Raw genomic sequence first — 57,671 nt, 5'->3', positions numbered from 1 at the left:
AGCGCTCGGGCGGGCCGGTGATCTCCACCCGTCGGTCGGTGAGGCCGGGTGCGGGGCGGGCGACGCGCCAGTCGGGGTCGGTGCGGATCGACTTGGTGGCGCGGGAGAAGTCGAGCGGGGTGCCGCCACGCAGCAGCGCGGAGCGGCGGCGGCGCTCGGTCAGCAGGTCGAAGCGGCGGGCGGCGAAGGCCGCGTCGAGGCGGCCGATGAAGTCGAGGGCCTCGGGGGTGAGGACCTCCTCGTGCCGGTCCCCCGGTACGCCGAGGACCTGGACGCGGCCGGTCGTGGCAAGGGTGGTCATGCGGTTCTCCTCAGCGGGGGCGTGGCGGGACGGGGGCCCGGTCGCGGGGGCGCGGGGGCGTGGGCGGCCCCCGCGACCGGTGGGGGGGCTAGTGGAACTGCTCTTCCTCGGTGGAGCCGGTGAGGGCCGTGGTGGAGGAGGCGGGGTTGATGGCCGTGGAGACCTGGTCGAAGTAGCCGGTGCCGACCTCGCGCTGGTGCTTGACGGCGGTGAAGCCCTGCTCCTGGGCGGCGAACTCGCGCTCCTGGAGGTCGACGTAGGCGGTCATGCCCTGCTCGGCGTAGCCGCGCGCCAGGTCGAACATGGCGTGGTTGAGGGAGTGGAAGCCGGCCAGGGTAATGAACTGGAAGCGGTAGCCCATCGCGCCCAGCTCGCGCTGGAACTTGGCGATCTGGTCGTCGTCCAGCGCGGCCCGCCAGTTGAAGGACGGGGAGCAGTTGTACGCGAGCATCTGGTCCGGGTGCTCGGCGTGGATCGCCTCGGCGAACTCACGGGCCTGGGCGAGGTCAGGGGTGCCGGTCTCGACCCAGATGAGGTCGGCGTACGGGGCGTAGGCGAGGCCGCGGGCGATGACCGGGGCCATGCCGTTCTGCACGCGGTAGAAGCCCTCGGCGGTCCGCTCGCCGGTGACGAACCGCGCGTCGCGCTCGTCGACGTCGCTGGTGATCAGGTTGGCGGCGAGCGCGTCGGTGCGGGCCACGATCAGGGTGGGCACATCGGCGATGTCGGCGGCGAGGCGGGCCGCGTTGAGGGTGCGCACGTGCTGGGCGGTGGGGACGAGGACCTTGCCGCCGAGGTGGCCGCACTTCTTCTCGGAGGCGAGCTGGTCCTCGTAGTGGATGCCGGCCGCGCCCGCCTCGATCATCGCCTTGGTGAGCTCGAAGGCATTGAGCGGTCCGCCGAAGCCGGCCTCCGCGTCGGCGACGATCGGCGCGAGGTAGTCGGTGGTGTCGCCGGCGTCCTCGGCGGTGGCGATCTGGTCGGCGCGCAGCAGGGCATTGTTGATCCTGCGGACCACGCTCGGCACCGAGTTGGCCGGGTAGAGGCTCTGGTCGGGGTAGGTGTGACCGGCCAGGTTGGCGTCGGCGGCGACCTGCCAGCCGGAGAGGTAGATGGCCTTGAGGCCCGCCTTGACCTGCTGGACGGCCTGGCCGCCGGTCAGCGCGCCGAGCGCGTGGATGTAGTCCTGCTCGTGGAGCTGACGCCAGAGCCGCTCGGCGCCGCGCCGGGCGAGGGTGTGCTCCTCGCGGACGCTGCCGGAGAGCCGGACCACGTCCGCGGCGCTGTAGGTGCGCTCGATGCCCTTCCAGCGGGGGTCGCTCGCCCACCGCCGCGCCAGCTCTTCCGCCGTCGTCCTTGCCTGCGCCATGGCGTGTCTCCCGAAGTCGTGTGGGTCGATCGTGTGAAGGGTGCGAAGCCGGAGTCACTGGGTGACGCGACTTCTGGATGCGGCCCACCGGACCTCCGAGGTGGAACGGTAAGCAATGCGCCCGGCGGACCGGTCCGAGATCCCGAGGAGAACGACGTCAGGGCATGAAATCGTGCTCGGTTCCCCGGCCCGGAGCCGGTGTCCGGTGGGCCGCAGGAACAACTCTGGCAGTGGCACTGAGTGCCATCAACGGGGTACGCATGCCAAGTTCTGCGAATCTTTCGGCGCAGTTTGCCAAGATTGCAAAGGGTCTTGATGAGGTCCTGGCGGCTAGGGTTGTCGATATGTTGACGACGGTGGGAAGGGCCCCGAGGTGAGCAAGACCTACGCGGGCGCGCGGCTGCGCAGGCTGCGCGAGGAGCGCGGAATGAGCCAGGCGGAGCTGGCCAGGGTGCTGGCGATCTCGCCGAGCTATCTGAACCAGATGGAGCACGACTCGCGCCCGCTGACGGTGCCGGTCCTGCTCCGGCTGACCGAGGCCTTCGGCGTGGACCCGGGCTTCTTCTCGGAGCGGGACACCACCCGGGTGCTGGCGGATCTGCGGGAGGCGCTCGCGGACGAGGTCGGCGCGGCGCGGGTCTCGGCCGCCGAGCTGTCCGAGCTGGCCTCCCGGCTGCCGGGGGTGGCGAACGTGCTGCTCGACCTCGGGCGGCGTAACCAGGCGCTGGCCGGACGGTTGGCGGAGGCCGCCGAGCTGCGCGGCGGCGGCGGGCCGGACCTGCCGCGCTCCCCGCACGAGGAGATCCGCGAGTTCTTCTACCGCCGGCAGAACTACCTCCACGAGGCGGACCTGGCGGCCGAGGAGCTGGCGGCGGAGATCGGCGTACGCCCCGGCGAGGTGGTGCGTACGCTCGCCGCCCGGCTGACCGAGCGGCACGGCATCCGGCTGGCCACCGCCGCCGACCGGCAGGAGCGGACCGGGCCCGCCGGGGCGGAGCGGCGGCCGGCCCGGCGCCCCGGCGACGAACCTTCCCGGAGCGCGCCCCGGCAGGCGGACACCGGCCGGCTGCACCACTACGACCCGGACGCCCGGGTGCTGTACCTCTCGGGCCGGCTCCGGCCGGGCCAGCAGGCGTTCCGGATGGCGACGCAGCTCGCCCTGCTCGAATACGGCCCGGAGATCGCCCGGTTGGCCTCGGAGGACTACGACGAGTCCTCCGCGACCTGGCCCCTGGCGCGGATCGGGGTCGCCAACTACTTCGCGGGCGCGCTGATCCTCCCGTACCGGGCCTTCCACACGGCGGCCGAGGAGGTGCGGTACGACATCGAGCGGCTCACCGACCGGTTCGGGCTCGGCTACGAAACGGTCTGCCACCGGCTCTCCACGCTCCAGCGGCCCCGGCTGCGCGGGGTGCCGTTCTCCTTCGTCCGGGTCGACCGGGCGGGGAACATGTCGAAGCGGCAGTCCGCTACCGGGTTCCACTTCTCCCGCGCGGGCGGCACCTGCCCGCTGTGGAACGTGTACGAGGCGTTCGCCGCGCCCGGCAGGATCCACGTCCAGATCGCGGCGATGCCGGACGGGCAGCGCTATCTGTGGACCGCGCGGGCGGTGACCCGGCACCGGGGCGGCTGGGGCGAGCCGGGCAAGACGTTCGCCATCGGGCTGGGCTGCGAGATCCGGCATGCCGGGCGGCTGGTCTACTCCGACGGTCTCGACCTGGACAACGCCTCGGCCGCGACGCCGATCGGGATGGGCTGCCGGATCTGCGAGCGGCTGGACTGCCCGCAGCGCGCGGTCCCGCCGCTGGGGCAGCCGCTGGCGATCGACGAGAACAGCAGCACGTTCGTGCCGTACCCGGTGAAGGGGACGCCGTCCGCGTAGGCGGTGCGCGTCCCCCCCCACCCGGCCGGGTCAGGAGTAGCGCAGCGCGATGGTGTCGCCGACGCCGATCACCTTGTCGCGGGCGGCCCCGGCGAAGGCGGAGCCGTCGACGGACACCTTCCAGGTGGCCGATCCGGCGTTGGCCTTGCCGTTGACGGAGGTGATGGTTCCGGTGCCGGTCGCCGGGACGACTCCGGTGACGCAGCCCGCCGGGGTGGAGGCGCTCGTCGCGGCGGTCAGGACGTCGCCGAGGGTGGTGGTCGTGCCGGTCGGGGTGAAGGCGACCGAGCAGACCTTCAGGGCGCCGGCGCCGTCGTCCACGGTCAGCGCCAGTTTCGTCGCCGTACCGGCCGTGAAACCGCTCGCCGCGACCCACTTGGGCGCGCCGACGGTGACCGGGGTGGGCGGCGCGGCGGTGAAGCCGCCGCCCGCGACGGCGCGCAGGGCGTCGAGTGAGGAGTAGGCGGACGGGGTGGTGTCGGAGGGCTGGTACTTGAAGCCGCCGCCGGGGTTGAACTGCTGGGCGATCAGGAAGTCGATCGGGGTTCTGCCCATGGGGGTGAGGAAGTCGCCGGTCTGCGGGTTGATGCCGCAGGCGTTGAGCCCGGAGACGGCCCAGCCGTTGGAGCTGGTGTTGATGCCGTACAGGGCGTTGAACGCGCCGGAGTTGTTGACCAGCTTGCTCTTGAGGAACGCCTTGGCCTGGAGGATGTCGGGGTCGGTGTTCGGGACGCCGGAGACGCAGAGCGCGGCCATGGAGGCGCCGGTCATGTCGACGTCGCCCGGCTTGGCCAGCTCGGTGGCGTTGCCCTCGGCCTTGGCGTAGGTCCAGCCGCCGTCGTTGTGCTGGTTGGCCCGGAGCCGGGTGACGATGCGGTCGACGAGCGCCTGCGGGACCCGCTGGGCGCCCGCCTGGGTTCTGGCGCCACCCAGGGCGAGGGCGGCGAAGACGGTGCCGTTGTAGTTGGCGGACGGGCCGAAGTAGCCGGCCTCCGCGTTCTGCCAGTAGCCGTAGATGTCGGCGATCAGGTTGCGCGAGGCGGAGACCCGGGCGGGGTCGATCCCGGCGGCGTACGCGTTGAGCGTGCCGCGCTGGTAGTCGGTGACGACGGGGGTGGCGGAGGGCCAGCCGGGGGTGGCCAGGAGGTTGCGGTAGACGGTGCGGGCGTTCTTGGTGGCGTCGCCGCCCGGTGTCACGTCCACGGCGGCCGTGCCGGCGGCGGCGAACGCGCTGAACGCCCATTCGTTGGAGAGCCCGGAGCCGGCGTACGAACCGTCCGCGGCCTGGAGGGACTTGACGTACGCCACACCGTTGGTCTTCGAGGTGGCGATCTGGGCGGGCGTGGACGTCGCGGCGGCGGGCAGCGCCGTGAGGGCGAAGGCGCCGAGGACGGCGGGCGCCACGAGGCCGAGGCGACGGTACGTACGCGAGGTGCGGGTGGTGCCGTGGGCTCGGGTGCCGCCGGAGGCTCGGGTGGCTCCGGATGCACGGGAGACGACAGAACGGGGCATGGGCCTGCTCCTGGGGTGAGGGGCGCACGGCACCGCGCCGCCTCCCGGGCCGCACACGGCGGGTCGGGGCAGGCTGGGGGTGGCCGACGCCCGGACGCGTGGGTACGGCTTCTCCTGGGACAACCGCCGTCTGGGCATTCGGGCTCGGGAACGGCCCCCTGCCGTCCCACACCGCTGCGCGTCAGCCCCGGATTCGCACCGGGTTCCCCCCTACGGCAGGCCAGGACGCTACCCGAGGCTGCACAGGCGCGCCAGGGACGGCCGGGGCGTGCGCCGGAGCGCTCGGGAAGGAGACACAGGCCACCTTGACTGCCCGTTCGAGAGCGTGTTCCAATCCGCCTGATACGCACTCAGCCCCAGGGGAAGCCGGTCGAAATCCGGCGCTGACCCGCAGCCGTGGGCCCGCATCGCGCGGGCGAGCCGGAATGCCTGGGACCAGGAATTTCAGCGAGAAGCGCCGTCGCGGACTACGGCGTGGTTCGAACAGCTCCCCGGGGGCGGCCCCTTCGCGGCCGTGTCCTGCCGGGTAGTCGTCCTGCCACGCACGGCCCGCCCGGACGACACGAGGGGCCGTGGTGGGGACCGCACAGCAACAGGACCGACGCGTGGGCAAGAAGAGACTTCTGTCGCTGCTTTCGGCTGCCGCGGTGACCTTCGCCGCGAGCGTGGCGTTCGTCACCGGTGCGGGCCCGGCGGCCGCCGACCCCGTCGAGGAGTGCACGCCCACCAGGGGTGCGATCGTCGCGGTGGACTTCGGACCGTTCGGCGGCGGTGTGGTGCGCGGCTGCGACACCACACCGACCACCGGCTACGAGCTCCTCCACGAGGGCGGGTTCAGCACCGAGGGCACCCAGCACGACGGCGACGGCTTCATCTGCCGCATCGGCACCGGTTCGTTCGACTCCGGTACGCCGTACCCGACTCCGGCCACCGAGGACTGTGTGCTGACCCCGCAGGCCACCGCCTACTGGTCGTACTGGATCGCCTCGCCCGGCCAGGACACCTGGTCCTACAGCCCGCTCGGCGCGATGAGCCGCCAGCCGAAGGCGGGTGACGTGGACGCCTGGGTGTTCGGCGGTACCGACGTCGGCGGCTCCACCGGGAAGCCCACCTTCACCCCCGACGAGGTCCGCGCGGGCGGCGGAGCGACGCCAGGCCCCACCGACGGCCCGACCGGCGGCCCGAGCGTGCCCGCCGGGGAGATCGACGTACCGGCGGCCGGCCGCTGGGTGAGCGGTCAACTGCGCGACGGCACCCATGTGGTGGACGAAGGGTCCGAGACACCCAACGACTTCCTCACCACGGAGGCCGCGTACGCGCTCGCGGCGGCGAACGGCAAGGGCGCGGCCCTGGACAAGGTGACGGCCCATCTGGCAGGCCGGACCGACGCGTACGCCTACCCGGCCGGTCCGGACGAGGCGCCCGACGCCACGGCCGCGGCCCGGCTGGCGCTGCTCGCGGAGAGCACCGAGGGCGACCCGCGCGCCTTCGGCGGCCGCGATCTGCTCGGCGACCTCGTGAAGCACGTCTGCCCGGCCGGTCCGGACTCCGGCAGCCCCACCCCCGGCTGCACGGCCAAGGGCGACTTCCACGGCGCGATGTACGCGGACGGCCAGGCGCTGGCCGTGCTGGCGCTGCTGCGCGGCGGGGTCGAGCCGCCCGCCGGGACCGTGGACCGGCTGACCCAACTGGTGTGCCAGAACGGCTCGGTGACCAGCATCCTGATCCGTCCGGGCGAGAACTGCGACGGCGACCCGGCGACGACCGGTCTGGTCGCGCTGGTGCTGGACGAGGCGGGCGGCCAGGACGCCGCCGTCGCCAAGGCGCGTACGTATCTGAAGAAGGCCCAGCTGGAGTCGGGCGCGTTCCCGCTGTCCACCGGTGAGACGACCGGTTCCGTCACGGCCACCGCGTACGCGGCGCAGGCGCTGCGCGCGCTCGGTGACGGCGGCGCGGCGGACGCGGCGGTCTCCTGGCTGTCGCGGCAGCAGCACGACGACGGCGGCTTCGGGTTCGACGAGGGCGCCACCGACAGCGCGCTCTACCCGACCGGACCCGCCGTGCTGGCGGGCACGGGCACCAGCCTGGCCACCCTCACCACCAAGACGCCCGAGCCCACCGTCCCGCCGACCACTCCCCCGACGACCGGGCCCACCACCCCGCCGACGACGCGCCCGCCGGGTGTGGGCCCCGATCTCAAGAAGGGCGTCGCCTACCTCACCAGCCCGGCCAATCTCCACCAGGGCCGCTACTACAGGGCGGTCGACAACGCGGGACGCGCCGACTTCGGCATGACCATCGACGGGGCGTTCGCGCTGGCGGCGGCCGGTCATGACGACAACGCGCTGCGCACGATCGTGGACTTCCTCGCCCAGGGCGGCAAGGACAGCGAGGGCCGGACCCTGCACGACTGGACCGGGGTCGGCGGAAAGTACGCGCTGGGCGGCTCGATGGGCAAGGCGGCCCTCCTCGCCCAGGTCGTCGAGCGGGACCCGCGCGACTTCGGCGGCCAGGACCTGATCGCGGGCCTGGCGGACGCGGTCTGCGAGAAGCCGAGCACCGCGCCCGACCGCAGCTGCGCCGCCGAAGGCGCGTACACCTACGCACCGTCCGTCTTCGCGCACTCGCTCGGGATCATCGCGCAGCTGCGGGCCGGTGAGGAGAAGGCGGCCGAGGCCCCGATCGCGTATCTGGCGAGCCTCCAGCACACCGCCTCCGGCGCGTGGCCGAGCCTGATCCCCGCGACGGGCGACTCGGACGTGGACTCGACCGCGATGGCCGCGATGACGATGGACCTGGTCCCGGGCGACGCGCACGCGGCCGCCGTGGACAAGGCGCTGGCCTGGATCGCGTCCCGGCAGCTGCCGGACGGCGGGTTCCCCGGCGCCTCCGGCAACTCGGTCAACTCCGCGGCGCTCGCCGTGCAGGGCCTGTCGCTGGACGCGGAGAAGTACGACAAGCAGATCACGAAGGCGCTGAAGTTCCTCGCCTCGCAGCAGAACAAGGACGGCGGCTTCAATGTGGCCAAGGAGGGGCAGCGGGGCTCCGACATCCGCGCCTCGGCGCAGGCGGTCGGCGGTTCCACCGGCATCTCCTTCGGCGTCCTGACCCGCAGCCTGGAGGGCACCACGCCCAACCCGGTCCCCTCCCCCTCCTCCTCCGCCCCGGCGATCGTCACGCCCGGGGACAGCGGGGGCGGCTCGGTCGTCGACGCCACCGGTCCGGGCGACGGGGGCAGCCTCGCGTCGACCGGTGTGCAGGCGCTGGGCCTCGCGGCGGCCGCCGCGGTGCTGGTCCTGGCGGGCTGGCGCACGGTCGCCATCGCCCGCGACCGGCGTACGGCGACGGGTGGTGAACGGTGAGGTTCCGCCTCCGCCGCACGGCCGGCCGGACCCTGACCGCCTTGGGCCTGACCGGCGCGGCGCTCCTCGCGCCCGTGGGTCAGGCGTCGGCGGCCCCGCAGCCGATCGGCCGGTGCACCACCTCCTCGGGCGTGGTGCTGGCCGTCGACTTCAGCCACTGGGGCGGTCCCGTCTACCGCTCGTGCGGTACGACGCCGACGACCGGCTACGAGCTGCTCAACCAGGGCGGCTGGCGGACCACCGGGACCGGGCACGACGGTCCGGCGTTCATCTGCCGGATCGGCTACAGCGGACACCAGGGCGGCAAGCAGTACCCGACGTCCCAGCAGGAGGACTGTGTCCTCACCCCGCCGGCCTCGGCCTACTGGTCGTACTGGCACGCGAACCCCGGCGAGAACACCTGGGAGTACAGCCAGCTCGGCGCGATGAGCTACCGGCCCCGGCCGGGCAGCGTGGACCTGTGGATCTTCGGCGGGACGAACATCGAGGGCACGAAGGGCCGCCCCACCGTCACCCCGGACCAGCTGCGCGCCCACAACTCCCGTCCCACGGGCGGCGATCCGGCACCGCAGCCCAAGCCGAAGCCCGACCCCGTACGGACGGCGCAGCGGCCGGCGGACGGCGGCCAGGCCCCGCCTCCGCCCTCGGAGCGCCCCTCGGAACCGGCCTCGCCCTCCGCCTCCGCGAGCGCGTCCCCGTCCGCATCCGCCACGCCCTCGCCCACTCCGTCCGCGTCGGTGACGACGGACGCGGCGGTGGCCGCGCCGCAGGGGTCGGCGAAGGTGGTGGACGCGGCTCCGGCGGCCGACGCGGAGCACGACTCCGGGTCGATGGTGCCGGTGGCGGCGACGGCCGGTCTCGTGGTGGTCATCGGCGGCGCGGCCGTGTTCGCCGCGAAGCGCCGCCGCCGTGAGCAGTAGCGCCCGCGTGGCCGGCACGGCCGGGGAACGCTCCGCCGACAGCCCGGACACCGGCGGCCGGCGGTTGCCGCGCACCCTGCACCCGGTCGCCTGGTGGATCTGGGCGCTCGCCCTGGCCACGGCGGTCAGCCGTACCAACAACCCGCTGCTGCTCTTCCTGGTCCTCGCGGTGCTCGGCTACGTCATCACCGTGCGGCGCACCGAGGCCCCGTGGGCGCGCGGCTTCAAGTACTACCTCTATCTGGCCCTGACGGTGGTGGCGATCCGGGTGGTGTTCCGGGCGGTGTTCGCCACCGGCATCACCCCGAACGACCACTACCTCTTCTCGCTCCCGCACATTCCGACGCCGGACTGGTACGCGGGCATCCAACTGGGCGGCCCGGTCTCGCTGGAGGCGCTGCTGTCCGCCGCGACCGACGGCCTGCGGCTGGCGTGCATGCTGTGCTGCATCGGCGCGGCCAACACCCTCGCCAACCCGAAGCGGGCGCTGCGGGTGCTGCCGGGCGCGCTGTACGAACTGGGCGTCGCCGTCACCGTGTCGATCAGCGTCGCCCCCCAACTGGTGCAGAGCGTGCAGCGGGTGGCCCGTGCCCGACGGCTGCGGGCCGGTCGCAACAAGGGGCTGAAGGCGCTGCGCGGAATCGTCGTCCCGGTGCTGGAGGACGCCCTGGAGCGGTCGTTGCGACTGGCGGCGGCGATGGACTCGCGTGGCTACGGGCGGGCCGGATCGGCGGCGCGCGGCTCGCGCCGGCTGACCGGGGTGCTGATGCTGCTGGGCATGTGCGGACTGTGCGCCGGGGCGTACGGCCTCCTCGACGCGTCCGCGCCCAAACTGCTGGGGCTGCCCGCGCTGGCCGCCGGTTCGGTCCTCTGCCTGGCCGGGCTGCGCCTCGGCGGGCGGCGGGTGACGCGGACGACGTACCGGCCGGATCCGTGGCGGTTCGCGGAGTGGGCGGTGGCATCCTGCGGAGTGCTCTCCGCGGTACTGCTGTTCGTCAACGTCGGCTACGACCCGGCCGAGCTGAACCCGTCGATCTACCCGCTGAGTTGGCCGACACTGCCCCTCGTCCCGACCGCCGCGATCCTGCTCGCGGGTGCGGCCGGGTTCCTGGCGCCGCCGCCCGGTCCGCCCGCTCCGCACATCCCCGCGCAACGCACCGAGGAAGCCGCATGATCACCTTCGACCAGGTGTCCGTCGTGTACGACGGCGCCGACGAGCCGGTCCTGCGGGACGTGAACCTTAATGTCGACGAGGGCGAACTCTGCCTCGTGGTGGGCCATACGGGGGTCGGCAAGTCGACGCTGCTGGGCGCGGTCAACGGGCTGGTCCCGCACTTCACCGGCGGCACGCTGTACGGCACGGTCACGGTCGACGGCCGCGACACCGCCGACCATCCGCCGCGCGAACTCGCCGATGTGGTGGGCGTGGTGGGACAGGATCCGCTGGACGGTTTCGTCACGGACACGGTCGAGGAGGAACTGGCCTACGCGATGGAGCAGTTGGCCATCGCACCGGCGGTGATGCGCAAGCGGGTCGAGGAGACGCTCGACCTGCTCGGGCTCGCGGATCTGCGCCACCGGGCACTGTACGAGCTGTCCGGCGGGCAGCAGCAGCGCGTCGCGATCGGTTCCGTGCTCACCGCCCACCCGCGCGTCCTGGTGCTCGACGAGCCGACCTCGGCGCTCGACCCGACGGCGGCCGAGGAGGTACTGGCCGCGGTGACCCGGCTGGTCCACGATCTGGGGGTGACGGTGCTGCTGGCCGAGCACCGGCTGGAGCGGGTGGTGCAGTACGCCGACCGGGTCATCCATCTGCCCGGGGACGGCCGGGTGGTCACGGGTCCGCCGGCGGAGATCTTCACGACCTCGTCCATCGCCCCGCCCATCGTCGAGCTGGGCCGGGCGGCGGGCTGGTCGCCGCTGCCCCTGTCGGTACGCGACGCCCGCCGGGCGGCCCGTCCGCTGCGTACGGCGCTGGAGGGCACACCGCCCCCGCCGGTGCGCGCGGTCCCGGACGCACCGGGCGCGGACCTGCTCGGGGCCCGGGGGATCACGGTCGCCTACCGGGGCGTCCCGGCGGTGCGGGAGGTGGACCTCGATCTGCGGGCCGGGGAGGTCACGGCGTTGATGGGCCGCAACGGCTCGGGCAAGTCGTCGCTGCTGTGGGCGCTCCAGGGCTCGGGTCCTCGGAGGTCCGGCACGGTACGGGTGGCCGGGGGCGGGTCCGGCGCACCGGATCCGGGTGGCGCGGTGCGGGGCGGCTCGGCGCGGAGCCGTTCGACGCGGGGCAGTGACCCGAAGGGCCTGTCCGCCGCCGAGGCCAGACGGCTGGTCGGACTCGTACCGCAGACCCCGACCGACCTGCTCTACCTGGAGAGCGTCAAGCAGGAACTCGACCAGGCCGACACCGAGTCCGCGACAGGCGGTGGTGGGACCGGCACCGCGAACCCGTCCGCCCGGACGCTCCTGGACCGGCTGGCCCCCGGCATCGACGGCGCTACGCACCCGCGCGACCTCTCCGAGGGCCAGAAGCTGGCCCTGGTCCTCGCGATCCAGCTGACGGCCGCGCCCCGGGTCCTGCTGCTGGACGAGCCGACGCGCGGTCTGGACTACCGGGCCAAGACCCAGCTGATCGCCATGGTCGACGAACTCGCCGCCGAGGGGCGGTCGGTGGTGATCTCCACCCATGACGTCGAGTTCGCGGCACGGGCCGCGGACCGGGTGGTGGTGCTGGCCGAGGGCGACATCGTCGCGGACGGGCCGACCACCGAGGTCATCGTCGCCTCCCCGGTCTTCGCCCCGCAGGTGGCGAAGATCCTGTCGCCGCTGCCGTACCTGACGGTCGACCAGGTGGCCGCGGTGCTCCCGCACGAGGAGGCGGGCGCGTGAAGCACCTCGCGGATCTCAAGGACCTGAAGGACCTCACCGAGCGCTCCGCCGGGGCCATCCGCATCGCACCGCGCGCCGGAGTCGTGATCGCCATGGCGGCGTTCCTCGGCCTGGTCGCCTTCTTCTGGCCCTTCGTCGTCGCGCCGGGCCGACTGGGCGCGGCGTACGCGCCGCCGCTGATCTTCGGCGTACTGCTGGTGCTCGTCCTGTGCGTGGTGATCTCCGAGATCGCCGAGGGCGGCATCAACTCCAAGGCGTTGGCGATGCTCGGGGTGCTCTCCGCGGTGAACGCGGCGCTGCGCCCGCTCGGTGCGGGAACGGCGGGCATCGAGACGGTCTTCTTCGTTCTCGTCCTGGCGGGCCGCGTCTACGGCCCCGGCTTCGGCTTCACCCTCGGCTGCACGTCCCTGTTCGCATCCGCGCTGATCACCGGCGGGGTCGGCCCGTGGATGCCGTACCAGATGTTCGGCTGCGCGTTCGTCGGCATGCTCGCGGGCCTGCTGCCCCGGGCCACGGGCCGCCGCGAGGTCATGATGCTCGCCGTCTACGGATCGCTCTCCGGCTACCTCTTCGGCTTTCTGCTGAACCTGTCCTTCTGGCCGTTCTCGGTGGACCCGAACAGCTCCATCGCCTACCTCCCCGGTCTGCCCTTCACCGAACAGTGGCAGCGCTACCTGGCGTTCGACGTCGCCACGTCCCTCGGCTGGGACACCGGACGCGCCGTCACGAACTTCCTCTGCATCACCCTGGCGGGCCCCGCCGTCCTCACCACCTTCCGCCGGGCAGCCCGCAAGGCACGGTTCCGGGCGCCGGTGCGCTTCGCCGGCCGGGAGCGGGGCGGCGGGGCTCCGGCGGGAGACTGACGACCGGGCGCGAAGACGGCCCGGCCGCGAGCGGCTCCCTTACGATATGACCGTCAGGGACTTCAGTTCGCCACTCGAAAGGTTGCAGCACGGCTTGAGATGCGAGCCGCGACCGGGCGGTGCGCCCATAGCCTTTCGGGGTGGCCATGCACGCTAGCCGTCCCCTTCGCGTCCCCGTCGGGCCCGACGCCGGGCGGTGGAGCACCTTCCACGGTGAGAAGACCCTGGTCGTAGCGGCCCGTACGGTGACCTCGACCGTAAGAGTCCTCGAATGCCTGCCCGCTCTCCTGCGCGGGGACGGACGGGTGACGGTCGTCTTCGCCCACGACCCCACCTCCGCCTTCAACGCCGGGGTGCTGGATCTGCTGCACGACGCGGGCTGCCGCGTCATCCCCTGGGAGCAGGTGAGCCACGCCGATCCCGATCTGATCCTCACCGCAAGCGAGAACATCGATGTGCCCGAGGGGCATTGCCCGGTCCTCGTACTGCCGCACGGCATCGGGTTCCAAAAGCACGTGCCGGACTCACGGGGGCCGCGAAACCGGCTGTCCGGGGTGGTGCCGGACAGCCTGCTGGAGTCGGGGCGCGCGTGGCTGGCCATTTCGCATCCGAGCCAGGAAGAGCAACTGCTCGCCTCGCATCCGAAGGCCGCCGGGCGCACTCTGCTCGTGGGCGACCCGTGTTACGACGAGCTGCTCGTCAGCGCCGACCGGGCGGACACGTACCGTCGGGCGCTCGGCGTGCCCGACCGGCACCGGCTGGTGGTGCTCAGCTCCACCTGGGGCGGAGGTTCGCTGATCGGGCGGCACCCCGAGCTGGCTGCCCGGGTGCTGGGCGCGCTGCCGTACGACGAGTTCCGGGTGGCGGCGATCCTTCATCCCAACGTCTGGGCGGGGCACGGCTCCTGGCAGATCCGCAATATCCTTGCACCTGCCCTGGACGCGGGGCTGATGCTGATTCCCCACATCCACGCGTGGCGGTCGGCGCTGGTCGCGGCGGACGTGGTCGTGGGCGACCACGGGTCGGTGACGTTGTACGGTGCCGCGCTCGGTAAGCCGGTTCTGCTGGGGGCTTTCGGGAGCGAGTCCGTCGAAGGCACCTCGGTGGCAGCGCTCGGGCGGGCCGCACCACGTCTCGACGACCGGGGTGACGTACACCGACAGATCACCTCTGCGTTGACCGGGCAGGCCCCGGAACGGTTCGCCGCGATCGCGGAAGGAGCTTTCGACCAGCCGGGCAGGGCCTTGGCGCGGCTGCGCACCGCGCTCTACCACCTGCTGGAGCTAACGGAACCGACGCAGGCCGCCCCACCCGATCGGTATCTGGGCGAACCCGAGCAATCGGGGACGGCAGTCACCTCTTGGAAAGTCACCACCACCGTCTCACCTGGCAGCGTCACCGTAGACAGGCGGCCGGCGGCGGTGTCGCCGGACGAGGGCGAGACGGCCGGCTGCTTCGTCCACCTGGCCTGCGACGAACGGGAGCAGGACCGGCGCACGTTGGAGAACGCTTCGGTGCTGCTCCAGCGAGGCCCCGCCCGTTCCCTGACAGCTGCGCTCCAGTGGATCGAGGACACCCTTGGCCGCTTTCCGGGCTGCCATCTAGCGGCGACCGCCCTGAGCCAGGGCGGGCACGTGGCAGGACTGCGCGACGGCCGGATCGTGGAGGCGGCCATGACCGGGCCGCGGTCCGACCCGGGTCTGTCCGCCGCGGCCGTCTACGCCCTGTCTCTGACCACCGCTCACCTGGCGGACACCCGGGTGACCCTGAAGGTCGGGGCACGGGAGCACGACATGATCATCAGGCTGCGACCGCAAGGCCGACTCCGCAGCTGACCCTGTGCACCGGCCTCAGTCACGCGGATCCATGTTCGCCAGCCGTCTCCGGAGCACCGCCGCCCGCGGACTGTCATACACATCGAATATGGCGATGCTCTGGACGATCAGTGATCGCACGTCCGAAAAAGGGCCTTCCCACCGCTCCTGAAGGTCTGCCAGAGCCACCAGCGCCTCTGCCCGGTAGTACATCGCCTTCACCGCCAGTAGCGTTTCGGCCGACCGTCGAAGCAATTGGTCTGCTTCAACAGCCTCTCCCAGACGCCCCAGTACCATTCCTATGGCCAAGTCGACCCGGGCCGCCATACGACGGTCACACACATCGCTCAGCGCCGCGCGAGAGCCTCGCAAGGTAAACAGAGCTTCATAGAGCTCATTGTCAGCCGCCTGGACACAACCGAGCAGATACGTGGCTATTGCCTCACCACGAGGCTGATTCGCCCTTTTGTTCAAGAAAATGGAACGCCTATAGGACTGTTTGGCATCTTCTCGGCTGAACGGTTCCAAGCAGCGCCCCCGGAACTCGAGCACAGACGCCAGCAGCACGTCGTCGGACGCCTTCTGCGCCCACACCAGAGCCCGGTCCATCGCCAGCCGGGCACCAATGTGGTCACCAAGGTCCATGAGTACGCGCGACAAGAAGCTGAGCAGCCTCGCCTCAGCCGCGCGAGTCCCTTTCACACTGGCGGCCCCTACCCCGATCAGTAGCGAATCCCTCCAGGCACCGAGATGCCGGTGGTAGAAGAACAGCGCAGTCAAGGCCTCCACAAGCTGCCACACCTCGGTGTACAGCGCCCTGTCGCGCGCGGCGGCCCGCAAGACACCGAGGATGTTGCGGTGTTCCGCCTCCAGCCAGTCCACGGGCTGGGGGGCGTCCGGCGCGGCGAAGGGGTCGTGAACGTCGGAGAGCCACTGGTCGAGGTCGGCGATCCGCAGCCGGTCCAGCCTGACGGTCCGGTCGGCGAGTGCGGTGAGAGCCAGGTAGTGCAGCGTCACCCGCATTACCAGCGCCGGGAATTCGTCCGGGTGTTCCTCCTCCGTCCCTCGTTCCAGGGCGTGCAGACGTACGAGGCGATGGAAGCGCAGACGGCCGTCCGCCATCCGGTCGAGCAGGCCTGCCCGGTCCAGGGATTCCAGCGCGTCCGCAGCCCGGTTTGGATCCAGTTCTGCCGCCACCGCGGCGACCCCGGCGTCGAAGGATTCCCCCGGGAACCAGCTCATCAGTCGGTAGAGCCGGGCCGTATCCGGGTCCAGTCCACGGTAGGAGAGATCGAATGCGGCCGATACCGAACCTTCCCTTCCGAGGGCGGGCACTCCTGTCGGTCGACGCAATTCCATGGCCAGCTCTGTCGCAAGTGCGGCGAAGCTGAGCCGAGCGTCGGTCGCCAGCCGGGCTGCGACCACGCGCAGCACCATCGGCAGCCCGCCGCAGAGATCCACGAGGCGTTCCGCCGAGGCCGGGTCGACGGCGACTCTCTCCGCGCCGCACCGGTCGGCGAGCACCGCCAGGGAGCTGTCCCGGTCGAGTGGATCCACCGGCATCGATCGCGCCCCGTCCAGTGCGAGTTCCCCGAGGTGGTTCTCACTCGCGACCAGCAGCACGCTGCCCTGTCCCTCCACCAACGGAATGAGGGGGGTCACCTCAGCGGCACAGGAGACGTTGTCCAGGAAGACCACCAGACGTCCGCCCTCGAATCTGCTCCGCAGGAGCTCGATCCGTTCCGTGAACGTGGCCGAGATGCAGGCGACATCGACGCCCTGGGATCGCAGGCGGCGCCGGGCCGTTTCGAAGACCTCCTCGTCCGCCGCCTCCGCCCGCAGAGCGGCGAAGTCCACATAGATCCGCCCGCCGGGGAACCGCTCACGTCTGCGCTCCACCCAATGGGACACGAGCGCGGTCTTGCCCACGCCGGGCGGTCCGTACAGCGCGACGAAGCCGACGCCCACGCCATCGGAGTCACCCTGGGCCAGCCAGGTGTCGAGTGCGGCGAGGCTCGCGGCCCGGCCGACGAACCGAGCGGGCGGTGGCGGAATTTCGTCGGGCGGGAGATTCAACTCGGGCCGAGGCGGCTGCTGGATGTCGAACGTGATGCCGCCGTGGACCGCCCGGTCCCCCATACTCGGCCCGTAGTCGGCACCGGATACACCACTACCCGATAAGTCCGGTTCGGAACCGTCGGACCGCCCTGCCATCATCGTGCGCCCGGTTCCTGCCGGGGTGTCAGCGGGGCACTTCCGCCGTGGATCGACTGGGCCATGATCACAGGTGAGTTGTAGGTGCCACCGTTGATCGTGTTGTGGTTGATCGACACGGTCGCACCGGTCGCCTGGTGAGGAGCCAGTTCCTCCAGCAGGTCCCTCAACTGGGCGGCCGCCTCCGGGTTGGCGCGCAGCGCCCGGCGGAGCCTCGTCCGCCACTCCGCCTCGATGTCCGCTGCCGTCTCCTCGTCGGAGTCCGCACGGGCCGCCGTCAGTTCGGCGCGGGACTCCTCCAGCTCGGCGTCGACCGCCTCGGTGTCCTCACCCCGGGCCAGGAACCGGGCCACGCGCCCGCGCACCTGCGTCCAGGCCTCCGTCGCCATCAGCCCCACGAACGTCGTCGCACCCGATGCCGCCAGTGCCGTCAACTCGGCTTCCACCGAACCCCCTCCGCCTCACTTGTCGCAGCGTACGGGCACGTGAACCGTCGCTGATGCAACCGTAGAGAGCGAACAGCGCCTTCGGAAGCGGAATCGGGTGCGCGGCGCAGAGCAGTTCCAGCCATGTCGGTCGGTCCGGAATGCCTCCCGACGCTACGACGCCGGGCGCTCCGGTGCGTCGGGCCGGGTCGGCAGTCCGGCCACCAGTGCCGCTCCGAGGGGGCGGTGATGCGCAGTCGGTGGCCGAGGAGCGGGTCGGCGATGAGCCGGACGAGGGCGGGCGCGAGCGTGGCGGCCAGGATCGTGGTGGTCCGGCGGCGTCGGGGCGAGGGGGCGGTCATCGGTCCGCTCCCGGTGTCGGGGCGAGCGCACCGTGGAGGAAGACCTCCGCCAGCCGGCCCCCGGTGAGGCGTGCCGGGTCGTCGGGGTGCGGGCGGGTGAACAGCAGGCCCAAGAAGAGCGCGGCGGCCTGTTCGACCGGCAGGCGGAAGGACTCGGCGTCGGGTGCCAGGAGCTCGGCGACCGCGTTCCGGATCGCGGCCATCGACTCCTCGCGCCCCATGCCGCGGGCCTGTTCGCCCGCCGGGGTGTCGCGGCGGCGGTGGCCGGAGGCGTGCAGTGATCCCGCGATGGCGCCCATCCGGTCCAGGTGCGCCTCCAGGGCGTCGGCCGCCTCGGCTAGGCAGTCGGCGGTCGGGAGGTCGGTGGGGATGGACATCAGCTCGCGTACGGCGTGGTCGTGGCGCATCGCTTCGGCCATACAGGCGTCCAGAAGCTCCTCCTTGTCGGCGAAGACGCGGAAGATCGTCGCCTCGCCGATACCGGCGGCGCGGGCGACCTTGGCGGTGGTGACGGCGGCGCCGTACTCGGCGATCAGCGGAATGGCCGCCTTGACGATCATTTCGCGGCGCTGTTCGGGGCTCATGCCCGGCGCACGACGACGGGTCGCTGGTTTCTCGGTCATGAGGAGAACGGTACGGAGTGAGTACTCACTCCGCCAATGTTCCGGGGGCGTCGGCGGGCGGACGGCCCTCCGGCGCAACCACCGGCGCCCCGGACGCGTGATGATGGATGAGGGGCCGCGACACGGCGACGCTCCGCCGCCACCGCCGGCCGGCGCCCCGGAAGGGCGGTCGCCATGTCCGCAGCCGGAGTGAAGACATCGGTCGCAGCGCTGCTCACCGCGCTCCTGCTGGCCGTGACCGCCGCGTGCACGGGCGGGGACGGTTCGTCGCCCTCGCCCAGCAGCCGCTCCCCGTCCGGTGCGGGCAGGACCGCCGACGTACTGGCCGTGAAGATCGACAACGTGGCGCCTGCACGCCCCCACACCGGCCTGGAGCGGGCCGACATCGTCTACGTCGAGCAGGTGGAGGCCGGTCTGAGCCGGATCCTCGCCGTCTACTCCTCCGATCTGCCGCCTGTCATCGGCCCGGTGCGCAGTGCGCGGGAGACCGATCTGGAGCTGCTGCGGCAGTTCGACCGGCCGACGCTGGCGTTCTCCGGGGCGCAGAGCAGGCTGCTGCCGGTCATCGACCGCGCGCCGCTGGAGGCCGTGCCGCCCTCGAAGGCGCCGGGGGCGTACTTCCGGGGCCAGGTCCGGCCCGCACCGCACAATCTCTATCTGCGGCCGGAGAGGATTCCGTTCACCGCCTCCGGCGTGGACGCCGTCGAGGAGCTGGGACTGAAGAAGGGCCCGCCGCCGCCCGGCGGCGAGCCAGAGGACAGCCGTACGGTCCGCTATCCGTCCGCGTCCGTGACCTTCACCTGGTCCGCCGAGCGCGACCGCTGGCTCGTCTCCCTGGATGGCTCCCCCGCCCGTACCGCCGGCGGCGAGCGGATCGGGGCCGGCACGGTCGTCGTCCAGGACGTGACCGTCCGCCCGTCGGACTTCAGCGACCGGTCCGGGAACGTCACTCCGTTCACCGAGACCGTGGGGGCGGGCAGCGCGGTCGTCCTGCGCGACGGGCGGACGTACGAGGCGCGGTGGTCCCGGAGCTCGGCCGAGGCGGACACCGTGTTCACCGGCAGCGACGGGCGGCGCGTCGATCTCGCCGAAGGACCGCTCTGGATTCTGTACGCGCCGCGCGGGGGCGCCGATTCCGCGGCGGGCGGCTGAAGCCGGGGCGGGCGTCCGGGCGGTAGGAGGACCCCACCGCCCGGACGCCCGGGTACGCGATCCCGTTCTCCTACTGCCAGACCTTGACGTAGTCGATGCTCAGCTTCTGCGGGAAGCGGGTGGTGGCGTCGGGCGATCCGGGCCAGTCACCGCCGACCGCGTTGTTGAGGATGAGGAAGAAGTCGTGGTCGAACACCCAGGGTCCGCGGGTGCTCTCCAGCTCCTCCTTGTCGACCGTGTGCGTCACCTGACCATCGACCCGGAACGTCATGCCCTTGCTGTCCCAGTCCACGGCGAAGGTGTGGAAGTCGTCGGCGAAGTCCGCGCCCCCGGGCAGGGAGTACGGGGCTCCGTAGCCGGCCGCGCCGTTGTACGCGGGCGCGTGGAGGGTGGAGTAGGTGGTGTTCGGCTCCTTGCCGACGTGTTCCATGATGTCGATCTCGCCGGTGTAGGGCCACGGGCGCCCCTGGTCGAAGTAGTCCGCGCCCAGCATCCAGAACGCGGGCCAGAGCCCCTGCGTACCGGAGACCTTGATGCGCGCCTCGACCCGGCCGTAGGTGAACTGGAACTTCCCGTAGGTGTTGAGCCGCGCCGAGGTGTACTGGCATGTGGTGCTGCCGCTCAGCGGGTCGGGCGGGCAGGCGGAGCCCGGGGTCTCCTCGCGGCGGGCCTCCAGGACGAGGCTGCCGTTGCCGTCCTGGGCGGCGTTCTTGTTGTTCGTGTAGTACTCCAGCTCGTTGTTGGGGCCGGTGCCCGTCTCCGGGACCCACTTAGCGGGGTCGGGCGCGGTGCCCGCGGGGCCGTTGAACTCGTCGCTGAACACCAGCCGGTCGTACGTGGGGTCGGCCGGCAGCGGCGGTGCGGGGTTCGGCGCTCCGCCGGTGCCCCAGACCTGGAACTCCCAGAGCGAGTAGCCGTATTCACCGCTGCGTTGGGTTGCGTACAGGCGTACGTGCCGACCGGCGCCGCTGACGTCCAGCGTCTCCTTGAAGCCCGTGCCCGCGGCGGTCTGGTGGATCGTCGTCCAGTCGGTCCCGTTGTCGGATACCTCGATCCGGTAGGCCCTGGCGTGGGCCGGGTCCCACTGGAGGACGACCCGGTGGATCTCGGCGCGGGCGCCGAGGTCGACCGCGATCCAGCCCTGGTCGGTCCAGCCGCCCTCGGGGCTGGTGGCCCAGCGGCTGGCGGGGTCACGGTCGAAGGCCTTGTCCGGCGAGCACTCCCAGCAGGTGCCGTCGTGCTGGGAGGTCGAGGCGGAGCCGGTCTTGCCGTAGGAGAGCAGGACGTCGTCGTCGCCGGGGGCGGTGCCGCCACCGGTGGTGGAGTAGACCTGGAACTCGTGGAGGGAGTAGCCCCAGGCGGTGGCCCGCTGGGTGCCGTGCATCCGGATGTAGCGGCCGGTCCCGGAGACCGTCAGGGTCTCGACGCCCCCGGAGCCGGTCGTGGTGGAGTGGATCGTCGTCCAGTCGGTTCCGTCGGCGGAGACCTCCAGCCGGTAGCCCTTGGCGTACGCGGCCTCCCAGTCGAGGACGACCTGCCCGATCGACGTGCTCGCGCCCAGGTCGATACGGAGCCACTCGTCGTCGGTGAAGGCGCTGGACCAGCGGGTGGCGGTGTCGCCGTCCACGGCCGACGCGGCGCTGAAGGGCGCCTCCGTGCTGGAGGCGGTCGCCGGCTTTCCCTGGGAGACGAGAACGGCCGCGGCGGCGGCGCGTTCCGGGGCGACGGCCACCGAGAGGGTGAACAGGAGGGCCACGGCGGCCATGACCGCCAGGGCACCGCGCAACCGTGGTGTTCCACGGGCTTCCATGCGAACTCCTTGCTCTGTGAGGGGGTTGGGCCGAGAGAGCGCTCCCCCACAGTGGGGAGACTGGCGGGAGCGGAGTGAACCGTCAAGAGTCGCGGCCGAGTTGATTCAAGAGGCCACGGCCGCCGAGGTCCGACTTGTCGCTCTGATGCCTGGTCAACTGTCTCTGAGATTTCAGGAGATGAAACATCGGGCGGCCCGTCCGACCGGGCGCGGCATTTCTGTGCACAACTCTTGACGCGACGGAAACACGGGAGAATCATTCGGCTACCGAGAGAGCGCTCTCTCCCCCTGTGGGAGCACGAGTCCGCACCTGTTCCACCCCCGCCCACCTGACCTATCAGGAGATCAGACATGCCCGTTGCCCTCGTCAGACCCTCGCGGCCCCCGATGGCCGCATCCCACCGGTGGCGCACCCTGGCCCTCGCCCTCGTCACCACGCTGGTCGCGGCGCTCCTCGCGACCGTGCAGGCGGCTCCGGCGCAGGCCGCTCCCGTCCTGCTCTCCCAGGGCGGCGCGGTGACCGCGTCGAGCGAGGAGAACGGCGGCACGGCCGCGGGCAACGCCGTCGACGGGGACGGCGGGACACGCTGGTCCAGCGCGTTCGCCGATCCCCAGTGGATACGGATCGACCTCGGCTCCCCGGCCGCGCTCAGCCGGGTCGAACTCTCCTGGGAGGCCGCGCACGCGAAGAGCTACCGCATCGAGATCTCGGCCGACGGCAGCAACTGGACCACCGCCTACAGCACCACCACCTCCGCAGGTGGCAACGAGACCCTGAACATCTCCGGCGACGCGCGCTACGTGCGTCTGACCGGCACCGAGCGCGCCACCGGATACGGCTACTCCCTCTGGGAGTTCAAGGTCTTCGGCACCCGTGACGGCGGCGGCGGTCCGGAGATTCCGGGCGGCGGCGACCTCGGTCCCAACGTCCATGTCTTCGATCCGTCCACGCCCGACATCCAGGGCAAGGTCGACGCGATCTTCGAGCAGCAGGAGGAGGCCCAGTTCGGCAGCGGGCGGCACGCGCTCCTCTTCAAGCCGGGCACGTACAACAACCTCAACGCGCAGATCGGCTTCTACACCCAGATCGCGGGCCTCGGCCTCAACCCGAACGACACCACGTTCAACGGTGATGTCACCGTGGACGCGGGCTGGTTCGACGGCAACGCCACGCAGAACTTCTGGCGTTCGGCGGAGAACCTGACGCTGAACCCGGTCTCCGGCACCAACCGCTGGGCGGTCTCGCAGGCCGCGCCCTTCCGCCGGATGCACGTCAAGGGCGGGCTCAACCTCGCGCCCGACGGATACGGCTGGGCCAGCGGCGGCTACATCGCCGACAGCAAGATCGACGGCACGGTCGGACCGTACTCGCAGCAGCAGTGGTACACCCGCGACAGCTCCGTGGGCGGCTGGACCAACGCCGTGTGGAACATGACGTTCTCCGGCGTCCAGGGCGCACCGGCGGCGAGCTTCCCGGACCCGCCGTACACCACGCTGGACACCACCCCGATCTCCCGCGAGAAGCCGTTCCTCTACCTCGACGGCAACGACTACAAGGTCTTCGTCCCCGCCAAGCGCGTCAACGCGCGCGGTGTCTCGTGGGACGGTGGCGCCCAGCAGGGCGAGTCCATCCCGCTGAACCGCTTCTACGTCGTCAAGCAGGGCGCCACGGCCGCGACGATCAACGCCGCGCTCGCGCAGGGGCTGAACCTGCTGTTCACGCCCGGCGTCTACCACATCGACCAGACCATCAACGTGAACCGGGCCGACACGGTCGTCCTGGGCCTCGGTCTGGCCACGATCATCCCGGACAACGGCGTGACGGCGATGAAGGTCGCCGACGTCGACGGGGTGAAGCTGGCCGGCTTCCTCATCGACGCCGGCCCGGTCAACTCGCAGACGCTGCTGGAGGTCGGACCGCAGGGCGCGTCCGCCGACCACTCGGCGAACCCCACGTCGCTGCAGGACGTGTTCGTGCGGATCGGCGGCGCGGGCCCCGGCAAGGCGACCACGAGCATCGTGGTGAACAGCGACGACACGATCATCGACCACACCTGGGTGTGGCGTGCGGACCACGGTGAGGGCTGGGGCTGGGAGACCAACCGGGCCGATTACGGCGTCCGCGTGAACGGCGACGACGTCCTGGCGACCGGGCTGTTCGTGGAGCACTTCAACAAGTACGACGTGGAGTGGTACGGCGAGCGCGGCCGGACGATCTTCTTCCAGAACGAGAAGGCCTACGACGCCCCGAACCAGGAGGCGATCCAGAACGGCGACACCAAGGGCTACGCCGCCTACCGGGTCGACGACTCGGTGGAACAGCACGAGGGCTGGGGCATGGGCAGCTACTGCTACTACAACGTCGACCCGACGATCATCCAGGGCCATGGCTTCAAGGCCCCGGTGAAGCCCGGCGTGAAGTTCCACAACCTGCTCGTCGTCTCGCTCGGCGGCAACGGCCAGTACGAGCACGTCATCAACAACACCGGCTCCCCCACCTCGGGAACGTCGACGATCCCTTCGACCGTCGTCAACTTCCCCTGACCCGCGCCTCTTCGGCCCGGACCCGGTGACCCGGGAGCGGTGAGCCGGTCCGGTGTCCGGCGGCCCGGACCGGCCCGCCGCGAACGGAGGGCGGCCTCCGGTGGACGTAACTGCCCACCGGAGGCCGTCCGTTCGCGTTCAGGAGCGGGACAGCAGCGACCCGCCCGCGTACTGCGCCGACTCGCCCAACTCCTCCTCGATGCGGATCAGTTGGTTGTACTTGGCCGTGCGGTCGGAGCGGGACAGCGAGCCGGTCTTGATCTGGCCGCAGCCCGTCGCCACCGCCAGGTCCGCGATCGTGGTGTCCTCCGTCTCGCCGGAGCGGTGGGACATCACGGCGCTCCAGCCTGCCCGGCGTGCGGTGGCGACCGTGGCGAGGGCTTCGGTCAGGGTGCCGATCTGGTTGACCTTCACCAGGACCGAGTTGCCGACGCCGGTACGGATGCCTTCGCGCACCTGCGCCTCGTCGGTGCAGAACACGTCGTCGCCGGTGAGCTGGCAGCGGTGGCCGACGCGGGTGGTCAGCTCGCGCCAGCCGTCCATGTCGTCCTCGGCCATCGGGTCCTCGATGGAGACGATCGGGTACGCGTCGATCAGCTTGGCGAGGTACTCGACCTGATCGGAGGGGGTGCGGCGCACACCCTCGCCCGCGTACACATAGGCACCGTCGCGGAAGAACTCCGAGGAGGCCGGGTCCATGATCAGGCCGATGTCCGCGCCGGGACGGTATCCGGTGCGTTCGACGGCGCTCATGACGAAGTCGAGCGCCTCCTCGGCGGTGCGCAGCGCGGGCGCGAAGCCTCCTTCGTCGCCGACGCCGGTGGAGTGCCCTGCGGCGAGCAGGTCGCGCCGCAGAGTGTGGAAGATCTCGGAGCCCATGCGTACGGCTTCCGCGAAGGTCTCCGCGCCCACCGGCGCGATCATGAACTCCTGGAAGTCCAGCGGATTGTCGGCGTGCGCCCCGCCGTTGATGATGTTCATCATCGGCAGCGGGAGAAGGCGGGCGTCGGCGCCGCCGAGATAGCGGTAGAGCGGCTGGCGATGAGCCGCGGCGGCCGCCTTGGCGGCGGCGAGGGAGACCCCGAGGATCGCGTTCGCGCCGAGCCGGGACTTGCCGGGCGTGCCGTCGAGCGCGACGAGCGCGGCGTCCAGGCCGGCCTGGTCGTCCGCGTCGCGGCCCACGACCGCGGCCGCGATCTCTTCGTTGACATGGGCGACCGCACGGTCGACCCCCTTGCCGTGCCACTGCCCGGCATCGCCGTCGCGCAGTTCCAGAGCCTCCCGCGCACCGGTGGAGGCGCCGGACGGGACCGCGGCGCGGCCGAGGGACCCGTCGGCGAGGCGGACGTCGGCCTCGACGGTGGGGTTGCCACGGCTGTCGATGATCCGGCGGGCGGTGACGGACTGGATGGCGGTGGGCTCAGCTGCCTGGTGGGCCATACGAGGTCCTTCCGTAGTCACATGCCGCGGCACTGATGCGACAGCGCCGGCGCGAGCCGCGACACCGAAACTCTACAGCAATGCTGTTCAGATTGACTGTTTAGCCTTGCTGTTTAGGTTTGCTGTTCAGCTTCGCTGTGCAGGTGACCTGCGCAGACTTGCTGGCGGCCGCGGGTTAAAGTGCCCTATGCCCACCCCGGAACCCGCCACCGTCGCCGCCGATCTGCGCACCGCCATGGGCAAGCTCGCGCGGCGCGTGAAGCAGGAGGACCGGATCCCGCACGGCCAGGTCGCCGTTCTGGGCGTCCTCGACCGGGACGGCGCCATGACCACCAGCGACCTCGCCGCGGACCAGCGCGTGCGCCCCCAGTCGATGGCCCGCGCGGTCGGACTCCTCATGGACCAGGGCCTCATCGTCCGCCGGGCGCACCCGACGGACGGCCGCAAGTCCCTCGTCGACCTCTCCGAGGCGGGACGGGCAGCACTGGAGGCCGAGCGCGACCGCCGGGCCGACTGGCTCGCCCGGGCCATCGACCTCGAACTCGGCACGGAGGAGCAGGAGATGCTCGCGCGCAGCGTCGTCTTGATGGAGCGGCTCGCCGGGCACTAGTTTCTGGATCATGAACCGGCTGACCGACACCCGCACGGACCAGGCTCCGGCCGATCCGAACGCCACCGACGACATGCTGGCCGCCCAGCCCATCGGGTACTGGAGCGGACTCGTCCACACCGCCGTCACCGGCCATCTGCGCGACGCGATGGCCAGGATCGACGCCACGCAGCCCCAGTACTGGGTGGTGAACTGCGTGAACAGCTGGCCCGAGGCGCCGGGTCGCGAGGAGGTCGTCAGCCGGCTGACGCCGCTCGCGGACGGGCCGCACGAGATCGCGCGCGTCATCGACCAGCTCGCCCACCGCGGCTGGCTGCGCATCGACGCCGGGCAGCGCCTGCACCTCACCGATGCCGGGGAGGCGGCCAGGGTGCGGCTGCGCGAGCTGGCGACCGAGGTGCGCGCGGTGGTCCACGAGGGCATCAGCGACGAGGAGTACGTGGCCGCGCTCAAGGTGCTGCGCAGGATGGCCGCCAACATCGAGGCCGACCCCGCGCAGCGGTGACCACGAGCTCCGACGAGCGATCCGACCGAGGGCCGCGTCCTAGCCCTCCTGGTCCTCCTGGTCCTCCTGGCAGGAGTGCCTCCCCGGTGGCCGCGTGAGCACCCCCGAAGTCCGCGAGCCGCCACCTGGGACGACGGCGGCGGCTCGCGGCACAAAAGGGGCGGGGCCTCAGACGGACGCGAGGGAGATCTCGGTCGACTTGATCAGGGCGACGACGGGCGTCCCGGACGCCAGGTTCAGATCGGTCACGGCGTCCTTGGTGATCGCGGCGGTCAGCTCGCCGCCCTCGACGGACACCTTGACGCCGGCCATGGCGCCGTCGGCCGTGACGCCGGTGACGGTGCCGGGGATCTGGTTGCGGATGCTCAGACCCTCGACAGCGCCGGTGGCCAGGGCCACCTCGGTGGACTTGATCAGGGTGCGGACCGACGCCCCTTCGGTCAGGCCGAGCTCCTTGACCGCTTCCAGCGTGATCGCGGCCGTGATCCGCTGCCCTCCTACCAGGCGGACCTTCACGGTGGCCATGACTTCGCCCGGGGTGACGGCGGTGACCGTGCCAGGGATCTGGTTACGGATGCTCAGGCTCATGAAGGGCGCCTCTATTCCTAGCGAAATGTCAGGTATTTCCTGTTCTGCATTCTCACTGTAGACAACCCGACCTGCGGCCGTCCGGACGGCCGCAGGTCGGTCCGGCGCTCCTCGATGTACTCCAGGCAGTACCCAGGGCACGACTCCCGGGTGTTCTCGTCGAACGCGACCGGAAGCGGCCTTCAGGGCAGCTAGGTTAGGCTCCCCTAACGATCGAGGAGCCTTGCCTTTCCCCTTCCTCTCACAAGGAGACGTTCATGCGTCTGGTGATCGAACGGGCACGCCGCTCATGACCGCTTCCCGCCCCGGCCCCGTGGCCGACGCAGAGAGCCCCTTCGCCGCCTTCGGTCTGCCGTGCCGCCCCGGCACCGACGCGTTCTGGGCGGCGGCGCGTACCCCCGCGTCGATACCCGTCGAGGACGGCTGGCTGACCCTCTTCCTGTGGCGCGGCTCCAAGGCCGTGCTCGACTTCGAGAGCTGGTCGCCGCCCGTACCGCTGCGCCGCTGGGAGGATACGGACTGCTGGTACGCCGAAGTGCCCATGCCCGAGCGGCTGCGGGTGACCTACCGCGTCCTCGTGGAAGACGCGGCCCACGCCGATCCGTTCAATCCGGCGGGCGCGGGCGCCGACCGTTCCCTCGCCGCGACGCCGGACGCCCCGCCGCAGCCGCACTGGCCGGACCTCGCCGCGGACGATGTGCCGCCTCTCCCCCGTACCCGGATCCGCTGGAGCAGCGACCGGCTCGGCGGACGGCGCACCGTGCGGGTCCACCCGGTGGCCGGTGGCGGTCCGGTGGTGCTGCTGCTGGACGGGGACGACTGGCTGTATCTGCACCCGGCCGTGGCCGCCTTCGACGCGGCCGCCGCCGCGGGTGAAATGCCCCCGGTGACGCTCGTGTTCGTCCCGGCCAAGGACCGGGAGGCCGAGTTCGCCTGCCGCCCCGCGCTGTGGGAGGCGGTCCGCGACGAGCTGCTGCCGCTGGTGGGCGACTGCGGCGTGCCGGCCGGCCTGGACCGGCTGGTGGTGGCCGGGCAGAGCCTGGGCGGGCTGAGCGCGCTGTACGCGGCGCTGGAGTTCCCGGAGCTGGTCTCGCGTATCGCCTGCCAGTCGGGGTCCTTCTGGTGGGCGCCCGGGACCGCGGATCTGGCGGATCCGCTGGGCGGGGCTGTCGGCGGCGCCATCGCCGAGCGGCTGCGCCGGGGCGCCGATCTGTCGCGGCTGCGGTGCGCGTTCGACGTGGGGGAACACGAGACGCGGATGCTGCCCCACTGCGAGCTGACCGAGTCGCTCACCGAGCGGGCCGGTGCGACCGTGCGGGTCTCGCGGTCCGCCTCGGACCACGACCGGGCCGGCTGGCGGCACGCCCTGCTCAGGGACGTCGCCTGGGCGCTCGGCTGAGCCCTCCGGCAGGGGCGGGCGGTCGCTCGCCCCTACCGGTGGCTCACCGGGCCACGGCCAAGCAGTACGCCTCGTCGCTCGCGAGCAGATTGCGGTGGGTGTCCTCGGCGGTGATGGCGCCCCCGTCCAGGACGAGCACCCGGTCCGCCGCGTCCAGCAGCGCCGGACTGCTGGTCAGCACGAGCGTGGTCCGGCCGCGGCGCAGCTTGGCGACGTTGCGCGCGATGAGCTGTTCGGTGACCGCGTCGACGGCCGTCGTCGGATCGTGCAGCACGAGCATCTCGGTGTCGGCGGCCAACGCACGGGCGAGGGACAGCCGTTGGCGCTGGCCGCCGGAGAGGTTCGCGCCCCGGTCGCGGACCGCGTGGTCGAGCCCCTCGCGGTGGAGGGCGACGACGTCGGTGAGCATGGACGCCTCCACGGCCGCCTCTGTCGACCGGCCGGTGCCCGACGGGTCGATGTTCGTACGGAGGGTGCCGGCGAAGATCTCCCCGTCGTACGGGTTCACCAGCAGGTACTCGCGGACCGCCTCGATCGACAGCTCGCCGATCTCCCGCCCGCCGACCCGCACCACTCCCCCGTACGCATGGGGGGCGACGTTCATGGCGAGGACGGCGGCGAGTTCGGCCGCGGCGCGCGGTTGGTAGGCGGCGATCGCCACGAACTCCCCCGCCCGCACCGAGAACTTGACCCCCTGGAGCGTCCCGTGGCGTACGCCGTCGACCTCCAGGTCGCCGCCGGGCTCCGGGCGCTCGGGCCCCGGTGTCGTCACCGGCGGCGCGGTCAGCACCAGGGCCATCCGCTCGGCCGAAGCTCGGGCCATCATCACGTACTTGGGCATCTCGGAGAACATCTTGAGCGGTTCCATGATGAACTGCGCGAGGCCCACGGCCATGACGAGTTCCCCGATGGTGATCCGGCCCTCGAAGGCCAGCCAGCCGGCCGTCAGCGAGACGGCCGCGGCGAGGACCGCGTTCAGGGCCAGTGCGGTGCCCGCGTAGGTGCCGTTCACCCGGGCGACGGTGATCGCCTGGCGCTTGGCGTCGGTGCTGACCTTGCGGTAGGCCCCGAAGGCGGCGTGGTTGCCGCCGAAGCCGTGCAGCGGGCGGAGCCCGATGATGAGGTCGGCGACCTTGGCGCCGGCCCGGGCCACCCGGGCCTGCTGTTCCTGCGTGCTGGCCCCGATCCGCTTGGACATCACGGCGAGGATCGACAGGATCGCGACGGTCCCCACGATCACCAGCAGACCGAGCCGGAGGTCGGCGAGGCTCAGCGCGACCGCGGCGACGACCACCGCGACCAGCGAGCTGATCAGCAGCGGCACCACCTCGATGATGTCGGCGGTCTGGTCGGCGTCCTCGGTGGCGATGGTCAGGATCTCGCCGGACTTGAGGTCCACGTCCCTGGCCACCGGCTGGAGCCCGCAGGCGGCCACCTGCACCCGCCAGCGGTGCGCCTCGGTGGTGTTGGCCTTCTGCAGCACCCGCATGCCGAACCGCCACGACAGGGACACCGTCGTGATGATCACGGCCAGCGAGCCGATCGAGACGCCGAGCGAGCCGAGGCTGCGGTCCTGCATCGTGTGCTCGACAATCAGTCCGAGCGCGATCGGGAACGCGGTCTCGGCCGCCTGGTACAGGCCCATGAGGACGGTGCCCGCGATCATGGCGCCGATGTTGCGGCGCAGTGCCGTCCGCAGGATGGCGGCCCCGGGTCGGGGCCGCGTGGTGTCAGGAGTTTTCATCAGGGTCAGGAGTTCTCATCGAGGTGGCGGGCAATCGCTTCGGGGGTGCGCAGGGTGAACAGATCGCGGATGGTGATGACAGGACCGTACTCGCGGCGGAGCAGTCCGATCAGCCGGACCGCCAGCATGGAGTGCCCGCCGAGGGACACGAAGTCGCTGACCGCGCTGACCTCGTCGTCGTCGAGGTCGAGCGCCTCGGCGAAGAACTCGCAGACCACGCTCTCCGTCTCGGTCTCCGGGCCGCGTTCGCCCGCCGTGGTCAGCGCGCCGAGCGGCCTGGCCTCGGGCAGCGCCTTGGTGTCGGCCTTCCCGTTCACGGTCAGCGGGATGCTGTCGACCTGGGCGAAGTGCGTCGGGCGCAGGAAGTCCGGCAGTCCGGCGCCCACCTCTCCGGCGACCTGGGCGAGGTCGGCGGAGCCCGCCAGGACGAGATAGGCGGCCAGCCGGTACGCGCCGTCGACCCCCGGGTCTGGCTGGGCCACGGCGGCGACGAAGCGGACCGCCGGGTGGGCCGCGAACACGGCCTCGACCTCGCCGAGTTCGACCCGGTGGCCGCGGATCTTGACCTGCTGGTCGGTGCGGCCCAGGTAGGCGATGTTCCCGTCGGGCCGGCGGATCACCAGGTCGCCGGTGCGGTACATGCGCTCCCCGGGTGCGCCGAACGGGCAGGCGACGAAGCGGTGCGCGGTCTGGGCGCTGCGGCCCAGGTAGCCGCGGGCGATGCCGACGCCCGCCACGTACAGCTCTCCGGGCACTCCGTCGGGCAGCGGTCGCAGCCATGCGTCCAGGACGTACACCTCGGTGTTGTCGATGGCCACGCCGACGACCGGATCCTGGCACTCGAAGGTGCCGACGCCGAGGGTGTTGATGGTGTATTCGGTGGGCCCGTACAGGTTGTAGCCGACGGTGCCCTCGGTCTCGGCGAGCCGCTGCCACAGGGTCGGGGTGACGGCCTCGCCGCCCAGCAGCACCAGCGCGGGCCGCCGCTCCGGGTCGTCCAGCAGCCCTTCGGCCACCAACTGCTGGGCGTAGGTGGGTGTCACGTTGATCACGTCGATGCCGTGCTCGACGCAGTACTCCACCAGCCGGGGCGCATCGCGGCGCAACTCCTCGTCGCAGATGTGCACTTCGTGGCCGTCGGCGAGCCACAGCAGCTCCTCCCACGACATGTCGAACGCGAAGGACACGGTGTGCGCGATCCGGAAGACCCGGTGGTCGTGCTCGGCCAGGACGGGCTCGAAGATGCGGCGCTGATGGTTGATCAGCATGTTGGTGAGCCCCGCGTATTCGGTCACCACGCCCTTCGGCTTTCCGGTCGATCCCGAGGTGTAGATGGTGTACGCGGGGTGGCGCAGGCGGTCCGGGTCGTCCGGTGCGAACGTCGTGTACGGCTCCGCCTCCGGCAACGGGAGGTCCAGCTCGATGAGTTCGCCGGTCAGCCGGGGTGACACCGCGCTGACGGTGAGGATCACCTCGGGCCGGGCGTCCTCGACGATCGCCGCGATCCGCTCGTCCGGGTGGTCCAGCTCCAGCGGGACATACGCGGCTCCGACGCGCAGCACCGCGAACAGCGCGGCGATCCAGTCGAGGGAACGCGGGATCGCCAGGCCCACGGTCGTCTCGGGGCCGATGCCCCGCCGGGCGAGGACGCCCGCCACGGCCCGGCTGCGGTCGCGGAGCTCGGCGAAGGTCATGGTCGCGCCGTCGGCGACGAGCGCGACCCGCTCCGGATCACGGTCGGCCGCGAGGTCGAAGCGGTCCACGACGGTGTCCGTGCCGACCTCGGTGCGCTCGGCGGGTTCGGGGGCCGGTCCCAGGCCGCGCAGCGCGCCCAACGGTCCGGTCGCCCGCGCCAGGTCCTCCAGGACGCGCAGATAGTCGTCGAGGAGAGCGCGGGCGCTGTCGGGGTCGCCGTGGCGGTGTTCCAGCTTGACCGTGAGCCGGTCGCCGGGCGTGACGACCCAGGTGTACGGGTAGTGGGTGGAGTCGTCGGCCTGCACGGAGGCGATGCCGTGGCGGGCGTTCATCGCGGCGAACGCGTCCAGGTCCAGGAAGTTCTGCAGCACGAACAGGTTGTCGAAGAGGGTGTCGTGCCCGCCGGCCCGCTGGATCTCGCCGAGCCCCAGGTGCTCGTGGTCCATCGCCGCCACCCGCGCCGCCTGTACGGAGGAGAGATACGCGTCGACCGAATCGTCGGGCCGGGCCCGCGTCCACAGCGGCACGGTGTTCAGCAGGACGCCGACGATGTCGCCGTGTCCTTCGCCCTCGCGGCCCGAGACGGTGACGCCGAACACGGCGTCGGCGCGGCCGGTACGGGCTCCGAGGAAGAGGCCGAAGGCGCCGGTCAGCACCGAGTTCAGGGTGACGCCCCGGTCCCGGGCGGTTGCGTGCAGCAGGTCCGACAGCTCGGCGGAGAGGGTGTGCACGATGGGTTGCGGCAGTTCCTCGGACAGGGCCGGGGCCGGTCCGGCGAGCAGCGTCGGACCCGAAAGTCCGGCCAGGTGGTCCGCCCAGAAGCGTTCCGATACGGCGGGGTCCTTGGCGGCGAGCGTCCGGGCGTACTCCTCGAAGCTCGGCACGGCCGGGGTCGCGTCCCACGGCTCGCCCGCGACGACGGCCTCGTACGCGTCGAACAGGTCGCGCAGCAGGATCTCGCGGGACCAGCCGTCCCAGAGCAGCAGGTGGTAGCTGAGCAGCAGGCCGTCGCGGCCGTCGGGCCGACGCACCACGGTCATCCGGACGAGCGGCGGCTCGCCCGGGTCGAAGCCGCGCTCGCGGTCCCGGGTGCGCAGGGCCTCGATCTCGGTGTCGGTCGCCAGGTCGACGGTGCGGACGGCGACCCGTCGGCCCGCCTTGAGGACCTGGACCGGGTTTCCGTCGTCGTCGGTGGTGAAGCCCGCGCCGACGACGGGGTGGCGGGCGATCGCGTACGCCATCGCCTCGGCCAGCGCGTCGGTGTCCAGGCGCCGGTCGAAGGTGAACCAGCTCTGCGCGACGTAGTGCCCGGCCGTGCTCGCCGTACCGGAGTCGGCGCCGACTCCGGCCATCTGGGCCTGGAAGAAGAGGCCGCGCTGGAGCGGGGTGACCGGGGCCGTGCGCTCGGCCGTCGCGGACGTGTCGCCGATCCGTTCCAGGGCGGCCAGCCAGTGTTCGGTGATCGTGTCGGGTACACCGTCGGCGAGGGTGAAGGCCGCGTGGAGGGAGCCGGTGACCTCGTCGGTCCAGGCGTTGACCTCGACGGCGTACGGGCTGTTGTGCTGGTCACCGCCGGTGATCCGCAGGGCATCCGACTCGCCGCCCCGGCCCAGATAGTTGAAGAGAACCTGCGGCCGGGCGGTCAGCAGCGGGGCCGTCTGCGGGTTGAGGTACCTGAGCCGGCCGTAGGCGACGTGCCCGTCCTCGTCCGGCTGCCGTTCGGCGATCTCGCGCGCCGCGGCGACGGGGTCGGTGTGGGCGGTGAGGCGTACGGGGGCGATGGAGGTGAACCAGCCGACCGTACGGGAGTAGTCGTGGTGGTCCCGGGCCGGGACCCGGCCGTGCCGCTCCAGTTCGACGGCGAGGTCGGTGGGCTCGGGCTGGATGTGGGTCAGTGCGGTGCGCAGGGCTCCGCACAGCAGCTCGGTGAGGCCGAGGCCGAGTGCTCCGGGCGCGCTGCGCGTCACCCGGTCGCTCGCCCCGGGCGGCAGGACCACCGTCCGCTCGCGGAGGCCCCGGACCGCGGGCAGCAGGGGCGGGGCCTGGAGGGTGGTGATCCAGTGGGTCAGGCCCTCGGCCGACTCGGCGGACCGTACGGCCAGCGCTTCGGCGTATTCGGCGTACGAGGTGGTGGGCGACGGCAGGGCGGCCCCGCTCAGGGCGGTGGTCAGGTCGTCGAGGATCACGAGCCAGGAGACCGCGTCCACGGCCAGGTGGTGGGCGGTGACGACCAGGGTGCGGTTCGCCGCGAGCCAGGAGAACGCGATGACGTCTCCGGCCTCGGGGTCGAGCCGCCCGGCGGCCTCGTCGGCGGCGGCCGTCGCGTCGGCGGTGCTCTCCGGTACGACGGCCACGACGGCGGCCTCGCGGGCGGGCTCGGTGCGCAGGGCCCACACGCCGTGCTCGATGTGCAGCCGCAGCCGCAGGGCCGGGTGGGCGGCCACGACGGCGTTCGCGGCGCGCCGGATGTCGGCGAGGCCGATGCCCTCGGCGACGGGCACCGCCCTGGCCTGGGCGAACCGGTCGAGCGAGCCGCCCAGCTGACGTTGGCGCAGGATGATCGGCGTGAGCGGCAGGGGCCCGTCCTCGCGGCGGGAGGGCGTCGTCGGCGCGGGTGCCGGGGTGTGTGTCGCGAGGTGGCCGGCGAGGGCGCGCGGTGTCTTGAACAGGAACACGTCGCGGGGCGCGATCGACAGGCCGAGCGCCCGGGCCCGGTTGATCACGGTGATGGCGACGATGCTGTCGCCCCCGGCGCCGAAGAAGTCGGTGTCGGCGTCCACGGTCGCACCGGGCAGGCTCTCGGCGAAGATGCCGGTCAGGGCGGTGAGGGCCTCAGTCGCGGTCGCGGCGACCCGGGTGTCCGGCTGTGCGGCCCGCTCGGTGAGCGCCTTGCGGTCCAGCTTGCCGTTGACCGTCAGCGGCAGCGCGTCGACCGGCAGCACCCGGCCCGGCACCATGTGCGCGGGAAGCTTGGCGGCGAGCAGGGCGGCGAGGTCGGCGGGCGGCTCCCCGACGACGTGCGCGATGAGATGGTCGCCGCTGTCCGCCACGGTGACGGCCACATCGACGACGCCTTCCAACTCACGTACGGCGTTCTCAACTTCACCGAGTTCGATACGGAATCCCTTGAGCTGCACCTGGTCGTCGGCGCGGCCCGCGAACTCCAGCTCACCATCGAGCGTCCGGCGGGCGAGGTCGCCGGTGTGGTACATGCGGGAGCCGTCGGCCGCGAACGGGTTGGCCACGAACCGTCCGGCGGTCAGCCCGGGGCGGCCCAGGTAGCCGAGTGACAGCTGGTCGCCCGCGACGTAGATGGCGCCCACCCGGCCCGGCGGCACCGGCCGCAGCCGGTCGTCGAGCAGATAGGTGGTCAGGCCGGGGATCGGCCCGCCGATGGGGCTGGCGTCGCCGTCCCGGGTGAAGTCCTCGTCGTTCAGCACCCGGTGGGTGACATGGACGGTGGTCTCGGTGATGCCGTACATGTTGACCAGCTCGGGCGTTCCGGTGCCGTGCCGCTCGACCCAGCCGCGCAGCCGCCCGAGGTCGAGCGGCTCGCCGCCGAAGATGACGCGGCGCAGTGCACCGATCGGCCGGCCGGAGCGCAGGTCGGCCTCGATGAACTGGTAGAAGGCGGACGGGGTCTGGTTGAGCACGGTCACGCCGCGTTCCCGGACCAGCCGGTGGAAGTCCACCGGCGAGCGGGTCAGTCCGTACTCCGGCACGAGCAGTTCGCCGCCGTGCGCGAGTGCGCCCCACAGCTCCCAGACGGCGAAGTCGAAGGAGAAGGAGTGGAACTGGACCCAGACGTCGTCGGGGCCGAAGTCCATGTCCGCCCGGGTGTTGGCGAGGAGCGTCGACACGGCGGAGTGCGGCACGACGACGCCCTTGGGCCGGCCGGTCGAGCCCGAGGTGTAGATGACGTACGCCGGGTCGCCGGGGCGGACCTCGGAGACGGTGGTGTCCAGCGGGTGTTCGTCGCCCTGGACGAGTACCCGGGCGCTCACGCCCGCGCGGTCCAGCAGCCGGGTGAAGCGGTCCTGTTGCTCGCGGCCGACGAGGACGACCTGCGGGGCGGCGTCGGCGAGGATGTACTCCAGCCGTTCGTCCGGGTACGCCAGGTCCAGCGGGACGTACGCGCCGCCGGCGGCGACGACGGCGACCAGGGCGACGACCTGTTCCAGGGAGCGCGGTACGGCGACGGCGACCCGCTGCCCGGGCCCGACTCCGGCGGCACGCAGCGCGGCGGCCAACTCCGTCTTCGCGTCAGAGAGTTCGCCGTAGGTGAGGGAGCGGGTGCCGCCGTCCAGCGCGCACTGGGTGACGGCGGTGGCCGCCGGGTCGCGGTGCGCTGCGGCGTCGAACAGCTCGCCCAGGGTCGACGGGGCTTCCTGTGCGGGGGCCCGGCCGGTCGCGGGGACCAGCGTGTCGACCGGGGCGTCCGGTCGGCCGAGCAGCTCAGTGAGGCTCCGGGTGAAGGTGCGCAGGATCGCCTCGGCGCTCGCGGGGCGCAGGAGTTCACCGTCGTAGATCAGGTTGAAGCGCGGGCGTCCGTCCGGTGAGCGTTCGACCACGAGCGTCAACGGGTAGTGCGGGGCACCCTCGTTGACGATGTCGGTGATGACGAGGGTGTCGTCCGGTCGGCGCAGGGCGTCCACGTCGGTGGCGACGTCGAACACCACCAGGGTGTCGAAGAGGGAGCCCTGGCCGCTCTGCCGGCCGATCCGCGCCAGCGACACGTGCTGGTGCGGCAGCACCGCGCCCTGGTGTCGCTTCACGGCGTCGAGCAGCTCGCCCGCGGTCCCGTCCGGGGCCCAACGGGCGCGCACCGGAACGGTGTTGATGAAGAGGCCGACCATGTCGCGGATGCCGGGGACGTCGGCGTCGCGGCCGGAGACGGTGGAGCCGAAGACGACGTCCCTGCTGTGCAGGAGGCCGCCCAGGGTCGCCGCCCACGCGCTGTGCACGGCCACGCTCAAGGACACCCCGGCCGAGCGTGCGGCGACGTCGATGTCGTCGGCGGGTTCGACCGCGAGATCGGCGAACCGTTCGGAGGGGGTGTGGCCCTCGGCGACCAGCGAGGGGCCCGGCAGCCCGGCGAGCTCGTCACGCCACACCCGGTCGCTCTCGTCCCGGTCCTGCCCGGCGAGCCAGTCCACGTAGTCGCGGTAGCCGCCGATCGGGTACACGGATCCGGGCGCGTGGTACTCGGTCAGCAGGGTGCGGAGCATCGGCGGCACCGACCAGCCGTCCGCGATGATGTGGTGCACGGTCTGCACCAGGACGGTGCGGCCGGCGCCGGCGCGGATGAGCGTGTAGCGCATCAGGGGCCCGGTGGCGAGGTCGAACCCGGCCCGGCGGTCCCGCTCGGCGAGGCCGCGGATCTCCTGGTCGCTGCGGGCGGGGCTGTCCAGCACGGTGAAGGGCGCGCTCCTGCCGCTCTCGACGACGGAGACGACCCGCCCGTCCGCGAGGGCCGTGAAGCGGGCGGCCAGATTGGGGTAGAGCGTGAGCAGCCGGGTGGCCGCCGCCGCCAGCCGGTCGGCGTCCACATCGCCTTCCAGCGTGAGCAGTTGCTGCTCGACGTAGCTGCCCGTGGCGTCGTCGTCGAAGACGGAGTGGAAGTAGAGGCCCTCCTGGAGCGGGGTCAGCGGCAGGATGTCGTGCAGGGCCGGGCCGTCCAGGGCGTCCACGTCGGCCTGGGTCAGCGGCACCAGCGGGAAGTCGCTGGGTGTGTGGCCGCCCTCTTCGAGCGCCGCGAGTGCGGTGAGGGCCGAGCGGAAGTAGTCGCCGAGGGTGGTGATGTCGGTGTCGGTGAACACGCCGTCGGGCCAGGAGATGGTGGTGACCAGCTCATAGGCGCCGCTCGCGTCGGGTTCGGCGATGGCGTTGAACTCCAGGGCGCGCGGCAGCCTCATCAGCGGGTCGCGCTTCTCACCCAACTGCCCGGTTGTGCCCGCGAGTTGCCAGAGCCCCGCGCCGCCGGCGTCGAACCGGCCGAGGTAGTTGAAGAGCACCTGCGGGGCGGGGCCGGTCGGCACGTCGCCGGTCAGGTGGCGCAGGACGCCGTAGGAGAGACCGTTGCTCGGTGTACGGGCGAGGTCCTCCTTGACCGCCTTGAGGGCGGCGGCGAGGTAGCCGGGAGCGGTGAGGTCGGTGGCCGCGCCGGGGTCCACGGTGACCGGGAAGAGGGTGGTGAACCAGCCGACAGTGCGCGACAGTTCGGGTTCGAATCCGGCCGCGCCCGCGACGAAGCGGCCCTCGCGGCCGTGCCCTTCCAGCTCGATGTGGGCGAAGGTCTGGTCCTGTCCCCGGTCGCGGCGCCACCGGGCGAGGGCGACGGCCAGGGCGGTCAGCAGGATGTCGTTGACGCCCGCGTGGAACTTCGCGGGGATGTCGCCGAGCAGCGCTGCCGTGACCTCGGCTCCGACGGAGACTGTTCGGGTCCGCTCCCGTTCCACGGTGTCGGCCGCGGTGAGGGCGCGCCTGCCGATCGGCGCGTCGGCGGCGGGCAGCGGCGTCGCGTAGTGGGTCCGGTCGGCGGCGAACGGCGCGCGGCCCAGCAGCTGGGTCCAGCGCCTGAACGACGTTCCCACCGGCGGAAGTTCGACGGGTGCGCCCGAGGAGCGCTGACGCCAGGCGGTGGCGAGGTCGTCCATCAGGATCCGCCAGGACACGCCGTCGATCACCACATGGTGGGCGACCAGGACCAGCTGCCGCGCCTCGCGGCGCCAGACGGCCCGCAGCATGACGCCGTTGTCCGGGTCGAGCGCCTCGGTGGCGAGGGCGACGCACGCGGCCACCGGGGCGTCGCTCCGCTCCCAGCAGGAGGCGGCCCGTCCGGCGGGCGGGATGTCGAAGCCCCAGCGCTCGCCTCGTACCAGCTTGGCGCGGAGCATGTCGTGCCGGTCGAGCACGGCGGCGAGGATCTCGTCGAGGGCGTCGGCGGTCAGCTCCGCCGGGGTGTTGAGGACGACCGACTGGACGAAGCCGTCGATCGCGTCCGTGGTCTCGCCGAGCCACTGCACGATGGGCGATCCCACGACGGAGCCGGTGCCGACGTCGCCGTGGTCGACTGCGGCGGCGGACTCACGGCTCGCCACCGCCGCCAGCGCCCCGACGACGGTGTGGGTGAAGATCTGGCGTGCGCTCACATGGAGGCCTGCCTCGCGCAGGGCGCTGAGCAGGGAGATCGCCAGGATGCTGTCCCCGCCGAGCTGGAAGAAGTCCTGGTCCACGCCGACGTCGTCCAGCCGGAGCACCGCCGCGACGGCCTCGCACACCAGGCGCTCGTTCTCGGTGGCGGGCGCCGCGAGGGCTCCGGCGTCCACGGAGGGTTCCGGGAGGGCGTTCCGGTCGATCTTGCCGTTCGCGGTGAGCGGGAACCGCGTCAGCACCACCAGGTGGGCGGGCACCATGTACTCGACCAGGTGGGCGGCGGCCCAGGCCTTGACCGCGTCCGCGCTCAGATCCCCGTGGCCGGCGGACGGGATGACGTAACCGACCAGGTAGGTGCCGCCCGCGGTGTTCTTCTTCGCGACGACGCAGGTGTGCCGTACGCCGGGGTGTTCGGCGAGGCCTGCCTCGACGTCCTCGATCTCCAGCCGCATGCCGCGGATCTTGATCTGGTTGTCGGCGCGGCCGAGGAAGTCCAGCGATCCGTCCGGGGCGTACCGCGCCAGGTCGCCGGTGCGATACAGCCGGGAGCCGTCCGAGGCGAAGGGGTTGGCCACGAAGCGGGAGGCGGTGAGGCCGGGTGCGCCCGCGTATCCGCGTCCCAGGAGGAGGCCGCCGACGTACAGTTCGCCGCCGACGCCGACCGGCACGGGGCGCAGTTCGTCGTCGAGGACGTAGAGCTGGGTGTTGGGGTTGGCCCTGCCGATGGAGGTCGACAGGCGTGTCGCGGCGCCCCGGTAGATGACGTGGGAGACGCCGATGGTCGTCTCGGCGGGGCCGTAGCCGTGGTAGAGCGGGATGTCGAGGCGGTCGCGGAAACGCTCGTACAGCTCCGGGGTGAGGACCTCGCCGCCGCACCAGACGTGCCGCAGGCTGTCCAGGCGGCCGGAGTCGCCCGTGATCTCCAGGAGTACGTCCAGCATGGACGAGACCAGATAGGTGAAGGTGACGCGCTGTTCGGCGATGACGCCGAGCAGATGGTGCGGGTCGCGTTCGCCGCCGGGCCGCAGGATCACCAGGCGGCCGCCGGTGACGAGCGGCAGGAAGATCTCGTTGATGGAGATGTCGAAGGAGAGCGGGGCTTTGAAGAGCGACGCGTCGTCGTGGCCGAAGCGGAGGATCTCGCCGGACTGCCACAGCAGGCGCTCGCTGATCGCCTCGTGCCGGATCATGGCGCCCTTGGGCCGTCCGGTCGAGCCGGATGTGAAGATCACGTAGGCCAGGGCGTCGCCGGGGACGGTCGCGTCGGGCGCTTCCACCGGATGGGCGGCGTACTTCCAGTCGCCGAGGTCGACGGCGACGGCGTCCGGTTCCCCGGCGTCGGCCTTGCCGGTGGCGTTGAGCTGGAGCACGACCCGGGCGTCCTCGGCGACGACGGCCCGGCGGGCGGCCGGCCACTGGGGGTCGAGGGGGACGAACGCGCCCCTGGCCCGGAGCACGGCGAGAAGGGCGACGACCATCTCGGCGGAGCGGCCGAGGGAGATGCCGACGACCTGTTCGGGCCCGAGGTCGCGTTCGAGCAGATGGTGGGCCAACTGGGCTGAGTATGCGTCTACTTGACGGTACGTCAGTGAGCGGTGCGGGTCGACGATCGCGACGGCGTCCGGCCGCAGGCGCGCCTGCTCGTGGAACAGCTCCATGATGGTCGGGCGGTCCCGGTCGGCCCGGGTGTCGTTCCACCGGGCCAGCTCCTCGGTCCTCTCCCGGGGACCGGAGGGGCCTATGGTGCCGACGGGCCGGTCCGGGAAGTCGGCCAGGTCGTCCAGTGCCTGCTGGGCGTCGGCGGGGTCGACGCCGGGCGGCACGGTGATGCGGAGGCTCTCCGCGTCGGTCTCCCACCCTCCCGCCCCGCCGGTGCCGTTGTCGACCCATCCGAGGAGGTCGGGGAAGGGCGTGGCGGGGGTGAGGTGCATGCCGGCCGGGCCCGCGCCGGTCGCCCAGTACGCGAGTCCGGCGGCGCACGCCTCGATGACGGTCCGGTCGCTGTAGTCGCCGATCCGTCGGCGCAGTGCGGCCAGCCGGGTGGGGGAAAGCAGTACGCGAGCAGCGCTGGATTCCGTCATCGACGTCTCAGCATCCTTCCAGGTATGCGAGTTGACCTGACCTTGCCCCGGTTTGCCTAACTTCCTTCTCGCCACGCACGCCACAGCCGGGCGTACTGGCCGCCCAGCTCCACCAGCTCGCTGTGCGTTCCTTCCTCCACCACGCGACCCTCGTCCAGGACGGCGATCCGGTCCGCGGTCATCGCCTGCGTCAGGCGGTGGGCCACGAACAGGGTGGTCCGGCCGGAGCAGGCGGCCAGCACGGCGCGTTCCAGCTCGGCGGCGCCCTCGCTGCCCGCCTCCGCGGTCGACTCGTCGAGCACGACCACCGGTGACCGGCCGAGCGTCAGCCGGGCCAGGGCGATCTGGGCGACCTTGGTGACGTCCAGGCGCTCACCGCCCTCGCCGACCATGGCGTGCAGACCGTCGGGGAGCAGTTCGGCCCAGCCTCCGGCGCCGACCGTGCGCAGCGCGTCCAGCAGTTCGTCGTCGCTCGCGTCGGGGGCGGCGAGCCGCAGGTCGTCGGCGAGCGGGCCGGAGAACACATGGGTCTCCTGGGTCAGGATGCTCACCAGGGCGCGCGCCCCGGCCTCGTCCATGTCGGCGAGGTCGTGCGTTCCGATGCGCACCGACCCGGCCTGCGGTCTCCCGATGCCGGCGATGAGCGCGGCCAGGGTCGACTTGCCAGCGCCCGTCGCCCCGACCAGGGCGAGCGATCCGCCGGCCGGGATGGACAGGGACACCTCCCGCAGCACCGGTTCCTCGGATCCGGGGTAGCTGAAGGTCAGCCCCTCCACCGTGACCGGGTACGGCGCGACGTCGGCGGGCAGGACAGAGCCGTCGCCCACCAGCCGCTCCTCGGAGGGTTCGTGGAACACGCCGACCAGGCGGGTGAGGCTCGCGCCGGACTTCTGCGCCTCGTCGAAGGTGAACATGATGGCGCCGAGCGGGGTGAACAGGCGGTGGAACATCAGCGGGGCCGCCGAGACCTCGCCCAGGGTGGCGGCGTCCGCCTCCAGAAGGGCGTACCCGACGACCAGGATCAGGACGAGTCCGATGAACTCGGCCCGGTTCTCGCGGCCGACGAACCGTCCGAAGAAGCGGAACACCTCGACGCCGAGATCACGCACCCGCCACGATTCGGCGGTGACCTTCTCGCGTACGCCGTCCTCCAGGCGGTACGCCCGGACCGTGTCGATCCCGTTCAGTCCGCTGATCAGCGCCTGGGCGCGGTCGGCCTGGGCCACCCGCTGCCTGCGGTAGAGGGGCGCCGAGCGGGGCAGGTACCAGCGCAGCGCCAGCGCGTACGCGGGCAGGGCGCAGGCTCCAGCCAGGCCGAGGCGCCAGTCGAGTCCGAACATGCCGACCGTCGCGATGGCCACGAGGACGCCCGCCGAGAAGACGGTGGGGATGGCCGTCCGGATGCCCTTGGAGATCACGGCCACATCGTCGCCGACCCGGGAGAGCACGTCTCCCCGGCCGACCTCTTCGACGCGTGCGCTGGGCATCCCCAGCACCGCGCGGACGGCTTCCTCGCGGAGCCGGGCGAGGAGTTCCGCCCCGAGCTTCCCGATCAGGAAGGTGGAGGCGGCGGTGGCTGCCGCGCCGAACAGCGCGGCAGCCACCATCAGCACTCCGACCGTGAGCAGTATCGAGCGTGATTCGCCGCCGACCACCCCGTCGACGACCCGGCCGAGCAGCAGCACCGGGACCACCTGGAGCGCGGCCCCGGCGACCGTGGTGAGGACGGTGGAGGCCGTCAGCCACGGGGCCTGCCGGCAGTGCTCGGCCACCCAGCGGGTCGCCTCGCGTCCGGTCGCCGTGCGCAGGGTCGTGGGGGCGACGCGGGTGTCGGTGGCAGTCACACGGATACCGAATCTCGCCGGGGGACGGGGTGGCGGGTCGTCATCTCTACTTGACCGACTCGACGAGCTCGTCGATCGCGTACGGGAGGGAGAGCAGGGTGCCCTGGGACATCGCGGCGCCGACCGCCGGGCCCTCGCTGTCCAGCAGGTAGGAGACCTTGCCGTTCTTGACGGCGGGCAGGTTGTTGAAGAGCTCGAACTTCTTGAGCGCGTCCGTGTCGGCCTTGTCGTTGATGACGAAGATGCGGTCGACGTCGATCAGGTCGATGCGCTCGGGCGAGAGCTCGGCGGAGAAGCCGCCGTCCGCGACCTTGTCGATCTCGGTCTGGTAGGTGAATCCGGTGCCCGTGATGAGCCGGCCTCGTACGTCGGTGGAGGTGAACGCCGAGATGGAGTCCTTGTACCAGGACAGTGCGACGGCCTTCTGCCCGCCGAATTCGGGGTGGGCCTTCTTGGCGGCGTCCAGCTTGGTCTGGATGCCCTTGACCAGTTCGGCGCCTTCCTTCTCTTTGCCGAGCGCCTTGGCGATGTGCACCGCGTTGTCCTGCCACGGCGCGCTGAAGAGTTCCTTCTCGCCCTTGGTGCGGCCGACGGTCGGGGCGATCTTGGACAGCTTCTCGTAGGCCGCCTTGTCGACCTCGGAGTAGACCGCGATGATCAGGTCCGGGCGCAGTGAGGCGATCTTCTCGAAGTTGGGGCCGGCGTCGCCGTTCTTCATGACGACGTCGGGGCGGGTGTCGCCCCACTTGTCCTTCACCCAGGGCCACTGCGTGTTGATGTCGGGCGTCTGGCCGGCCGGGTTCGGGTACTGGTCGACCATGCCGACCGGCTTGATGCCGAACGCCAGGACCGCCTGGTCGTCGGTGTAGCCGACGGTGACGACCCGCTTGGGGGCCTTGGCGACCTCGGTGGATCCGAACGCGTGCTCCACGGTGACCGGGAACGCGCCCTCGGCCGCGGCAGGCGTGTCGTCGTTCTTCTTGTCGTCCGCCGAGTCGCTGCCGCATCCCGCGAGGAGACCGACGCCGAGGGTGGCGGCGGACAGTGCCGCGGCCAGCCGCTGCCACGGCTTCACAAGCGTCGTTCTATGGAGAGACATCCGGAATCCCTTGCTTTCGCGCTGTCCACTGCGCCCCGGTATGAGGGCAGCCAGACTGTACCCCGAGCAAGTGAGGTCAGCCTAGCCTAACCAGCGAACTTTCCACTGGTCAGGATGAGTTGAGCGGCATCACATTGCCGAGAGCCGTCGCTTTCACTTGACGTACCGTCAACAACGGTGCTGCGGTACGGCGTCGGTGAGCGCGGGCGCTACGGTTCGAGCCGGACGTGCGCCCTGCCGATCGGCACGATGAGCGGCCGGTCGCCCACCGGGTCCTCGATCACCTTGGCCTGCAGCCCGAACGCCTCGTACAGCAGCTCGGCGGTGATCACGTCCCGGGGGTGCCCCTGCGCCAGGATGGCCCCGGCCCGCATGACGACGAGGTTGTCGCTGTAGCGCGTGGCCAGATTGAGGTCGTGCAGCACCATCACGACGGTGCAGCCCGACTCGTGCAGATCGTCGACGAGGTCGAGTACGTCGATGGCGTGCGCCAGGTCGAGATAGGTGGTCGGCTCGTCCAGCAGCAGCAGATCGGTGCCCTGAGCGAGGGTCATCGATATCCAGACACGCTGACGCTGTCCGCCGGACAGCGAGTCGACGGGCCGCTCGGCCAGGTCCGCAACCCCGGTCATGGCCAGCGCGCGCCGCACCACGTCGGCGTCGTCCGACGACCACTGCCGCAGCCAGCTCTGGTGCGGGTGGCGTCCTCGGGCGACCAGGTCGGCGACCGTCAGTCCTTCCGGGGCGACCGGCGCCTGCGGCAGCAGCCCGAGCTTCTTCGCCACGTCCCTGGTCCGGAGCCGGCCGATGTCCTCGCCGTCCAGCACGACGGTGCCGCCGGCCGGTTTGAGGAGTCGGGTCAGGGTGCGCAACAGGGTGGACTTGCCACAGCCGTTGGGGCCGATGATCGTGGTGACCACGCCGGGCGGGATCGACACGTCGAGCTCGTCGATGACCGGCCGGCCGCCGTACCCGACGGTGATGCCCCTGGCTGCCAGCCGTACGGCGTCCTTGACTCCCGCATCGGCCTTGGCGGTGAACTGAGCGGCCACAAGCCCCCCTTACTGAGGTTCGCCTTACTTCTTACCATCTACCGGAGGTTCGCCCGTACCAACAGGTAGACGAGGAACGGGCCGCCGATCACGGCGGTGACCACGCCGACCGGCAGACCGATCGGCAGCGCCGCGCGGGCGATGAGGTCCGAGCCGATCAGCAGCAGCGCGCCCACCAGCCCGGAGGCGATGACCGGCGGCGTCGGCCACCTCGCCAGCCGCATCGCCACCTGGGGCGCGACCAGGGCGACGAACGGGACCGGCCCCGCCGCGCTCACCCCCACGGCGGCCAGCAGGACGGCGCAGAGCAGCAGGACCGCCCGCACCCGGCCGAACCGTACGCCGAGTCCGGCGGCGATGTCGTCGCCGAGGTGCATCGGCTTGAACTGGAAGGCCACGGCGGCCACGACGGCCAGCAGGACGAGGGTGCACCAGAACGCCACCCGGACCTCGTCCCAGGACCGGTTGTCCAGCGAGCCGACCAGCCATACCTGGGCGCGCGCCACGTCCCGGATGTCGGCCGAGACCAGCAGCCAGGTCGTGATCGCCTGCATCATGGCGGTCACCGAGATGCCGATGAGGATGAGCCGGAAGCCGTCGACGCCACGCCGCCAGGCCAGGAAGTACACCAGCAGCCCGGTGCCGAGGCCGCCCGCGAGGGCCGCCGCCGACAGCCCGATCGAGCCGGTGATCGCCGCGGCGGCGCCGCCCGTCGCCGTCACCAGGAACACCGCGACGGCGCTGGCTCCGCCGGTGATCCCGAGGATGTCCGGGCTGGCGAGCGGGTTGCGTGCCACGGACTGGGTGATGGCCCCGGACATGCCCAGGGCGACGCCCACGATGAGACCGGCCAGCGCCCGGGGCATCCGGAGGTCCATGACGACGAACTCGTCGACCTGTTCGCCCTGGCCGAAGATGGTGGCGATGACCCGGGAGAGGCCGATGGGGAAGTCCCCGACGCTGATGGAGAGGCAGAAGACCAGGAAGGCCGCCGCCGCGAGCACCAGCGTGACCAGGACGAGCAGGGGCCGCCAGACGAACGACACGCGGCCGAGCCGTACGCCCGGCGCCATCGTCGCTTTCACTTCGGTCCCGCTCATGGACTCCTGGATCTCCCTCATGCGCTCGTGAACCTGCCTCATGCCTGCTTGAACTTCCCTCGCCACACCAGGACCGCGAAGAAGGGCGCTCCGAGCAGGGCGACCACGACCCCCGATTCCAGCTCGCCCGGCCGCACGACCAGCCGGCCCGCGATGTCGCAGACCAGCAGGACGCAGGAGCCGAGCACACCCGCGTACGGCACCAGCCAGCGGTAGTCGGGGCCGGTCAGATAGCGGGCCACGTGGGCCACCATGAGCCCGAGGAAGGCGATCGGGCCGCAGGCCGCCGTGGCGGCGCCGGCCAGCAGGGTGACGGCGACGATGCCGATGGTCCGGCTCGCCGCGATGTTCACGCCCAGACCGCGCGCCACGTCGTCGCCCAGGTTGAGCAGGTTCAGGGCGGGCAGCGTGATCAGGGCCAGGACCAGTCCGGCGGCGATGAACCCCGTCACCGGCCAGATGACGTCGAAGCCGACGCCGGCCACGGAGCCCGCGTTCCAGAACCGCAGCGCGTTCAGCGACTTCTGGTCGGTCAGCGCCACCGCCGTGGTCATCGCCGCGAGGAACACCGTGACGCCCTGCCCGGCCAGGGCCAGGGTCAGCGGGTTGCCCGCGCCCCTGCCGATGCTCGCCAGGCCGAAGACGACGACGCCGGCGGCGCCCGCGCCCACGAAGGCGAACCAGACGTACTGGAAGGGGTTGGTGAACCCGAACACGGCGATGACCGACACCACGGCGAAGGAGGCTCCGGCGTTCACCCCCAGCAGCCCCGTGTCGGCTATGGGGTTGCGCGTGTACCCCTGGATCAGCGCGCCGCCGACCCCCAGGGCCAGGCCCGCCACGATCGCGAGGACCGTCCGGGGCACGCGCACGGTCTGCACGATGAGGCGGATCTCGGTGAGCTTCTGGTCCGGGCCGGGGTCCGCGAACAGCCCGTGCCAGACCTCGCCGGGGCTGAGCGCACGCGCCCCGACGGCCAACGACACCGCCGCCGCGACCACCAGCGTCACGGCGAGAACACCCAGCCCCGCCACCCGCCGTCCGCGGGTGTCCGTCGTCCCCCCGGGCGCGGGGCGCTCCACTGCAGTCGTGAACATGTCGAGGAACGATATCCCTTTGATCAGAACGGTCGCGCCCGGCCCGTCCGGCAGGTCACCGGGCGGGCCGAGCACGGAACTCACGGCGGGTCGGCGGGACTCGGCGTCCCGGGCGACCCGCTAGCCGCCGGCGCCCTCGGCGACCGGCCGGGACTCGTCGGAGGTGGACTTGACCCGGCGGTCGAGCAGCGAGTCCAGGATCTCGCCGACCCGTATCGCGGTGTTGGAGAGCAGCGACGTGGTGATGCCGTGGGTGTGTTCCGTACCGCCCTGGAGGTAGATGCCGCAGCGCAGACCGGGATCGGTCGAGATCCGGTAGTCGCGCTCCACCCGGACCCGGCCCGCGTCGTCGCGCAGGCAGCGCTCGCCGACCTCGCCGAGGAGCCGGAGCGGATCGGCGGGGCTGTAGCCGGTGGCGAACACCACGACGTCGGCGTCCAGTTCCGCATCCTCGTCGGTCACCAGTGATTTGACGGTGGCGCGGACGCCCTCGGGACCCTCCTTCACTCCGGTGACCCGGGACACGTTGAGGAAGCGCAGCCGTTCGGTGCCGAGGACCTTCTCCCGGTACATCTGCCGGTAGAGGTCGTCGATCAGGTCGATGTCCACCACGGAGTAGTTGGTGTTGCCGTGGTAGGCCATCAGACGGCTCTTGACCTCCTCGGGGGCGGCGAAGTAGTCGTCGACCGCTTCGGGGTCGAAGATCCGGTTGGCGAAGCTGCTGTCGTCGGCGGGGCTGTAGCCGTAGCGGGAGAAGACCGCGCAGACCTCGGCGTCGGGGAATCTCCGGTGCAGATAGGCGACGTTCTCGGCGGCGCTCTGGCCGGCGCCGACGACGACGAACCGCGAGGGCGAGGTGCCTTCCAGGCCGTCGACCTTCCGCAGCAGGTCGGAGTTGTGCCAGACGCGGTCACCGCGCTCCACGCCCTCGGGCATGAGGGGGCGCAGGCCGGTGCCGATGACGAGGTTGCGGGCCCGGTGGACCGCGAGGCCTTCTCCGGACCGGACGGTCACGTCCAGGTACTCCACGGTGCCGTCGTGGACGTACGGCGTGACGGCGACGACTTCGTGGCCGTAGGAGACCAGGTCGTCGACCTTGGCCGCGGCCCATTCGAAGTAGTCGTGGAACTCCACCCGCAGCGGGAAGAGGTTCTTGTGGTTGATGAAATCGATCAGCCGGCCCTTGCTCTGCAGGTAGCAGAGGAAGCTGAATTCGCTGGCCGGGTTCCGGAGCGTCACCAGGTCCTTGAGGAAGGACACCTGCATGGTGGCGTCGTCGATGAGCATGCCGCGGTGCCAGCCGAAGCTCGACTGCTGCTCGAAGAAGTGGGCGGTGACCGAATCCTGCCTGCCGACTTTGCTGTTGTGCTCGCTGAGCGCGATCGCCATGGCCACATTGGACGGGCCGAAGCCGATGCCGATGAGGTCGTGGACCAGTGGTGTGTCGCCAGGAAGAACCTGTGACATGTCACTCCCATCGTCTGGGAAAGCCGCCTGTCAGGCGTGAGGGGAAGGTGCGGAAGGCGGGCACGCCGACGGAGCCGCCCACCTGAACTTAGGTGAGCCTAAGCTCACCAACCCGCCTTGTCGATAGGGCAAATGGAATGTCCCATTATTGATAGATCGTCAACTGTGGCTGAAACTAAGTAGTGTTGTTTCCCGGTGCTGTTGCCGAGTGGTGACGCCTTCAGTGGGGTATGCCTGAGCCCGAGGTGCGCCCACGTCCTTACGGACCCGTGACGTGCGCGCGCCGCGCCCGGCCCGAGGGATCATCGGGCCCTAGCGTGGCGGTCATGCGCGTACTGGTCACCGGCGGAGCCGGGTTCATCGGGTCACATGTCGTCGCCGCCCTCGCCGCGGCCGGGCACGAGAGCGTGGTGCTGGACGCCCTGCTGCCCTCGGCCCACCCCGGCGCCACTCCCCCGGAGCTGCCGGGCGACCGGGTGGTCGTCGGGGACGTCCGGGACCGGGAGACGGTGGCGGGCGCGCTGGCCGGAGTGGACGCCGTCTGCCACCAGGCGGCCATGGTCGGCCTCGGCAAGGACTTCGCGGACGCCCCGCTGTACGTCGGCTGCAACGACCTCGGTACGGCGGTACTGCTGGCGGAGATGGCGGCGGCCGGGGTCCGGGACCTGGTGCTGGCCGGGTCGATGGTGGTCTACGGCGAAGGCCGCTACGACTGCCCGCGCCACGGCACGGTCCGCCCGGGACCGCGCGCCGAGGCCGATCTGCGGGCGGGGAACTTCGAGCCGCACTGCCCGGACTGCGGAGCGGAACTGACGCCCGGCCTGGTTTCCGAGGACGCGCCCGCGGACCCGCGCAATGTGTACGCGTCGACGAAGCTGGCCCAGGAGCACCTGGCCGCCGCGTGGGCGCGGGCGACGGGCGGCCGGGCGGTGTCCCTGCGCTACCACAACGTGTACGGGCCGGGGATGCCGCGCGACACCCCGTACGCCGGTGTCGCCTCGTTCTTCCGCTCGGCCCTGGCCCGCGGCGAGGCCCCCCGCATCTACGAGGACGGCCGCCAGCGGCGTGACTTCGTCCACGTCCACGATGTGGCGGCGGCGAACGCGGTGGCGCTGGAGGCGGTACGGGAGCGGCGGCCCGGGACCTTCGCCTCGTACAACACCGGCAGCGGCGAGCCGCACACCATCGGCGAGATGGCCACCGCGCTGGCCCGCGCGCACGGCGGGCCGGACCCGGTGGTGACCGGGGAGTACCGCCTCGGCGACGTACGCCATGTCACGGCCGACTCGCGGGCGCTGCGCGCGGAGCTGGGCTGGCGGCCCCGGGTCTCCTTCGCCGAGGGGATGGCGGACTTCGCGGCGGCCCCGTTGCGCGCCGCGGCGGGCCGCCCGGAGGAGGGCGCCGTCACGCTGTCGGGAGCGTGACCGAGAAGCAGCAGCCGCCCTGTACGTTGCGGACCTCGGCCCGTCCGGCGTGCGCCTCGACGATGCCGCGCACGATGGCGAGTCCGAGGCCCGCCCCGGCCGGCGGGGTACGGGCGTGGCTGCCGCGCCAGCCGGTGTCGAAGACCCGGGGCAGGTCCTCCTCCGGGATGCCGCCGCAGCCGTCGGTCACCGACAGCACGACGCCGCCGTCCGACCGGTGCGCCGCGACGGCCACCGTGCCGTCGGGCGGGGTGCGGCGGATGGCGTTGATCAGGAGATTGCCCAGCACCCGGCTCATCTCCTTGCCGTCGACCTCCACCGGCACCTCGTCGACCCGGTCGCCGACCAGCCGCACCCCGTGCTCACGGGCCAGCGGGTCGGCCCCGGCCAGCGCGTCGCCGACCAGGTCGTAGAGAGAGATCCGGGCCGGCGCCAGGGCGAGCGAACCGGCCTGGATCCGGGAGAGTTCGAAAAGATCGCCGACCATGGCGTTCATCCGCTCGACCTCGGTCCTCATCTGCCGCAGATAGCGTCCGGAGTCGGCGGCCATGCCGTCCTCCAGCGCCTCGGCCATCGCCCGCAGCCCGGCGAGCGGGGTGCGCAGATCGTGCGAGATCCATGCGACGAGTTCGCGCCGCGAGGCCTCCAGCGCGCGTTCCCGCTCCCGCGAGCTGTCCAGTTTGGCGCTGGTGGCGGCCAGTTCGCGGGTGAGCGCGGCCAGCTCGGCGGTCGGCTGGCCTGCGGGCGCGGCGAAGGTGCCGCCGTCGCCGAACGACCGTGTGGCAAGGGTCAGTTCACGGCTCCGGTCGGCCACCCAGCGGCCCAGCAGGACGGCGGTGGCCAGCGAGACCAGGGCGGCCATGGCGACGACGGTCGTGACGACGTAGAGGTCATGGGACGACAGGAACATCGCCCAGGCGACCGTCAGCGTCCCGGCGAGCATCGCCGTGACGGCCACCCCGGCGACGACGCTCACCGAGACCACCAGCGAGCGGTGCCGCAGGAGGCGCAGGACGCCGACGCCCAGGAGCCCGGCGGCCGCCGCTCCCAGGAAGGCGAAGAGCGCGATGAGCAGGACGTCGGTCACCGCGACCGGCCCCCGGGCGGCGGTACGGGGACGGCGGCCGGGCCCGCGTCGTCCGCCGCGCCCGGGTCCTCCGTGTCCAGGTCCAGGCGGTACCCCACGCCCCACACGGTGCGGATCAGCCGGGGGCGGGCCGGGTCCTTCTCGACCTTGCCGCGCAGCCTGCGGATATGGACGGTGACCGTCGAGAGATCGCCGAAGTCCCACCCCCAGACCTCCCGCATCAGCTCCTCCCGCCCGAACGCCTTTCCGGGGTGCCGGAGAAGGAAGGCGAGCAGGTCGAACTCCCGCAAGGTCAGCGCGAGTCCGTGTCCGTCGCGGTGGGCCCGCCGGGCCGCCGGGTCGAGGCTCAGCCCACCGCCGGACAGCGGAACCGCCCCGCCCGCCGGTGCGGCGGCCCGGGCGCGGCGCAGCACGGAGTCGACCCGCAGGACCAGCTCGCGCGGGCTGAACGGCTTGGTGACGTAGTCGTCGGCGCCGGTTTCCAGGCCGAGGACGCGGTCCTCCTCGTCGCCGCGCGCGGTGAGCATGATGACGGGGACCGGCCCGTGCTCGCGCATCCGGCGGCAGACCTCGAACCCGTCCATGGCGGGGAGCATCAGGTCCAGGACGACGAGGTCGGGCCGGCGTGCCGCGAACAGTTCGAGCGCGGCGGGCCCGTCGCCGGCCTGCTCGACGGCGTAACCGGCGCGGTGCAGATAGCCGACGACGACCTCGGCGACGGTCGGGTCGTCGTCCACGACGAGGACCCGGCCGCGCGCCACCTGGGGGACGGGTTCCTGATGCCGGGCGGGCGGGGTGTTCTCCATGGCCTTCACTCTGGCACCCCCGCCCCGGCGCGTCGGTGGCCGACCGCCCCCATCCGGCCGATGTCCATGTTTCGTAAGAACCTGATGCCCTGAATGCCGGACTTGTCTCCGTAGGGTGAGGCGGGTGACCGATTCTTCTGCCGCTCTTCCGTTCCCGCCCGCCCCGCACACCGGTCTGCCGAAGGCCGACATCGTTCTGCCCTGCCTCGACGAGGCGGCCGCACTGCCCTGGGTGCTCGATCGCATCCCCGACGGCTGGCGCGCGATCGTGGTCGACAACGGTTCGACCGACGGTTCGGCCGAACTCGCCCGCTCCCTCGGCGCGAGCGTCGTCACGGAGGAGAGGCGGGGGTTCGGCGCGGCCTGCCACGCCGGGCTGCTCGCCGCCGAGGCCGAGTTCGTCTGCTTCTGCGACTGCGACGGCTCGCTGGACCCTGCGCTGCTCGCCGGCTTCGTACGGCGGATCGCGGACGGCGAGTGCGATCTGCTGCTCGGCCGCCGTCGCCCCGAGGGCCGGGGCGCCTGGCCGCCGCACGCGCGCGCCGGGAATCTGGCGCTGGCCCGGATGCTGCGCCGCCGCACCGGCCTGCGGCTGCACGACCTCGGCCCGCTGCGGGCGGCCCGCCGCAGCGACCTGCTCGCCCTGGACCTCACCGACCGGCGCAGCGGCTACCCGCTCCAGATGGTGGTCCGGGCCTCCGACGCCGGGCTGCGGATCGCCGAGAGCGACGTCCCCTACCGGCCGCGCACCGGGAAGTCGAAGGTGACCGGCACCTGGCGCGGGACCTGGCACGCGGTGCGCGACATGCGGGGCGTCCTGCGGGAACCACCGGCGGACCGCGCGGCGGACCGGGCCGCACACGCGGGAACGGGGGCCGTCCGATGAGCACGCACGGAGACCGGGGCGGTCGGACGGACGTGTACGGGCCCACGGAGCTGCTGGTCATCGCGAAGGAACCGGTGGCCGGACGGGTCAAGACCCGGCTCTGCCCGCCCTTCTCCCCCGCCGAGGCCGCCGAGCTGGCCGCCGCCGCCATCGCCGACACCCTGGAGACCGTGCTCGCCCTCCCCGCCCGACGGCGCGTCCTGGTCCTCGACGGGCGGCCGGGCCCCTGGGTGCCTCCGGGGTTCGAGGTGGTCCCGCAGAGCGCGGGCGGTCTCGACGAGCGTCTCGCGGCGGCCTTCGGCGGGTGTACGGGGCCGGCCCTCCTGGTCGGCATGGACACCCCGCAGATCACGGCCGCGCTGCTCGCCCCCGCTCTCGCCCCGGACGCCTGGGACGGCGCCGGGGCCTGGTTCGGTCCGGCCGAGGACGGCGGCTTCTGGGCCCTGGGCCTGGCGGATCCCGATCCGGAACTGTTGCGCGGGGTGCCGATGTCCGTCCCGGAGACCGGTGCGGTGCAGCGGCGCAGGCTGGTGGAGGCGGGGCTCGTCGTACGCGATCTGCCGGTGCTGGTCGATGTGGACACCGCGGCCGACGCCCACCGGGTCGTGACGGCCGCGCCGGGCAACCGGTTCGCCGCGGCGCTCGGCCGGCTGACCGGGGCGGGGGTGCGATGAGTACGACCGTGCCCTCGTCCGAACTCGCCGCACCGGCCCCCGCCGACCGCGCCGAAGCGCCCGACCCCCACGATGAGACGGCCGCCGACACCGCGTACGCCTCCGACGCACCAGCCCGGCCGGGCACGGTCCGCACCGCCACCTGGGGCGCCGACCCGTACGCCAACGCCCTGCGCACCGGCCGGGGTCCGCTCTTCCTCCGCCGCAGCGACGGCTGGCTGCTGCCCCTGGACGTGGAACGCTGGTGCTCCGACGCGGGCTCCGCCGACCTGTCCGCGCTGCACCGGTGCGAGGGGCCGGTGCTGGACATCGGCTGCGGGCCGGGCCGGCTGGTCGCCGAGCTGGCCTCGCTCGGACACCGGGCGCTGGGCATCGACGTCAGCGAGGCGGCGGTGGCCCGCACCCGCGGGCTCGGCGGCGCGGCGCTGCTGCGCAGTGTGTTCGACCCGCTGCCCGGTGAGGGCCGTTGGGGCACCCTCCTGCTCCTCGACGGCAACATCGGCATCGGGGGCGACCCGGCCGCGCTGCTGGACCGCGCGGCCGATCTGCTCGGCGCCGGCGGACTGCTGATCGCCGAGACCGCCCCCGTCGACGTGGACGAACGGGTCCGGGTCCGGCTCGACGACGGCCGGGGCGGACCGGACGGGAGGACCGCGCCCGCGGCCGCGGGCGACGACGCGGCCGAGCCGTTCCCGTGGGCGCGGATCGGGACGCCGGCCCTGCTGCGGCACGCCCGCGCGTGCGGCTGGCGTACGGCCGATCAGTGGGGTGCGGAGGGACGGACCTTCGTCTCGTTGCGCCGGCCCGAACGGGAGCGGAGCGCCCGGACCGACAGCCAGAGCGCGGAGAGCGCGAACAGCGCGCCGGTGATCAGCAGCCAGTTGCCGAGGTAGACGTCCGGGGTGGTGCCGGCGGCGGCCTCGTACCGCCGTTCGGTCCGCCGGGCGATCAGCGGGAACCAGATCAGCAGGAGCAGCCCGGAGAGGAACGCCGGCACCCGGACGAAGTTCACCAGGGCCGTCCGGGGGCCGAGCGCGGCGCGCAGCGCCCGGTCCGCCCCGGCGTACACCGGCAGCAGCACCAGGTCGTGCAGAACGGCCGACCCGGCGAACCAGAGCAGCACCCCGACGGTGTCCCCGTCCAACAGCCGTACGCCCGCGTAGCCGGCCAGGCAGAACGTGGCGGCGAGCAGGAGCAGGTGGAGCGGGCCCTCGCCGTACAGACGGCGCGGTGAGAGGCGCGGGCGGCGGGGTGCGGTGGACGGGGACGGCGGCGGGGGCGGCACGGCTCGGGTGGACATCACAGCTCTCCGAACGTCAGGGTCTCGACCCACTTGGTGTTCAGGACTCCGGGCGCGGCGGGGACGATGATCCGGGCCGGGTAGCCGTGGTCCGGCGACAGCGGCGCGCCGTTCACCTCCAGCGCGAGCAGCGAACGGCCGTCGCGGACCTGGTTGTCGCGCAGCGCGGCCTTGCGGAAGGAGCCGCCGCGCTGGAGCGACTCGACGAACACGCCCGGCGGCCGGTCCGGGTATCCGGCGAGCGCCGCCAGGTCGGAGAGCCGCACCCCGCGCCAGAGCTGGTCCGAGGTCGACCAGCCCTCCACGCAGGCGATCGGGAGCGCCGCGCTGTGCTGTTCCATGGCCAGCAGCTCGGCCCGGGAGAAGCGGAGTTCACCGGCTGGCCCCCGTACCGTCAGCCGCCAGCGCTCACCGGTGTCGGCGGGCGTGATCCGTACGGCGGCGGCGGTCTTGTTGATCTGGAAGGCGTTCGGGCCCGGTCCCGGGTCGGTGCCGCCGCGCGGGGTGAGGAGCGCGATGCGGCGCAGCGGTCCGTCGAAGCTGCGGCCGGCCGAGGTGATCAGCAGAAGGAGCGACCCGGCCCCCACCATGGCCAGCGCGCCGCGCCGGGACAGGGTGGCGGGCAGCGGGTCGGGGGCGGCGAGGGTGTCCGGTTCGCCGCGCGGGATGCCGTTGCGCAACACCCGTACGGCCTGGGGCAGCTTGAGGACCGTATGGGTGACGAACCCGGCGAGGAAGACCCAGGCCCCGTAGAAGTGCAGGGTGTAGAAGGACCCGGGGAAGAGGTAGTCCAGCTGGATGTTGAGCAGTCCGGTGAGGAACTCGAACAGCGCCCCGCCCACGAGCAGCAGCAGCGAGATCCGCTCCAGGGCATGGCCCACGGAACGGGCGGGCGGCAGCGCGAAGAGCCGGGGGATCACCGACCAGAGTTTGGCGAGCAGGACGGGCACGAGCACGATGCCGACGGTGACGTGCAGGCCCTGGGTCAGCCGGTAGAGCCAGTGCGGGCCGGTCGGCCAGGAGAACAGGTAGAAGCCGAGCAGGCCCTTGCCCGGGGTCTTGTCGTTGACCGGGTTCAGGTCCGGGTTGTAGGCGGCGTACGAGAGCAGACCGGTGAGGAACAGCAGGGTGAGCCCGGCGAGCAGGACGACGCCGAGCACGGCGGTGAAGCGCGCCCCGCGCACGGGGCTGCGCCAGAATCCCGGGTCGGCGGGCGTGTGCGGGGCGCGGAGGGAACCGGGGAGGTCGGGGAGGGCGCGGATCCGGCGGCGTTCGGGCATGGGGCCGACGCTAGGCGGAGAACACCGTCTGCGGGCGGACGCGACTCCTGACGAAATTCTGACGTCGCGGCCGGGAGGAGCGCCCACCGGAATGCCGGTGGGCGGGAATCTGACGGTTCGGTGACGCGGCCCCGCCGTACCGCCCGATTGCCGCCGGATCGTCGCCCGGTGTGCATAGCGTGCCAGCGTGAAGACCGAGGACGTCACCCCCACGGACACCGCGGACGGCACGGGGCACGGCCCGCCCGCACCGCCGGACCGCACCGACGACCGTGCCCGGCGCGCGGGGCGGGCGGACCTGATCGCCGCCGCCGCGGGCGTGCTGCTGATCACGGCCGCGGTGGTCGTCGGCCATGCCATCCAGAACCGGGACGGCAGTCTGCGCGCCCAGTGGCCGCCCCTGCTGGCCTCCTGGGACCCGCATCTGGGTCCCGGCACGCCGGCCGCCCTGGTCATGGCGGTCCTGGTGGTCGCCTACGGCCCGCCGCTCGCCGCCCGGCTGTCCTGGCGCGGGCTGCTGGCGGCGGCCTGGGCCGGGTCCATGGCCTGGGTCTTCTCGCTGGCGCTGATCGACGGCTGGCACCGGGGCGTCGCGAAGCGGCTCACCACGAAGCACGAGTATCTGCGGGTCATCGACCGCTTCGAGGACATCCCCGCCACCCTGCGCGACTTCACGAACCACATCGTGATCGGCGAGCCCGGCAACTGGCCCGCCCATGTCGCCGGGCACCCGCCGGGCGCGACGCTGACCTTCGTGTGGCTGGACCGTATCGGTCTCGGCGGCGGCGCCTGGGCGGCGCTCTGGTGTGTCGTGGTGGGCAGTTCGGCGGTGCTGGCCGCCCTGATCACCGTGCGCGCGCTGGCCGACGAGCGTCTGGCCCGGCGTGCCGCGCCCTTCCTCGTCCTCGCCCCGGCCGCCGTCTGGGCGGGGGTGTCGGCCGACGGCTACTTCACCGCGGTCGCGGCCTGGTCGGTGGCGCTGCTCGCCCTGGCCGCCACCCGCCGGGTCCGCTTCCCGGCCGTGGCGGCGGTCGGCGGGGGTCTGCTGTTCGGGTGGACCTGCTACCTCAGTTACGGGCTGGGGCTGATGGCGGCGGTCCTGCTCGCGGTGCTGGTGCTCACCCGGACCGCCCGCCCGGTGCCGCTGTTCCTGCTCGGCGCGCTGGTGGCCCCGGTGGCCTTCACTCTCGCCGGGTTCAACTGGTGGACCGCGTACCACCTGTTGGTCGAGCGCTACTACCAGGGCGCGGGCGGTGTCCGACCGTACGGCTACTGGGTCTGGGCCAACCTGGCCTG

37 protein-coding genes and 2 riboswitches (1 of these 39 running past the window's edge) are annotated in these 57,671 nt (G+C 72.2%); of the genes, 17 read left to right on the top strand and 20 right to left on the bottom strand.

Annotated elements, in window-relative coordinates:
• Nucleotides 1–301 carry the 5' portion of a malate synthase A gene (gene aceB, locus G3I54_RS20435; RefSeq protein ID WP_164616311.1) on the bottom strand. Its footprint begins 1,292 nt before the window's first position, so the window shows 301 of its 1,593 coding nt (coding positions 1–301); the start codon lies at nt 299–301; its stop codon lies beyond the left edge, outside the window.
• Between the two features lie 88 nt (nt 302–389).
• Nucleotides 390–1,670, bottom strand: a complete 1,281-nt coding sequence (gene aceA, locus G3I54_RS20430; protein ID WP_164616310.1) for an isocitrate lyase — start codon at nt 1,668–1,670, stop codon at nt 390–392.
• A 373-nt stretch (nt 1,671–2,043) separates the two neighbouring features.
• Between aceA and G3I54_RS20425 the strand changes: the two genes are divergently transcribed.
• Complete coding sequence (locus G3I54_RS20425; protein WP_164616309.1) at nt 2,044–3,552, top strand: XRE family transcriptional regulator; 1,509 nt, start codon at nt 2,044–2,046, stop codon at nt 3,550–3,552.
• Between the two features lie 30 nt (nt 3,553–3,582).
• Here the strand turns inward: G3I54_RS20425 and G3I54_RS20420 are convergent, their stop codons facing one another.
• Nucleotides 3,583–4,956, bottom strand: coding sequence for a terpene cyclase/mutase family protein (locus tag G3I54_RS20420; RefSeq protein ID WP_164616574.1), 1,374 nt, complete (start codon nt 4,954–4,956; stop codon nt 3,583–3,585).
• Nucleotides 4,957–5,196: 240 nt separating this feature from the next.
• Nucleotides 5,197–5,273, bottom strand: a riboswitch (cobalamin riboswitch).
• 149 nt (nt 5,274–5,422) lie between these two features.
• A riboswitch (cobalamin riboswitch) is annotated at nt 5,423–5,495 on the top strand.
• 144 nt (nt 5,496–5,639) lie between these two features.
• Here G3I54_RS20420 and G3I54_RS20415 point away from each other — a divergent pair.
• The 6 genes from G3I54_RS20415 (at nt 5,640) to G3I54_RS20390 (ending at nt 14,933) form a co-directional block, all read left to right on the top strand.
• Entirely contained in the window at nt 5,640–8,426 is a 2,787-nt protein-coding gene (locus tag G3I54_RS20415; protein WP_164616308.1) for a prenyltransferase/squalene oxidase repeat-containing protein, read from the top strand.
• On the top strand, nt 8,423–9,346 hold the full coding sequence (locus G3I54_RS20410; protein WP_164616307.1) for a hypothetical protein: 924 nt from the start codon (nt 8,423–8,425) through the stop codon (nt 9,344–9,346). The genes G3I54_RS20415 and G3I54_RS20410 overlap by 4 nt, the downstream gene beginning before the upstream one ends.
• Nucleotides 9,336–10,520 carry an energy-coupling factor transporter transmembrane component T gene (locus G3I54_RS20405; RefSeq protein ID WP_343240371.1) on the top strand — a complete coding sequence of 395 codons (1,185 nt, stop codon included), beginning with the start codon at nt 9,336–9,338 and terminating at the stop codon, nt 10,518–10,520. Before G3I54_RS20410 ends, G3I54_RS20405 begins: the two co-directional genes overlap by 11 nt.
• On the top strand, nt 10,517–12,235 hold the full coding sequence (locus G3I54_RS20400; RefSeq protein WP_164616306.1) for an ABC transporter ATP-binding protein: 1,719 nt from the start codon (nt 10,517–10,519) through the stop codon (nt 12,233–12,235). Before G3I54_RS20405 ends, G3I54_RS20400 begins: the two co-directional genes overlap by 4 nt.
• Nucleotides 12,236–12,258: 23 nt before the next feature.
• Nucleotides 12,259–13,098, top strand: coding sequence for an ECF transporter S component (locus G3I54_RS20395; protein WP_164616572.1), 840 nt, complete (start codon nt 12,259–12,261; stop codon nt 13,096–13,098).
• Between the two features lie 146 nt (nt 13,099–13,244).
• Nucleotides 13,245–14,933, top strand: coding sequence for a hypothetical protein (locus G3I54_RS20390; protein WP_203686859.1), 1,689 nt, complete (start codon nt 13,245–13,247; stop codon nt 14,931–14,933).
• A gap of 15 nt (nt 14,934–14,948) precedes the next feature.
• On the opposite strand, the gene G3I54_RS40010 is transcribed toward G3I54_RS20390, so the two are convergent.
• From G3I54_RS40010 to G3I54_RS20375, 3 genes are all read right to left on the bottom strand, one after another.
• A complete protein-coding gene (locus tag G3I54_RS40010; RefSeq protein ID WP_164616304.1) occupies nt 14,949–17,051 on the bottom strand; it encodes an NB-ARC domain-containing protein in 2,103 nt (700 codons plus the stop codon).
• A gap of 74 nt (nt 17,052–17,125) precedes the next feature.
• Nucleotides 17,126–17,572, bottom strand: a complete 447-nt coding sequence (locus G3I54_RS20380; protein ID WP_164616303.1) for a hypothetical protein — start codon at nt 17,570–17,572, stop codon at nt 17,126–17,128.
• Between the two features lie 337 nt (nt 17,573–17,909).
• Entirely contained in the window at nt 17,910–18,473 is a 564-nt protein-coding gene (locus G3I54_RS20375) for a TetR/AcrR family transcriptional regulator (RefSeq protein ID WP_164616571.1), read from the bottom strand.
• A gap of 237 nt (nt 18,474–18,710) precedes the next feature.
• Between G3I54_RS20375 and G3I54_RS20370 the strand changes: the two genes are divergently transcribed.
• Nucleotides 18,711–19,688 (top strand): DUF3048 domain-containing protein, encoded by a 978-nt coding sequence (locus tag G3I54_RS20370; protein WP_164616302.1) that lies wholly within the window; start codon nt 18,711–18,713, stop codon nt 19,686–19,688.
• A gap of 70 nt (nt 19,689–19,758) precedes the next feature.
• On the opposite strand, the gene G3I54_RS20365 is transcribed toward G3I54_RS20370, so the two are convergent.
• Nucleotides 19,759–21,498 (bottom strand): discoidin domain-containing protein, encoded by a 1,740-nt coding sequence (locus G3I54_RS20365; RefSeq protein ID WP_164616301.1) that lies wholly within the window; start codon nt 21,496–21,498, stop codon nt 19,759–19,761.
• Nucleotides 21,499–21,849: 351 nt separating this feature from the next.
• On the opposite strand from G3I54_RS20365, the gene G3I54_RS20360 reads away from it, so the two are divergent.
• Entirely contained in the window at nt 21,850–24,042 is a 2,193-nt protein-coding gene (locus tag G3I54_RS20360) for a discoidin domain-containing protein (protein ID WP_164616300.1), read from the top strand.
• Nucleotides 24,043–24,180: 138 nt separating this feature from the next.
• Here the strand turns inward: G3I54_RS20360 and eno are convergent, their stop codons facing one another.
• Nucleotides 24,181–25,482, bottom strand: a complete 1,302-nt coding sequence (eno, locus tag G3I54_RS20355) for a phosphopyruvate hydratase (RefSeq protein ID WP_164616299.1) — start codon at nt 25,480–25,482, stop codon at nt 24,181–24,183.
• A gap of 187 nt (nt 25,483–25,669) precedes the next feature.
• Here eno and G3I54_RS20350 point away from each other — a divergent pair, with 187 nt between their 5' ends.
• Nucleotides 25,670–26,092, top strand: a complete 423-nt coding sequence (locus tag G3I54_RS20350) for a MarR family transcriptional regulator (RefSeq protein WP_164616298.1) — start codon at nt 25,670–25,672, stop codon at nt 26,090–26,092.
• A 10-nt stretch (nt 26,093–26,102) separates the two neighbouring features.
• Entirely contained in the window at nt 26,103–26,597 is a 495-nt protein-coding gene (locus G3I54_RS20345; RefSeq protein WP_164616297.1) for a MarR family winged helix-turn-helix transcriptional regulator, read from the top strand.
• Between the two features lie 168 nt (nt 26,598–26,765).
• Here G3I54_RS20345 and G3I54_RS20340 read toward each other — a convergent pair whose 3' ends face one another.
• Nucleotides 26,766–27,185, bottom strand: coding sequence for a TOBE domain-containing protein (locus G3I54_RS20340; RefSeq protein WP_164616296.1), 420 nt, complete (start codon nt 27,183–27,185; stop codon nt 26,766–26,768).
• Between the two features lie 289 nt (nt 27,186–27,474).
• Between G3I54_RS20340 and G3I54_RS20335 the strand changes: the two genes are divergently transcribed.
• A complete protein-coding gene (locus tag G3I54_RS20335) occupies nt 27,475–28,584 on the top strand; it encodes an alpha/beta hydrolase-fold protein (protein ID WP_164616295.1) in 1,110 nt (369 codons plus the stop codon).
• Between the two features lie 43 nt (nt 28,585–28,627).
• On the opposite strand, the gene G3I54_RS20330 is transcribed toward G3I54_RS20335, so the two are convergent.
• The 8 genes from G3I54_RS20330 to G3I54_RS20295 all read right to left on the bottom strand — a co-directional run bounded on the left by G3I54_RS20330 (nt 28,628) and on the right by G3I54_RS20295 (nt 48,918).
• Nucleotides 28,628–30,328, bottom strand: coding sequence for an ABC transporter ATP-binding protein (locus tag G3I54_RS20330; protein WP_164616294.1), 1,701 nt, complete (start codon nt 30,326–30,328; stop codon nt 28,628–28,630).
• A 5-nt stretch (nt 30,329–30,333) separates the two neighbouring features.
• A complete protein-coding gene (locus G3I54_RS20325; RefSeq protein WP_164616293.1) occupies nt 30,334–41,259 on the bottom strand; it encodes a non-ribosomal peptide synthetase in 10,926 nt (3,641 codons plus the stop codon).
• A gap of 56 nt (nt 41,260–41,315) precedes the next feature.
• Nucleotides 41,316–43,103 carry an ABC transporter ATP-binding protein gene (locus G3I54_RS20320; RefSeq protein ID WP_164616292.1) on the bottom strand — a complete coding sequence of 596 codons (1,788 nt, stop codon included), beginning with the start codon at nt 43,101–43,103 and terminating at the stop codon, nt 41,316–41,318.
• A gap of 46 nt (nt 43,104–43,149) precedes the next feature.
• Nucleotides 43,150–44,202, bottom strand: a complete 1,053-nt coding sequence (locus G3I54_RS20315; RefSeq protein ID WP_164616291.1) for an iron-siderophore ABC transporter substrate-binding protein — start codon at nt 44,200–44,202, stop codon at nt 43,150–43,152.
• A 209-nt stretch (nt 44,203–44,411) separates the two neighbouring features.
• Nucleotides 44,412–45,254: an ABC transporter ATP-binding protein gene (locus G3I54_RS20310; RefSeq protein ID WP_164616290.1), complete on the bottom strand. Its 843-nt coding sequence runs from the start codon at nt 45,252–45,254 to the stop codon at nt 44,412–44,414.
• Nucleotides 45,255–45,292: 38 nt separating this feature from the next.
• Nucleotides 45,293–46,354 carry an iron ABC transporter permease gene (locus G3I54_RS20305; RefSeq protein WP_164616289.1) on the bottom strand — a complete coding sequence of 354 codons (1,062 nt, stop codon included), beginning with the start codon at nt 46,352–46,354 and terminating at the stop codon, nt 45,293–45,295.
• A gap of 38 nt (nt 46,355–46,392) precedes the next feature.
• The gene (locus tag G3I54_RS20300) at nt 46,393–47,451 is read right to left on the bottom strand and encodes an iron ABC transporter permease (RefSeq protein WP_164616288.1); all 1,059 of its coding nucleotides are present in this window, start codon (nt 47,449–47,451) and stop codon (nt 46,393–46,395) included.
• A 120-nt stretch (nt 47,452–47,571) separates the two neighbouring features.
• Nucleotides 47,572–48,918: a lysine N(6)-hydroxylase/L-ornithine N(5)-oxygenase family protein gene (locus G3I54_RS20295; protein ID WP_164616287.1), complete on the bottom strand. Its 1,347-nt coding sequence runs from the start codon at nt 48,916–48,918 to the stop codon at nt 47,572–47,574.
• A gap of 326 nt (nt 48,919–49,244) precedes the next feature.
• On the opposite strand from G3I54_RS20295, the gene G3I54_RS20290 reads away from it, so the two are divergent.
• On the top strand, nt 49,245–50,342 hold the full coding sequence (locus G3I54_RS20290; RefSeq protein ID WP_164616286.1) for an NAD-dependent epimerase/dehydratase family protein: 1,098 nt from the start codon (nt 49,245–49,247) through the stop codon (nt 50,340–50,342).
• Here G3I54_RS20290 and G3I54_RS20285 read toward each other — a convergent pair.
• Nucleotides 50,323–51,429, bottom strand: coding sequence for a HAMP domain-containing sensor histidine kinase (locus G3I54_RS20285; protein ID WP_164616285.1), 1,107 nt, complete (start codon nt 51,427–51,429; stop codon nt 50,323–50,325). The two genes, G3I54_RS20290 and G3I54_RS20285, sit on opposite strands and share 20 nt — an antisense overlap.
• Nucleotides 51,426–52,235, bottom strand: a complete 810-nt coding sequence (locus tag G3I54_RS20280) for a response regulator transcription factor (protein ID WP_164616284.1) — start codon at nt 52,233–52,235, stop codon at nt 51,426–51,428. Before G3I54_RS20280 ends, G3I54_RS20285 begins: the two co-directional genes overlap by 4 nt.
• A gap of 124 nt (nt 52,236–52,359) precedes the next feature.
• Between G3I54_RS20280 and G3I54_RS20275 the strand changes: the two genes are divergently transcribed.
• The 3 genes from G3I54_RS20275 to G3I54_RS20265 are packed head-to-tail and all read left to right on the top strand — an operon-like array spanning nt 52,360 to nt 54,688.
• Nucleotides 52,360–53,121: a glycosyltransferase family 2 protein gene (locus G3I54_RS20275; protein WP_164616283.1), complete on the top strand. Its 762-nt coding sequence runs from the start codon at nt 52,360–52,362 to the stop codon at nt 53,119–53,121.
• The gene (locus tag G3I54_RS20270) at nt 53,118–53,795 is read left to right on the top strand and encodes a DUF2064 domain-containing protein (protein ID WP_164616282.1); all 678 of its coding nucleotides are present in this window, start codon (nt 53,118–53,120) and stop codon (nt 53,793–53,795) included. Before G3I54_RS20275 ends, G3I54_RS20270 begins: the two co-directional genes overlap by 4 nt.
• Nucleotides 53,792–54,688: a class I SAM-dependent methyltransferase gene (locus tag G3I54_RS20265; RefSeq protein WP_164616281.1), complete on the top strand. Its 897-nt coding sequence runs from the start codon at nt 53,792–53,794 to the stop codon at nt 54,686–54,688. Before G3I54_RS20270 ends, G3I54_RS20265 begins: the two co-directional genes overlap by 4 nt.
• 406 nt (nt 54,689–55,094) lie before the next feature.
• On the opposite strand, the gene G3I54_RS20260 is transcribed toward G3I54_RS20265, so the two are convergent.
• Entirely contained in the window at nt 55,095–56,375 is a 1,281-nt protein-coding gene (locus G3I54_RS20260; RefSeq protein WP_164616280.1) for a molybdopterin-dependent oxidoreductase, read from the bottom strand.
• Between the two features lie 187 nt (nt 56,376–56,562).
• On the opposite strand from G3I54_RS20260, the gene G3I54_RS20255 reads away from it, so the two are divergent.
• The coding region (locus G3I54_RS20255) for a hypothetical protein (RefSeq protein ID WP_164616279.1) at nt 56,563–57,671 on the top strand (1,109 nt) is incomplete at its 3' end.

Source organism: Streptomyces sp. SID14515 (assembly GCF_010548505.1).
In the GTDB taxonomy this organism is placed as follows: domain Bacteria; phylum Actinomycetota; class Actinomycetes; order Streptomycetales; family Streptomycetaceae; genus Streptomyces; species Streptomyces caviscabies.
This window is presented reverse-complemented; position numbering and strand designations above follow the sequence as displayed.

What these genes read in the sequence shown, in the direction of transcription:
- G3I54_RS40010 (WP_164616304.1), bottom strand. Translation starts at nt 17,051, where the DNA reads ATGGGGGACCGGGCGGTCCACGGCGGCATCACGTTCGACATCCAGCAG.
- G3I54_RS20325 (WP_164616293.1), bottom strand. Translation starts at nt 41,259, where the DNA reads ATGACGGAATCCAGCGCTGCTCGCGTACTGCTTTCCCCCACCCGGCTG.
- G3I54_RS20280 (WP_164616284.1), bottom strand. Translation starts at nt 52,235, where the DNA reads ATGGAGAACACCCCGCCCGCCCGGCATCAGGAACCCGTCCCCCAGGTG.
- G3I54_RS20360 (WP_164616300.1), top strand. Translation starts at nt 21,850, where the DNA reads ATGCCCGTTGCCCTCGTCAGACCCTCGCGGCCCCCGATGGCCGCATCC.
- G3I54_RS20315 (WP_164616291.1), bottom strand. Translation starts at nt 44,202, where the DNA reads ATGTCTCTCCATAGAACGACGCTTGTGAAGCCGTGGCAGCGGCTGGCC.
- G3I54_RS20390 (WP_203686859.1), top strand. Translation starts at nt 13,245, where the DNA reads ATGCACGCTAGCCGTCCCCTTCGCGTCCCCGTCGGGCCCGACGCCGGG.
- G3I54_RS20260 (WP_164616280.1), bottom strand. Translation starts at nt 56,375, where the DNA reads ATGCCCGAACGCCGCCGGATCCGCGCCCTCCCCGACCTCCCCGGTTCC.
- G3I54_RS20295 (WP_164616287.1), bottom strand. Translation starts at nt 48,918, where the DNA reads ATGTCACAGGTTCTTCCTGGCGACACACCACTGGTCCACGACCTCATC.
- G3I54_RS20300 (WP_164616288.1), bottom strand. Translation starts at nt 47,451, where the DNA reads ATGTTCACGACTGCAGTGGAGCGCCCCGCGCCCGGGGGGACGACGGAC.
- G3I54_RS20370 (WP_164616302.1), top strand. Translation starts at nt 18,711, where the DNA reads ATGTCCGCAGCCGGAGTGAAGACATCGGTCGCAGCGCTGCTCACCGCG.
- G3I54_RS20340 (WP_164616296.1), bottom strand. Translation starts at nt 27,185, where the DNA reads ATGAGCCTGAGCATCCGTAACCAGATCCCTGGCACGGTCACCGCCGTC.
- G3I54_RS20350 (WP_164616298.1), top strand. Translation starts at nt 25,670, where the DNA reads ATGCCCACCCCGGAACCCGCCACCGTCGCCGCCGATCTGCGCACCGCC.
- G3I54_RS20400 (WP_164616306.1), top strand. Translation starts at nt 10,517, where the DNA reads ATGATCACCTTCGACCAGGTGTCCGTCGTGTACGACGGCGCCGACGAG.
- G3I54_RS20290 (WP_164616286.1), top strand. Translation starts at nt 49,245, where the DNA reads ATGCGCGTACTGGTCACCGGCGGAGCCGGGTTCATCGGGTCACATGTC.
- eno (WP_164616299.1), bottom strand. Translation starts at nt 25,482, where the DNA reads ATGGCCCACCAGGCAGCTGAGCCCACCGCCATCCAGTCCGTCACCGCC.
- G3I54_RS20335 (WP_164616295.1), top strand. Translation starts at nt 27,475, where the DNA reads ATGACCGCTTCCCGCCCCGGCCCCGTGGCCGACGCAGAGAGCCCCTTC.
- G3I54_RS20365 (WP_164616301.1), bottom strand. Translation starts at nt 21,498, where the DNA reads ATGGAAGCCCGTGGAACACCACGGTTGCGCGGTGCCCTGGCGGTCATG.
- aceA (WP_164616310.1), bottom strand. Translation starts at nt 1,670, where the DNA reads ATGGCGCAGGCAAGGACGACGGCGGAAGAGCTGGCGCGGCGGTGGGCG.
- G3I54_RS20330 (WP_164616294.1), bottom strand. Translation starts at nt 30,328, where the DNA reads ATGAAAACTCCTGACACCACGCGGCCCCGACCCGGGGCCGCCATCCTG.
- G3I54_RS20265 (WP_164616281.1), top strand. Translation starts at nt 53,792, where the DNA reads ATGAGTACGACCGTGCCCTCGTCCGAACTCGCCGCACCGGCCCCCGCC.
- G3I54_RS20305 (WP_164616289.1), bottom strand. Translation starts at nt 46,354, where the DNA reads ATGAGCGGGACCGAAGTGAAAGCGACGATGGCGCCGGGCGTACGGCTC.
- G3I54_RS20375 (WP_164616571.1), bottom strand. Translation starts at nt 18,473, where the DNA reads ATGATCGTCAAGGCGGCCATTCCGCTGATCGCCGAGTACGGCGCCGCC.
- G3I54_RS20345 (WP_164616297.1), top strand. Translation starts at nt 26,103, where the DNA reads ATGAACCGGCTGACCGACACCCGCACGGACCAGGCTCCGGCCGATCCG.
- G3I54_RS20270 (WP_164616282.1), top strand. Translation starts at nt 53,118, where the DNA reads ATGAGCACGCACGGAGACCGGGGCGGTCGGACGGACGTGTACGGGCCC.